The sequence below is a fragment of the Streptomyces mexicanus genome (assembly GCF_902506575.1).
GTDB lineage: Bacteria > Actinomycetota > Actinomycetes > Streptomycetales > Streptomycetaceae > Streptomyces > Streptomyces mexicanus.
In genome coordinates this window covers 2222465-2267316 of record NZ_LR732544.1, presented here as the reverse complement: position 1 = coordinate 2267316, position 44852 = coordinate 2222465, and the positions used below count along the sequence as shown (strand labels likewise).

Annotated in this window: 41 protein-coding genes and 1 riboswitch; of the genes, 29 read left to right on the top strand and 12 right to left on the bottom strand. The window is 72.0% G+C overall.

Going from position 1 to position 44852, the window contains the following annotated elements; all coding sequences use genetic code 11:
- Positions 1 to 259: 259 nt before the first annotated feature.
- The 4 genes from ctaC (at position 260) to GV126_RS10145 (ending at position 4743) form a co-directional block, all read left to right on the top strand.
- Entirely contained in the window at positions 260 to 1219 is a 960-nt protein-coding gene (gene ctaC, locus GV126_RS10160) for an aa3-type cytochrome oxidase subunit II (protein ID WP_028422458.1), read from the top strand.
- The gene (gene ctaD, locus GV126_RS10155) at positions 1216 to 2952 is read left to right on the top strand and encodes an aa3-type cytochrome oxidase subunit I (protein WP_028422459.1); all 1737 of its coding nucleotides are present in this window, start codon (positions 1216 to 1218) and stop codon (positions 2950 to 2952) included. Before ctaC ends, ctaD begins: the two co-directional genes overlap by 4 nt.
- Positions 2949 to 3347 (top strand): cytochrome c oxidase subunit 4, encoded by a 399-nt coding sequence (locus GV126_RS10150; protein ID WP_028422460.1) that lies wholly within the window; start codon positions 2949 to 2951, stop codon positions 3345 to 3347. The genes ctaD and GV126_RS10150 overlap by 4 nt, the downstream gene beginning before the upstream one ends.
- Positions 3348 to 3477: 130 nt before the next feature.
- Positions 3478 to 4743, top strand: coding sequence for a L,D-transpeptidase (locus tag GV126_RS10145; RefSeq protein ID WP_159664588.1), 1266 nt, complete (start codon positions 3478 to 3480; stop codon positions 4741 to 4743).
- A gap of 86 nt (positions 4744 to 4829) precedes the next feature.
- On the opposite strand, the gene GV126_RS10140 is transcribed toward GV126_RS10145, so the two are convergent.
- The gene (locus tag GV126_RS10140) at positions 4830 to 5228 is read right to left on the bottom strand and encodes a response regulator (RefSeq protein WP_159664586.1); all 399 of its coding nucleotides are present in this window, start codon (positions 5226 to 5228) and stop codon (positions 4830 to 4832) included.
- 199 nt (positions 5229 to 5427) lie between these two features.
- Between GV126_RS10140 and ctaE the strand changes: the two genes are divergently transcribed.
- The 6 genes from ctaE to GV126_RS10110 all read left to right on the top strand — a co-directional run bounded on the left by ctaE (position 5428) and on the right by GV126_RS10110 (position 12546).
- On the top strand, positions 5428 to 6048 hold the full coding sequence (gene ctaE, locus GV126_RS10135) for an aa3-type cytochrome oxidase subunit III (RefSeq protein ID WP_028422463.1): 621 nt from the start codon (positions 5428 to 5430) through the stop codon (positions 6046 to 6048).
- 62 nt (positions 6049 to 6110) lie between these two features.
- Entirely contained in the window at positions 6111 to 6920 is an 810-nt protein-coding gene (gene qcrC, locus GV126_RS10130) for a cytochrome bc1 complex diheme cytochrome c subunit (RefSeq protein WP_159664584.1), read from the top strand.
- Positions 6917 to 7975, top strand: coding sequence for a cytochrome bc1 complex Rieske iron-sulfur subunit (qcrA, locus tag GV126_RS10125; protein ID WP_159664582.1), 1059 nt, complete (start codon positions 6917 to 6919; stop codon positions 7973 to 7975). The genes qcrC and qcrA overlap by 4 nt, the downstream gene beginning before the upstream one ends.
- The gene (gene qcrB / locus GV126_RS10120; protein ID WP_159664580.1) at positions 7972 to 9609 is read left to right on the top strand and encodes a cytochrome bc1 complex cytochrome b subunit; all 1638 of its coding nucleotides are present in this window, start codon (positions 7972 to 7974) and stop codon (positions 9607 to 9609) included. The genes qcrA and qcrB overlap by 4 nt, the downstream gene beginning before the upstream one ends.
- A 148-nt stretch (positions 9610 to 9757) precedes the next feature.
- Entirely contained in the window at positions 9758 to 10822 is a 1065-nt protein-coding gene (trpD, locus tag GV126_RS10115) for an anthranilate phosphoribosyltransferase (RefSeq protein ID WP_159664578.1), read from the top strand.
- A gap of 80 nt (positions 10823 to 10902) precedes the next feature.
- Positions 10903 to 11019: riboswitch (SAM riboswitch) on the top strand.
- A 165-nt stretch (positions 11020 to 11184) separates the two neighbouring features.
- A complete protein-coding gene (locus tag GV126_RS10110) occupies positions 11185 to 12546 on the top strand; it encodes an aminotransferase class V-fold PLP-dependent enzyme (RefSeq protein WP_159664576.1) in 1362 nt (453 codons plus the stop codon).
- A gap of 70 nt (positions 12547 to 12616) precedes the next feature.
- Here the strand turns inward: GV126_RS10110 and GV126_RS10105 are convergent, their stop codons facing one another.
- Together GV126_RS10105 and GV126_RS10100 are read right to left on the bottom strand one after the other, a co-directional pair.
- Entirely contained in the window at positions 12617 to 12898 is a 282-nt protein-coding gene (locus tag GV126_RS10105) for an Lrp/AsnC family transcriptional regulator (RefSeq protein WP_159664574.1), read from the bottom strand.
- Positions 12895 to 13695, bottom strand: coding sequence for a rhomboid family intramembrane serine protease (locus tag GV126_RS10100; RefSeq protein ID WP_236569939.1), 801 nt, complete (start codon positions 13693 to 13695; stop codon positions 12895 to 12897). The genes GV126_RS10105 and GV126_RS10100 overlap by 4 nt, the downstream gene beginning before the upstream one ends.
- A gap of 153 nt (positions 13696 to 13848) precedes the next feature.
- Between GV126_RS10100 and GV126_RS10095 the strand changes: the two genes are divergently transcribed.
- From GV126_RS10095 to GV126_RS10075, 5 genes are all read left to right on the top strand, one after another.
- Complete coding sequence (locus tag GV126_RS10095) at positions 13849 to 14088, top strand: hypothetical protein (RefSeq protein ID WP_159664570.1); 240 nt, start codon at positions 13849 to 13851, stop codon at positions 14086 to 14088.
- Between the two features lie 62 nt (positions 14089 to 14150).
- Positions 14151 to 15500 carry an NYN domain-containing protein gene (locus tag GV126_RS10090; protein ID WP_159664568.1) on the top strand — a complete coding sequence of 450 codons (1350 nt, stop codon included), beginning with the start codon at positions 14151 to 14153 and terminating at the stop codon, positions 15498 to 15500.
- Between the two features lie 248 nt (positions 15501 to 15748).
- Positions 15749 to 16780, top strand: coding sequence for a C40 family peptidase (locus GV126_RS10085; RefSeq protein WP_159664566.1), 1032 nt, complete (start codon positions 15749 to 15751; stop codon positions 16778 to 16780).
- 251 nt (positions 16781 to 17031) lie between these two features.
- A complete protein-coding gene (locus GV126_RS10080; protein WP_159664564.1) occupies positions 17032 to 18063 on the top strand; it encodes a C40 family peptidase in 1032 nt (343 codons plus the stop codon).
- Between the two features lie 32 nt (positions 18064 to 18095).
- Positions 18096 to 19286, top strand: a complete 1191-nt coding sequence (locus tag GV126_RS10075; protein WP_159664562.1) for a hypothetical protein — start codon at positions 18096 to 18098, stop codon at positions 19284 to 19286.
- Between the two features lie 22 nt (positions 19287 to 19308).
- Here GV126_RS10075 and GV126_RS10070 read toward each other — a convergent pair whose 3' ends face one another.
- Positions 19309 to 20565, bottom strand: coding sequence for a glycosyltransferase 87 family protein (locus GV126_RS10070; protein WP_201299823.1), 1257 nt, complete (start codon positions 20563 to 20565; stop codon positions 19309 to 19311).
- A gap of 131 nt (positions 20566 to 20696) precedes the next feature.
- Here GV126_RS10070 and GV126_RS10065 point away from each other — a divergent pair, with 131 nt between their 5' ends.
- Complete coding sequence (locus tag GV126_RS10065; RefSeq protein ID WP_159664560.1) at positions 20697 to 21839, top strand: glycosyltransferase family 4 protein; 1143 nt, start codon at positions 20697 to 20699, stop codon at positions 21837 to 21839.
- Positions 21840 to 21904: 65 nt separating this feature from the next.
- Here the strand turns inward: GV126_RS10065 and GV126_RS10060 are convergent, their stop codons facing one another.
- On the bottom strand, positions 21905 to 23701 hold the full coding sequence (locus GV126_RS10060) for an AMP-dependent synthetase/ligase (protein WP_159664558.1): 1797 nt from the start codon (positions 23699 to 23701) through the stop codon (positions 21905 to 21907).
- Between the two features lie 315 nt (positions 23702 to 24016).
- Here GV126_RS10060 and GV126_RS10055 point away from each other — a divergent pair, with 315 nt between their 5' ends.
- The 6 genes from GV126_RS10055 to GV126_RS10030 all read left to right on the top strand — a co-directional run bounded on the left by GV126_RS10055 (position 24017) and on the right by GV126_RS10030 (position 29200).
- On the top strand, positions 24017 to 24814 hold the full coding sequence (locus GV126_RS10055) for a metallophosphoesterase family protein (RefSeq protein ID WP_159664556.1): 798 nt from the start codon (positions 24017 to 24019) through the stop codon (positions 24812 to 24814).
- Between the two features lie 164 nt (positions 24815 to 24978).
- On the top strand, positions 24979 to 25422 hold the full coding sequence (locus tag GV126_RS10050; protein ID WP_159664554.1) for an SRPBCC family protein: 444 nt from the start codon (positions 24979 to 24981) through the stop codon (positions 25420 to 25422).
- The gene (locus GV126_RS10045) at positions 25419 to 26600 is read left to right on the top strand and encodes an ArsA family ATPase (RefSeq protein WP_159664552.1); all 1182 of its coding nucleotides are present in this window, start codon (positions 25419 to 25421) and stop codon (positions 26598 to 26600) included. Before GV126_RS10050 ends, GV126_RS10045 begins: the two co-directional genes overlap by 4 nt.
- 109 nt (positions 26601 to 26709) lie before the next feature.
- Complete coding sequence (locus GV126_RS10040) at positions 26710 to 27249, top strand: DUF5304 domain-containing protein (RefSeq protein WP_159664550.1); 540 nt, start codon at positions 26710 to 26712, stop codon at positions 27247 to 27249.
- 67 nt (positions 27250 to 27316) lie between these two features.
- Positions 27317 to 28270, top strand: a complete 954-nt coding sequence (locus tag GV126_RS10035; RefSeq protein ID WP_159664548.1) for an ROK family glucokinase — start codon at positions 27317 to 27319, stop codon at positions 28268 to 28270.
- A gap of 183 nt (positions 28271 to 28453) precedes the next feature.
- Positions 28454 to 29200, top strand: coding sequence for an endonuclease/exonuclease/phosphatase family protein (locus GV126_RS10030; protein WP_236569938.1), 747 nt, complete (start codon positions 28454 to 28456; stop codon positions 29198 to 29200).
- 362 nt (positions 29201 to 29562) lie between these two features.
- Here the strand turns inward: GV126_RS10030 and GV126_RS10025 are convergent, their stop codons facing one another.
- Positions 29563 to 30099, bottom strand: a complete 537-nt coding sequence (locus tag GV126_RS10025) for a hypothetical protein (protein ID WP_159664544.1) — start codon at positions 30097 to 30099, stop codon at positions 29563 to 29565.
- Between the two features lie 310 nt (positions 30100 to 30409).
- Positions 30410 to 31189 carry an alpha/beta hydrolase gene (locus GV126_RS10020; protein WP_159664542.1) on the bottom strand — a complete coding sequence of 260 codons (780 nt, stop codon included), beginning with the start codon at positions 31187 to 31189 and terminating at the stop codon, positions 30410 to 30412.
- A 247-nt stretch (positions 31190 to 31436) separates the two neighbouring features.
- Here GV126_RS10020 and GV126_RS10015 point away from each other — a divergent pair, with 247 nt between their 5' ends.
- The 4 genes from GV126_RS10015 to GV126_RS10000 all read left to right on the top strand — a co-directional run bounded on the left by GV126_RS10015 (position 31437) and on the right by GV126_RS10000 (position 35437).
- Positions 31437 to 32273: a lysophospholipid acyltransferase family protein gene (locus GV126_RS10015; protein WP_159673496.1), complete on the top strand. Its 837-nt coding sequence runs from the start codon at positions 31437 to 31439 to the stop codon at positions 32271 to 32273.
- 90 nt (positions 32274 to 32363) lie between these two features.
- Positions 32364 to 33572 carry a MacS family sensor histidine kinase gene (gene macS / locus GV126_RS10010; RefSeq protein WP_159664540.1) on the top strand — a complete coding sequence of 403 codons (1209 nt, stop codon included), beginning with the start codon at positions 32364 to 32366 and terminating at the stop codon, positions 33570 to 33572.
- Positions 33569 to 34255, top strand: a complete 687-nt coding sequence (locus GV126_RS10005) for a response regulator (RefSeq protein ID WP_159664538.1) — start codon at positions 33569 to 33571, stop codon at positions 34253 to 34255. The genes macS and GV126_RS10005 overlap by 4 nt, the downstream gene beginning before the upstream one ends.
- Before the next feature lie 153 nt (positions 34256 to 34408).
- The gene (locus tag GV126_RS10000; RefSeq protein ID WP_159664536.1) at positions 34409 to 35437 is read left to right on the top strand and encodes a 6-phosphofructokinase; all 1029 of its coding nucleotides are present in this window, start codon (positions 34409 to 34411) and stop codon (positions 35435 to 35437) included.
- Positions 35438 to 35454: 17 nt separating this feature from the next.
- On the opposite strand, the gene GV126_RS09995 is transcribed toward GV126_RS10000, so the two are convergent.
- The 3 genes from GV126_RS09995 to GV126_RS09985 all read right to left on the bottom strand — a co-directional run bounded on the left by GV126_RS09995 (position 35455) and on the right by GV126_RS09985 (position 40476).
- On the bottom strand, positions 35455 to 37365 hold the full coding sequence (locus GV126_RS09995; protein WP_159664534.1) for an anthranilate synthase family protein: 1911 nt from the start codon (positions 37363 to 37365) through the stop codon (positions 35455 to 35457).
- A gap of 101 nt (positions 37366 to 37466) precedes the next feature.
- On the bottom strand, positions 37467 to 37523 hold the full coding sequence (locus tag GV126_RS37450; RefSeq protein ID WP_369123904.1) for a trp operon leader peptide: 57 nt from the start codon (positions 37521 to 37523) through the stop codon (positions 37467 to 37469).
- A gap of 100 nt (positions 37524 to 37623) precedes the next feature.
- The gene (locus tag GV126_RS09985) at positions 37624 to 40476 is read right to left on the bottom strand and encodes an N-acetylmuramoyl-L-alanine amidase (protein WP_159664530.1); all 2853 of its coding nucleotides are present in this window, start codon (positions 40474 to 40476) and stop codon (positions 37624 to 37626) included.
- 210 nt (positions 40477 to 40686) lie between these two features.
- Here GV126_RS09985 and GV126_RS09980 point away from each other — a divergent pair, with 210 nt between their 5' ends.
- Positions 40687 to 42039, top strand: coding sequence for a class II 3-deoxy-7-phosphoheptulonate synthase (locus GV126_RS09980; protein WP_159664528.1), 1353 nt, complete (start codon positions 40687 to 40689; stop codon positions 42037 to 42039).
- 157 nt (positions 42040 to 42196) lie between these two features.
- On the top strand, positions 42197 to 42457 hold the full coding sequence (locus GV126_RS09975; protein ID WP_185947768.1) for a (2Fe-2S)-binding protein: 261 nt from the start codon (positions 42197 to 42199) through the stop codon (positions 42455 to 42457).
- Positions 42458 to 42487: 30 nt separating this feature from the next.
- Here the strand turns inward: GV126_RS09975 and bfr are convergent, their stop codons facing one another.
- A complete protein-coding gene (gene bfr, locus GV126_RS09970) occupies positions 42488 to 43006 on the bottom strand; it encodes a bacterioferritin (RefSeq protein ID WP_028422491.1) in 519 nt (172 codons plus the stop codon).
- 146 nt (positions 43007 to 43152) lie between these two features.
- Between bfr and GV126_RS09965 the strand changes: the two genes are divergently transcribed.
- A complete protein-coding gene (locus GV126_RS09965; protein WP_159664524.1) occupies positions 43153 to 43809 on the top strand; it encodes a sulfite oxidase-like oxidoreductase in 657 nt (218 codons plus the stop codon).
- A gap of 138 nt (positions 43810 to 43947) precedes the next feature.
- Here GV126_RS09965 and GV126_RS09960 read toward each other — a convergent pair whose 3' ends face one another.
- Positions 43948 to 44778, bottom strand: a complete 831-nt coding sequence (locus tag GV126_RS09960; RefSeq protein WP_159673494.1) for a deoxyribonuclease IV — start codon at positions 44776 to 44778, stop codon at positions 43948 to 43950.
- Positions 44779 to 44852 lie beyond the last annotated feature (74 nt).

Below are 44852 nucleotides of genomic sequence, written 5' to 3'. Positions count from 1 at the left end.
CCCCTGACCTGCCGTGCGCCCGGGAAACCCGAGATCGGGGCGCCTCGACCGCCCGTCACATACCGGGACAGCCAGGCGCATCCCACCCCTTCAGGGTGACCCGCGGCGCGTATGGCACCCTCCCCGCGACCCGCCGGAAGGCGTCCAGTAGGGTTTGGTCCGCATAAACATCCAAACCCCTGCCCGACGCAGGGCGGCGACCGACCAGCGAGAAGGCCGCAGCCGAACAGCGCGGGCGAGACTCTCGGGAAGGCGCTACGTGAGTCCCAACGGCTCCGACCGCTCGCCGCGGCGCCCGATGCGGCGGAAGCTGCTGCAGGCACTGACTGCGGGCCTGGTCCTGGCGACCGCTACCGGTTGCACATACAAGGACTTCCCCCGGCTGGGTATGCCCACCCCGACCACGGAAGAGGCTCCCCGGATCCTCTCGCTGTGGCAGGGTTCCTGGGCGGCCGCGATCGCTGTCGGCTGCCTGGTGTGGGGTCTGATCCTGTGGAGTGCGATCTTCCACCGGCGCAGCCGCACCAAGGTCGAGGTCCCTCCGCAGACCCGGTACAACATGCCCATCGAGGCGCTGTACACGGTGGTTCCGCTCCTGATCGTCTCGGTGCTCTTCTACTTCACGGCCCGGGACGAGTCCAAGCTCCTCGACGAATCCAAGAAGCCCGACGTGACGGTCAACGTCGTCGGCTACCAGTGGAGCTGGGCGTTCAACTACATCACCCCCGTGTCCGGCTCCACGGGTGACGCGAAGACCGACAAGAACCTGGCCGCGATCCCGGACCGGTTCAAGAACGCGTTCCCGGCGAACGCCGGCGGCGTCTACGACGCCGGTACGCCGTCCTCGCGGAACCCGCAGACCGGCCTGCCGGGCCCGACGCTGTGGCTGCCCAAGGGCAAGACCGTCCGCTTCATCCTCACCTCGCGGGACGTCAACCACTCCTTCTGGGTGCTGCCGTTCCTGATGAAGATGGACGTCATCCCCGGCCACACCAACTCCTTCCAGGTGACCCCCAACAAGGAGGGCACCTTCCGGGGCAAGTGCGCCGAGCTGTGCGGCCAGGACCACTCCCGGATGCTGTTCAACGTGAAGGTCGTCTCGCCGGACCGCTACGAGCAGCACCTCAAGGACCTCGCTAAGAAGGGGCAGACCGGTTACGTTCCCGCCGGCATCGCGCAGACGGGCCACGAGAAGAACCGGGAGACGAACAACCTGTGAGCATCCTCAACGAACCTCAGGGTGCCGCGGCGGCTGCGGGATCCATCGCGACCGCGCCGCCGGTCCGGCGCAAGCAACCCGGTAACGTCGTGGTGAAGTGGCTGACGACCACCGACCACAAGACCATCGGAACGCTGTACCTGGTCACCTCGTTCGCGTTCTTCTGCATCGGCGGCGTGATGGCGCTCCTCATGCGCGCCGAGCTGGCCCGTCCGGGTCTGCAGATCCTGTCGAACGAGCAGTTCAACCAGGCGTTCACGATGCACGGCACGATCATGCTGCTGATGTTCGCGACGCCGCTGTTCGCCGGCTTCACGAACTGGATCATGCCGCTGCAGATCGGCGCTCCGGACGTGGCCTTCCCGCGGCTGAACATGTTCGCCTACTGGCTGTACCTGTTCGGCTCGCTGATCGCGGTGGCCGGCTTCCTCACCCCGCAGGGCGCGGCCGACTTCGGCTGGTTCGCCTACGCCCCGCTGTCCGACGCGGTGCACTCGCCGGGTGTCGGCGGCGACATGTGGATCATGGGCCTGGCCTTCTCCGGCTTCGGCACGATCCTCGGCTCGGTCAACTTCATCACCACGATCATCTGCATGCGCGCACCGGGCATGACCATGTTCCGCATGCCGATCTTCACCTGGAACGTGCTGCTGACCGCGGTGCTGGTCCTGCTCGCCTTCCCGGTGCTGGCCGCGGCCCTGTTCGCGCTGGAGGCCGACCGCAAGTTCGGCGCCCACGTCTTCGACGCCGCCAACGGCGGAGCCCTGCTGTGGCAACACCTCTTCTGGTTCTTCGGCCACCCAGAGGTGTACATCATCGCGCTGCCGTTCTTCGGCATCATCAGTGAGGTCATCCCGGTCTTCTCCCGCAAGCCGATGTTCGGCTACATGGGTCTGATCGGCGCGACCATCGCCATCGCGGGTCTGTCCGTGACCGTGTGGGCCCACCACATGTACGTCACCGGTGGCGTGCTGCTGCCGTTCTTCTCCTTCATGACCTTCCTGATCGCGGTCCCGACCGGTGTGAAGTTCTTCAACTGGATCGGCACCATGTGGAAGGGCTCGCTGTCCTTCGAGACGCCGATGCTGTGGGCGACCGGCTTCCTGATCACCTTCACCTTCGGTGGTCTGACCGGTGTCATCCTGGCGTCGCCGCCGATGGACTTCCACATCTCCGACTCGTACTTCGTGGTGGCCCACTTCCACTACGTGGTGTTCGGCACCGTCGTCTTCGCGATGTTCTCCGGCTTCCACTTCTGGTGGCCGAAGTTCACCGGCAAGATGCTCGACGAGCGCCTGGGCAAGATGACCTTCTGGATGCTGTTCATCGGCTTCCACGGCACCTTCCTGGTCCAGCACTGGCTGGGTGCCGAGGGCATGCCGCGCCGCTACGCCGACTACCTGGCCGCGGACGGCTTCACCGGCCTGAACATGGTCTCGACGATCTTCTCGTTCCTGCTCGGCCTGTCGATCCTGCCGTTCTTCTACAACGTCTGGAAGACGGCCAAGTACGGCAAGCCGGTCAACATGGACGACCCGTGGGGCTACGGCCGTTCGCTGGAGTGGGCGACCTCCTGCCCGCCGCCGCGGCACAACTTCCTCACCCTGCCGCGGATCCGCAGCGAATCCCCGGCGTTCGACCTGCACCACCCGGAGATCGCCGCGCTCGACCAGCTGGAGAACGCCGGCCACGGTGAGAAGGCCCTCGCTGGCGGCAAGGAGGCCGGCAAGTGAAGATCCAGGGCAAGATGTTCATGTGGCTGAGCGTCTTCCTGCTCATCATGGCCATCGTCTACGGCGTGTGGTCGAAGGAGCCGGCCGGCACCACAGCCCTGTTCCTGTCCTTCGGCCTGAGCATCATGGTCGGCTTCTACCTGGGCTTCACCGCCCGGCGGGTCGACGCGGGTGCCCAGGACAACAAGGAGGCGGACGTCGCGGACGACGCCGGCGAGCTGGGCTTCTTCAGCCCGCACAGCTGGCAGCCGCTCGCCCTCGGTGTCGGCGGCGCGCTGGCCTTCCTCGGCGTGGCGCTCGGCTGGTGGCTGCTCTACTTCGGGGCGCCGCTGGTCATGCTGGCCCTGTTCGGCTGGGTCTTCGAGTACTACCGCGGTGAGAACCGCACCCAGTAACACATACTGAACGACCCGGGGAACCCGGGCCCTCCAGGCGGGGGGCCCGGGTTCCGTCGTTCGCCGGAGAACATCCCCCGGACGGACGATCCACCGCGCCGGAGTTGACGTACCTCCTTAGCGTGAGGTCATGAGCACCGCCACTCCGCGCACCCACACAGCCGTCAGCTGCGCTCTCCTGGTGGCCGCCCTCTCGGCGGGCGTCACGGCCTGCGGCCCCGACGGTAACCCGCTGGCCGCCGACCCCTACGACGCGGCCGACCAGATCTCCTTCAACGGCCCCACGGACCCCGGCAAGAAAGCCGACCCGGACAAGCCCCTGGAGATCACCGCAGAGGGCTCCGACGGGCGCATCACGGACGTCACCGCCCAGGACGCCACAGGACGCCGTGTCGCCGGCGAACTGGACGCCGACGGCAGCCGCTGGCACAGCACCTCACCACTGGCCGCCGGCGCCCACTACACGGTCACGGTGAGCACGGAGGACGCGGACGGTGCACCCGGCCGCAAGGTCCTCACCTTCGACACCAGCAAGCCGACCACCAACAAACGCCTGAACGTGACCTTCGGCCCCGACTCGGGCACCTACGGCGTCGGCCAGCCCATCACGGCCGAACTCGATCAGCCGGTCAAGGACAAGGCCCAGCGCGCCGTCGTCGAACGCGGCCTGCAGGTGCACTCCACGCCCGCCGTGCAGGGCTCCTGGTACTGGGTGGACGACAAGCACCTGCACTACCGGCCCCGGGACTACTGGCCGGCCGGCACCAGCATCGAGGTGCGCAGCGGCCTGGAGAACATGCGCATCGCCGACCGGCTGTACGGCGGCACCGCCAAGCCGCTCAAGCTCACCATCGGCGACCGCGTCGTGGCCGTCACCGACGCCGCCGCGCACCAGCTGACGCTCTACAAGAACGACGAGAAGATCAAGCAGATCCCCGTCACCACCGGCAGACCCGGCTTCGACACCCGCAACGGGATCAAGGTCGTGCTGGCCAAGCAGGCCTCCGTGCGGATGAAGAGCACCACCATCGGCATCGCCGCGGGCTCCTCGGACTCCTTCGACCTGATGGTCTACTGGGCCACCCGGGTCACCTGGAGCGGCGAGTACGTGCACGCCGCCCCCTGGTCCGTCGGCTCCCAGGGCGTGTCCAACGTGAGCCACGGCTGCACCGGCATGAGCAACGCCAACGCCAAGTGGTTCTTCGACAACGTCCACGAGGGCGACATCGTGCAGGTGGTCAACTCCAAGGGCAAGCCGATGGAGCTGTTCGGCAACGGCTTCGGCGAGTGGAACATGCCCTGGGAGAAGTGGGTCCAGGGCAGCGCCCTGCACGGCAGCGGCCAGGGCGGCACACCCAAGCAGGACACGGCGAGACTGAGCCCGCAGGGCATGTGAACGGGCCCGGAAAGCCCTCGGCGGCCCGCAGACACCACCGCGGGCCGCCGAGGCACGTCACGGCCCGGCGGGCCGCCACGGGAGCCTCAGGCCACCAGGGCCTTCCTGCGCAGCAGGGAGGCCAGCGCGGAGGCGAACTCCACCGGGTCCACCGGAAGGGTGACCGCCGCGTCCGCGCGGCTCCACGTCGCCAGCCAGGCGTCCTGCGGGCGCCCGATGAGCAGCAGCACCGGCGGGCACCGGAAGACCTCGTCCTTGATCTGCCGGCACATCCCCATGCCGCCCATGGGCACGGCCTCGCCGTCCAGGACGCAGACGTCGATCCCGCCCCGGTCCAGCTCCTTCAGCACGGCCGCGGGCGTGGCGCACTCGACGAACTCCACGACGGGCGCGTCCTGAGCCGGTCTCCGGCCGGTGGCCAACCGCACCTGCTCCCTGGTGCCTGCGTCGTCGCTGTAGACCAGCACCGTGGCGGTCGCCTGCATGGTTCCTCCACACGTCTTGTAGGGAAGGCACAGCATTGGTCGGGAACTTCCGGGTACCGATGGCGCGGACTCTACTCCCTTCACCCCCTGGTCAACACCGCTTCGCACGCCACCGGGATGAGCCGTACGGGCAGGGCACACCCCATAGACACTCCGAACGGGACCCCCCGGAGTGAGGGCGGGATAAGCGACCGACATAATGTCGGTCGTGGCGACAGCAACGACAGTAGAAACCGGGCACGCGCACCCGTCGGTCAACCGGCCGAACCTCACCAGCGTCGGAACCATCATCTGGCTGAGTTCCGAGCTGATGTTCTTCGCGGCCCTCTTCGCGATGTACTTCACCCTGCGATCGGTGACGGGGCCCGATCACTGGAAGGCGATGGCGGACCATCTCAACGTCCCCTTCTCCTCCGCGAACACCACGATCCTGGTGCTCTCCTCCCTCACCTGCCAGCTCGGCGTCTTCGCCGCCGAGCGCGGTGACGTGAAGAAGCTCCGGGGCTGGTTCATCGTCACCTTCATCATGGGTGCGATCTTCATCGGCGGTCAGATCTACGAGTACACGAGCCTGGTGAAGGAGGACGGGCTGTCCCTGTCCTCCGACCCGTACGGCTCGGTGTTCTACCTGACCACCGGCTTCCACGGCCTGCACGTGACGGGCGGTCTCATCGCCTTCCTGCTGGTCCTCGGCCGCACCTACGCGGCGCGGAGGTTCACCCACGAGCAGGCGACCGCGGCCATCGTCGTGTCCTACTACTGGCACTTCGTCGATGTCGTCTGGATCGGCCTCTTCGCCACGATCTACCTGATCAAGTAGCCGAAGAACCGATCCAAGTCCCGCAAGCATCGACGCAGAAGATCCTGACACCGGGGTAATCCGTGAAAAAGCTCTCCGCACGACGACGCCATCCGCTGGCGGCGGTCGTCGTCCTACTTCTCGCGCTGGCGGCCACGGGGGGGCTGTACACCGCGTTCGCGCCCGCGAGCAAGGCGAAGGCCGACGACTCCGCCCAGTCCCTCACCATCGAGGAGGGCAAGAAGCTCTACGAGGTCGGCTGCGCCAGCTGCCACGGCGCCGGTGGTCAGGGCACCACTGACGGTCCGTCCCTGGTGGGTGTGGGCGCCGCGGCCGTCGACTTCCAGGTCGGCACCGGCCGCATGCCGGCCCAGCAGCCGGGTGCGCAGATCCCGCGCAAGAAGGTCATCTACAACCAGGCCGAGATCGACCAGCTGGCGGCGTACATCGCCTCCCTGGGCGCCGGTCCGAGCGTGCCCACGAAGAACCAGTACAGCCCGGAGGGCGCCGACATCGCCAAGGGCGGTGAGCTGTTCCGGACCAACTGCGCCCAGTGCCACAACTTCACCGGCAAGGGCGGTGCGCTCACGCACGGCAAGTTCGCCCCGGACCTCGAGGGTGTCCAGCCGAAGCACATCTACGAGGCCATGCAGACCGGCCCGCAGAACATGCCTTCCTTCCCCGACACGACGCTGTCGTCGAAGAACAAGAAGGACATCATCGCCTATCTGCACTCGGTCAATAGCGACCAGACGAAGAACCCGGGCGGCCTGGAGCTGGGCGGCCTCGGGCCGGTCAGTGAGGGTCTGTTCGGGTGGATCTTCGGACTGGGCGTGCTGATCGCCGTCGCCGTGTGGGTCGCCGCTCGGACCGCAAAGGCCAAGAAGTCATGAGTAGCCAAGACATTCCAGAAGAGAACCTGCCCGCCGAGTCGGGCGCGGCGCACGGCGCCGTAGGGGTCGCGGACGAGCACAACCCGTTCGCCGACCCGGGCCTGCCGCCCCACGAGCACCGGATCCAGGACATCGACGAGCGGGCGGCCAAGCGGTCCGAGCGCACCGTCGCCCTGCTGTTCACGGTGTCGATGCTGGCCACCCTGGGCTTCATCGCCTCGTACGTGTGGATCCCGAACGACAAGTCGATCTTCATCTGGCCGCTGGGCCACATCAGCGCGATGAACTTCGCGCTGGGCCTGACGCTGGGCGTGGCGCTGTTCTGCATCGGCGCGGGCGCGGTCCACTGGGCCCGCACCCTGATGTCCGACGCGGAGATCGCCGACGAGCGTCACCCGATCGAGGCGTCCCCCGAGGTCCGCGCGAAGGTCCACGCGGACTTCAAGCAGGGGGCCAAGGAGTCCGCGATCGGCCGCCGGCCGCTCATCCGCAACACCCTGCTGGGCGCGCTGACGCTGGTGCCGTTCTCCGGCCTGTTCCTGCTGCGCGACCTGGGGTCGCTGCCGCACGAGAAGCTCCGCCACACGCTGTGGGCCAAGGGCAAGCGCCTGGTGAACATGAACACCAACCAGCCGCTGCGTCCCGAGGACATCGCCACCGGCTCCCTCACCTTCGCCAAGCCCGACGGCCTGGAGGAGAACAACGAGGACTTCCAGAACGAGATCGCCAAGGCGGCCCTGATGATCGTCCGGCTGCAGCCGGACAACATCAAGGACAAGCGCGAGCTCGAGTGGTCGCACCAGGGCATCGTGGCGTACTCGAAGATCTGCACCCACGTCGGCTGCCCGATCTCCCTGTACGAGCAGCAGACGCACCACGTGCTGTGCCCGTGCCACCAGTCCACCTTCGACCTCTCCGACGGTGCCCGAGTGATCTTCGGCCCGGCCGGCCACGCCCTGCCGCAGCTGCGCATCGGCGTGGACAGCGAGGGTTACCTCCAGGCGCTCGGCGACTTCGAGGAGCCCGTCGGTCCTGCATTCTGGGAGCGCGGATGAGTACTACAGCGAGCAACCCGACCCGCTCGCGCGGGAAGGCACCGGCCGGCGAGAAGCTCGCCGACTGGGCCGACGGCCGGCTGGGCATCTACAGCCTGGCCAAGGCCAACATGCGCAAGATCTTCCCCGACCACTGGTCGTTCATGCTGGGTGAGGTCTGCCTCTACAGCTTCCTGATCATCATCCTCACGGGTGTGTATCTGACGCTGTTCTTCCACCCCTCGATGAACGAGGTGGTGTACCACGGCAGCTACGTCCCGCTGCAGGGACAGCTGATGAGCGAGGCGTTCAACTCGACCCTGCACATCTCCTTCGAGGTGCGCGGTGGTCTGCTCATCCGGCAGATCCACCACTGGGCCGCGCTGATCTTCCTCGCCGGCATGTTCGTGCACATGATGCGCGTGTTCTTCACCGGCGCGTTCCGCAAGCCGCGTGAGGTCAACTGGCTGTTCGGCTTCCTGCTGTTCGTCCTGGGCATGTTCACCGGCTTCACCGGCTACTCGCTCCCGGACGACCTGCTCTCCGGCACCGGTGTCCGCTTCATGGAGGGCGCGATCCTGTCCGTGCCGATCATCGGCACGTACATCTCGTTCTTCCTCTTCGGCGGCGAGTTCCCCGGCCACGACTTCGTGGCCCGGTTCTACTCGATCCACATCCTGCTGCTGCCGGGCATCATGCTCGGCCTGGTCGTCGGCCACCTGATCCTGGTCTTCTACCACAAGCACACGCAGTTCGCGGGTCCCGGCAAGACCAACAACAACGTCGTCGGCATGCCGCTGCTGCCGGTCTACATGGCCAAGGCCGGAGGCTTCTTCTTCCTGGTCTTCGGTGCCATCGCGGCCATCGCGGCGATCGCGCAGATCAACCCGATCTGGGCCATCGGCCCCTACCGTCCGGACCAGGTGTCCACCGGCGCCCAGCCCGACTGGTACATGGGCATGGCCGAGGGCCTCATCCGCGCCATGCCCGGCTGGGAGATCAACTTCTGGGGTCACACGCTGGTCCTGGGCGTCTTCATCCCGCTGGTGCTCTTCGGTGTGGTCCTCATCGCGATCGCGCTGTACCCGTTCATCGAGGCCTGGGTCACCGGCGACCGGCGCGAACACCACATCCTGGACCGCCCGCGCAACGTGCCGACCCGCACCGCCTTCGGTGCCGCCTGGATCGCCTGGTACTTCGTGCTGCTGGTCGGCGGTGGCAACGACCTGTGGGCCACCCACTTCCACCTGTCGATCAACGCGATCACCTGGTTCGTCCGCATCGCGTTCTTCCTGGTGCCGGTCATCACCTTCGTCATCACCAAGCGGGTCTGCCTCGGCCTGCAGCGGCGGGACAAGGAGAAGGTGCTGCACGGCCGCGAGTCGGGCATCATCAAGCGCCTGCCGCACGGTGAGTTCATCGAGGTGCACGAGCCGCTCAGCCAGGAGCAGCTGTACACGCTCACCGCTCACCACCAGTACGAGCCGGTGGAGATCGGCCCGACGGTCGACGAGAACGGCGTCGAGCGCAAGGTCCGGGGTACGGAGAAGCTGCGCGCCAAGCTCAGCCACGCCTACTACGGCGAGGACAGCCAGATCGCGAAGCCGACCGTCGAGGAGTACAAGGAGATCACGAGCGGCCACGGCCACCACTGATCGGTAATCCCGAGCGTCGCCACGCCCGGTCCCAGGGCCCCGTCCGTTTCCCGGACGGGGCCCTTCGCCGTGCGGCGCTCTGGATAGGGTGGAAGGCGTCGAACATCCACGTCCCGCCTCGTCAGGGACACCGACCCAGGAGCGGCTTATGAGCGCTGTGACCCCCGCTGGAGGCGACACCGCGGCGGGCCGTTCCTGGCCCCGGGTGCTGAACGGCCTGCTGGCCGGACGTGACCAGAGCGCGGACGACACCGCCTGGGCGATGGACCGGATCATGCGCGGCGAGGCGACGGACGCCCAGATCGCCGGGTTCGCGGTGGCGCTGCGGGCCAAGGGCGAGACGGTGGAGGAGATCACCGGTCTGGTCCGGGCGATGTACGAGCACGCCAACGTCATCGAGGTCCCCGGGCCGGCCGTCGACATCGTCGGCACCGGCGGCGACGGCGCGAAGACCGTGAACATCTCCACGATGTCCTCGATCGTCGTCGCCGGCACCGGCGCGAAGGTCGTCAAGCACGGCAACCGGGCCGCGTCCTCCGCCTCCGGCGCCTCCGACGTCCTGGAGAAGCTGGGCGTCAACCTGGAGCTGACCCCGCGGCGGGTGGCCGAGGTGGCGGAAGAAGCCGGCATCACCTTCTGCTTCGCGGTGAAATTCCACCCGGCCCTGCGCCACGTCGCCGCCGCCCGCGGACAGCTCGGCATCCGCACCACGTTCAACTTCCTCGGCCCGCTGACCAACCCGGCCCGCGTCACGGCGCAGGCGGTCGGCGTCGCCGATGCGCGCATGGCGCCCATCGTGGCCGGCGTGTTCGCCGAGCGCGGCCACTCCTCCCTGGTCTTCCGCGGGGACGACGGCCTGGACGAGCTGACCACCACCTCCACGTCCCGGGTGTGGGTCGTCCGGGAGGGCAAGGTCACCGAGGAGGCCTTCGACCCGCGGGACGTCGGCATCGAGCTGGTGCCGGTGGAGGCGCTGCGCGGCGCCGACGCCTCGTACAACGCGGAGGTCGCGCGCCGGGTCCTGGACGGAGAGAAGGGCCCCGTCCGGGACGCCGTCCTGCTGAACGCGGCGGCGGCCCTGGTGGCCCTGGAACCGGGCCCGGGCACGCTGGTGGAGCAGATCCGCGCCGGGATGGAGAAGGCGGCCGAGTCGATCGACTCCGGGGCGGCCCGGCGCACCCTGGAGCGCTGGGTGGCGGCCAGCAACGCCTGACGGCCGTCCCTGTGCGGCACGGTCCCGCGATCCGGACACGGGTTGCGGGACCGCGATCATTTCGCGTACGTTCCTGTCCAGGTCATGAGTGACAGCCATGTGGCCCCGGCCGGCTGTCCGGCAACCCTCCGTCCGTGGCGGGGTGCCCCGGGTGAAGACCAGGCCGTAGGCAGCGAGGTCTACGGCAAGCGCGGACCCCTCGCGTACCCAGGGGTCCTGGTGGTGACGAGGGAGCCTTCCGTGAGCAAGCGAATGCGCTAGGGCCGCAGAGCCCCGCCTCCGCATCTTCCCCTTCCCTTCACCCACGCTCGAGCCGTGCCCGCTCGCGGGGTGAATCCAGCCTGCCCTCACGGGAGTTCGCCATGTCTGTCTCCACCGCTGCCACCGACCGGTCCGTGTCCGCCCCGCTGCCCGTCCTCGGCCGGGACGTCACCGTCCCCCTCGTCACCGGCGGTGAGGTCACCTACGCCGCGCTCGACTACGCGGCCAGCGCGCCCGCGCTGCAGCGCGTCTGGGACGACGTGGCGGCGTACGCGCCGTACTACGGCAGCGTCCACCGCGGCGCCGGCTACCTCTCGCAGCTGTCCACGGACCTGTTCGAGAACGCCCGCCGGACGGTCGCCGCGTTCCTCGACTGCCGCCCCGCCGACCAGGTCGTCTTCACCCGCTCCACCACCGACTCCCTGAACCTGCTGGCCCGCGCGCTCCCCGCCGACTGCCGGGTGTTCGTCTTCGAGACCGAGCACCACGCCTCGCTGCTGCCCTGGCGAGAGGCGCAGGTGACGTACGTGGACGCGCCCCGCACCCCGGAGCAGGCCGTGGCGACCCTGGAGCGGGCGCTGGCCGACCGCGAGCCCCACGGCCCGGCCCTGGTCTGCGTCACCGGCGCCTCCAACGTCACCGGCGAGCTGTGGCCGGTGCGCCGGCTGGCCGCCGCCGCCCACGCGCACGGCGCCCGGATCGTGCTGGACGCCGCCCAGCTCGCCCCGCACCACCCGGTGTCCGTGCGGGACCTCGACGTCGACTGGGTGGCCTTCTCCGGCCACAAGCTCTACGCCCCGTTCGGCGCGGGTGTGCTGGCCGGCCGGGCCGACTGGCTGCGCGAGGCCGAGCCGTACCTCGCGGGCGGCGGGGCCAGCCGCCGCGTGAGCCGCCGCACCGACGGGGGAGTGGACGTGGAGTGGCACGAGGGCGCCGCCCGCCACGAGGCCGGCTCCCCGAACGTCATCGGCGCCTACGCCATCGCCTCCGCCTGCAAGGCGCTCACCGAGGCCGGCTTCGACACGCTGGTCGCGCGCGAGCAGCACCTGATCCGCACGGTGCGCGAGGGGCTGGCCGAGGTGCCCGAGGTGAGCGTCCTGTCGCTGTTCGGGGACGACGCCCCGCGGGTCGGGGTGGTCTCCTTCGTCGTGGCGGGCTGGAACAGCTCGCACTTCGCCGCGGCGCTCTCCGCGGAGTACGGCATCGGCGTGCGCGACGGGCTGTTCTGCGCTCACCCGCTGGTGCGCACCCTGCTCGGCAGCGACCCTGAGACCCCGGGCGAGTGCGGCGCCCCCGAGGCCGCGCCCGGCGAGAAGTCCCTCAACGCCGTCCGTGTCAGCTTCGGCGCCGGCACCCCCGACGAGCACGTCGAGCGGTTCGTGACGGCGGTGAAGGAACTGGTCCGCGACGGCGCCAAGTGGCGCTACCGCACGGAGGACGGCCGCTGCGTGCCCGCCGTCTGAGGCGTCTCCGCACGCCAGGCGGCGCCCGCTCGGTCGAGGGCCTGGGACTCCTAGGCCCGGAGTCCAGCTCCTAGGAGTCCAGGCCGATCGCGAACGCCGCCTCCAGGTCGTGCTGCGAGTACGTGCGGAACGCCACGTGCGTGTCCGTCGCCTCCACCCCGGGGATCCTGCTGATCCGCCCGGGGATCACGTCCGCCAGCTCCTCGTGCTGCCGCACCCGGACCATGGCGATCAGGTCGTAGGTGCCGGTGACGGAGAACACCTCGCTGACGGAGTCCAGCGCGGCGATCTGCTCGGCGATCTCGGGGATCCGGTCCACGCTGGTCTTGATGAGGACGATCGCGGTGATCACGGCTGGTTCTCTCCCTCGGGGGCCGGAGCAGGGGCGGCCTTCACTCTAGTCCGCCCGCCCGGCTGCCACCGCAGCCCTCCGAGGCCGCCCCTCGGGCCCCTCCTCCCGTACCGGGCCCACGCGTAGGCGAAGCCCAGGGCGAAGCCCACCACGTGGGCCAGGTAGGCCACGCCCGGCCCGTGGGTGGCCTGCCCGGCGGCCACCCACTGCAGGGCCGCCCAGAACGGCAGGACGATCCACGCCGGCAGCCGCAGCGGCAGGAAGAACAGGAACGGCAGGACACTGGTCACCCGCGCCCGCGGGAACAGGTACAGGAACGCGCCCAGCACCGCCGAGATCGCCCCGGAGGCGCCCACGAGGGTCTGCTCGGAGGCGGCGTGGGCGGCGGCGTAGCCCAGCAGGGCGAGGCAGCCGCAGCCCAGGTAGAACAGCAGGAACGCGACCCGGCCCATCCGCTGCTCGGTCATCGCCCCGAAGACATACAGGAAGAGCATGTTGCCGAGCAGGTGCACCCAGCTGCCGTGCACGAACAGCGCCGTCACCGGGGTCAGGGCGGCCCGCGGGGAGCCGGTGAACAGCTCGGCCGGGATCACCCCCCAGCGCCGGAAGTAGGAGCGCTGGGCGAGCAGCAGCGCGTCCCCGGTGCCGTCCAGGGGGTTCAGGCCGGAGGCCGGGCCGATCACGAAGAGGGCACAGCACACGACGATCAGGGCGCAGGTCACCGGCGCGGGCGTGGTCCGTAGCGCCTTCAGGGCCCGGACCGCCCGGACGGCCACCGTCTTCGTGTCGCTGATCATGTGCACAGAGCATGGCGTACCGGGACGCATCCGCGCAGACCGCCTCGCCGCCGTGGACACCCGGGCGGGCAGGGGCCGTCAGGCCGTAGGGTTACGAGCCGGCGCCCGGGAACCCCGCGCGTCACGGACACTGGAAGGAAGCGAGCAGCCACGATGACGGTTCCCCAGCCGACCGCCACGACGCGGTGGCGCTGCACCCTCTGCGGCAACCTCACCCGCTTCGACGTGACGCGTTCGTCGAAGGTCGTCGAGTACGTCCACCTCGATCTGGCCGGAGAGCCCACGGTCGAGGAGCGCGAGGTGGTCAGTGAGACCATCGAGTCGGTGCGCTGCCGCTGGTGCAACGCCGTGGACAAGGTGGAACTCGTGGACAGGCCGGGCGCCGGCTCCTGAGCGGAGCGGGCCCCGCACAGGTGCCCCCTTCGGGGGGGTCCCGCTAGGCATTGGGGTGACGGATGGTGGAGACACGAGGCGGGGAGCCGGACGACGGCGCCGCTGAGGTGCTCGACCGTCCGCTGCCCGAGGGCGTGCGCCGCCGGGTCGTGCAGATCGTCGCCGACGCCTTCGGCCGGCTCACGGTCGCCGAGCTGCCGGCGGCACTGCGGCAGTACGCCCGGTTCGCGCCCAACCGCCGGGCCAAGTTCGCGGGCAACGCGATGGCGGCCGCGGTGGAGACCGACACGATCTTCCGGCAGCGCGTGGGCGAGAAGTTCCGCGAGGCCCAGCCGGAGCTGTGCGGCGCGCTGGAGGCCGGCTCCGCGCCCCCGGCCGCCGACCCGCTGGACGTGGCGGCCGCGGCCTACGTGCTGCGGCCCACCGGCTGGGTCAAGCTGGTCACCGCGGCCGGCGAGGAGGCCCAGCGGGCGCACGCCGAGCGCGCCGAGGAGGAGAGCCGGGCCGAGCTGGAGCGGCTGCGCGCGCAGCTCGCCCAGGCCCGCGAGCACACCCGCGCCGAGACCGAGCGGCTGCGTACCGAGCTGGACGCGGCCCGCAAGGAGGCCGAGTCCCTGCACCGCAAGCTGCGCGCCGCGCTCAGCGACGTCAAGCGGGGCGAGGCCGCGCTGCGCGCCGCCCGCGCCGAGACGGAGGCCGTGCGCGCCGAGGGGCAGGCGCAGCTGTCCGCGGCTGAGAGCGAGACCCGGCGGCTCAAGGCGCGCCTGGGCGAGGCGGAGACCGCGCTGGAGGCCACCCGGCGGGCGGCCCGCGAGGGGCGCAGCGTGGAGGACATGCGGGTGCGGCTGCTGCTGGACACGGTGCTGGACGCCGCGCAGGGGCTGCGCCGGGAACTGGCGCTGCCGCCGGTGTCGGTGCGGCCCGCCGAGACCGTGGACGCGGTGGAGCCGGGCCGGATGACCCCCAAGGACATCGCGGCCCGCGCGCTGTCCGAGCACGATCCGGCGGTCCTGGACCAGTTGCTCGCCCTGCCGCAGGCCCATCTGGTCGTCGACGGCTACAACGTCACCAAGACCGGCTATCCGCAGATGCCCCTGGAGAAGCAGCGCCTGCGGCTGCTCGGGCAGCTCTCGCAGCTCGCCGCGCAGTCCGGCGCGGAGGTCACCTGCGTCTTCGACGGGGCCGAGCTGGCCGCGCCGGTGCTGCTCGCGCCGCCGCGCGGGGTGCGGGTGCTGTTCTCCAAACCGGGCGTCACCGCGGACGAGTTGATCCGCCAGCTGGTGCGCGCCGAGCCGCCCGGCCGGCCCGTCATCGTCGTCTCCACCGACCGCGAGGTGGCCGACGGGGTCGCCAGGGCCGGGGCGCGGCCGGTGGCGTCGGCCGTTCTGCTCAAGCGTTTTACGCGCGGCTGATATGCGGACACACGGCGCCTATGTCTCAACAACGCCGTAGGGAACGTACGAGGCCTTGCCCGAATTGACGGGCGCGCCACCGCGACGTTGCGTCAACCCCGCCTCACCGCACGTGAGTTGTGTGCAAAGAATGACTGCTGTGGTGTGATTTTTTGCTGTGAGGATTTGAATTCATCACGATGAGGTCACTAGGGTCTGGGCTCGAACCTCCGAGCGGGTGATCACTCACAAGAATGGAGCTCGCTTCCGTGGCGTCCCACCGTCGACCCAAACAGCCGAGTCGTGCACGCGTAACCGTGCTCACCACCGCGGCAGCCGCCGCCGTCGCCATCAGCGCGCAGGCGGCCAACGCGGCGCCCAGTGCGAAGCCGAGCAAGGACGAGGTCAAGGCCAAGGTCGACAAGCTCTACGAGCAGGCGGAGCAGGCCACCGAGAAGTACAACGGGGCCAAGGAGAAGCAGGAGAAGCTCCAGAAGGAGATCTCCACCATCCAGGACAACGTCGCCCGCGGTCAGCAGGACCTCAACAAGCTGCGCGACGGCCTGGGTTCGCTCGCGGCCAGCCAGTACCGCTCCGGCGGCATCGACCCCTCCGTCCAGCTCTTCCTCTCCTCCGATCCGCAGGACTACCTGGACAAGGCCGCCACGCTCGACCAGTTGAGCGGCCAGCAGGTCGACGCGCTGAAGAAGATCCAGGACAAGCAGCGCGAACTCGCCCAGGAGCGTGCCGAGGCCACCGAGAAGCTCAAGGACCTCGCCGCCACCCGCACCGAGCTGGGCAACAAGAAGAAGGAAGTCCAGGGCAAGCTCGCCGAGGCGCAGCGCCTGCTCAACTCCCTGACCGCGCAGGAGAAGAAGCAGCTGGCCGAGGAGCAGCAGCGCTCCACCCGCGCCAGCGAGCGCACCGTGCTCACCGGCAACGTGCACGGCTCGGGCAGGGCCGGCGCCGCCTTCTCCGCCGCGCAGACCAGGATCGGCTCCCCGTACGTCTACGGTGCCACCGGCCCGTCCTCCTTCGACTGCTCGGGCCTGACCTCCTGGGCCTACGCCCAGGCCGGCGTGTCCATCCCGCGCACCTCCGAGGCGCAGGCCAACATCGGCACCCGCATCTACTCGCAGAGCCAGCTCCAGGTCGGCGACCTGGTCTTCTTCTACGGCGACCTGCACCACGTGGGCCTGTACGCGGGCAACGGCCAGGTGCCGCACGCCCCGCACACCGGCGCCGTGGTGCGCTACGAGGCGATCGGCAACATGCCCTTCCAGTTCGGCGTCCGCGTCTGACCCACATCCCGGGAATCACACCCGAGTGCCGCCCTATCGGGCGAATCACGCCGATGCGTGTTGACCCCGCGCCCCGCCCCTGACCTGCTGTCGGTGGCGGGGCGCCGTGCTGTGCGCCCCCTGACGTGCGTCGCGGGCGCCCCCCGTACGGCTACTGTCTGCCGCGTTTCCCCCGCTCACCGGGGCGCCTGCCGCGTCCCCGCACTCGGGGAGACGGTTTCTGTCGGTCAGTGGAGGGAGTTCGGCTTCCCGTGGGGTCCCATCGTCGCCATGCACCGTCCGGGTTCGACCGGGGCGTCGGCGCGGCCTGCGCCGCTTTCACCGTGCTGTCCGCCGCGGCCACCGCCCTGGGCGCCCTGCCCGCCGGCTCGGCCGTCGCCGCCCCGCACGGCGGCACCCGCGCCGAGGTGGACCGCCTCTACCAGGAGGCGGAGAAGGCGACCGAGGCCTACGACAAGGCCGGTGAGCGCGCCGACCGGCTGCACCGCCGGGTCCGCGACGCCCAGGACCGCATCGCCCGGGAACAGCAGCGCGTCAACACCCTGCGCGAAGCGCTCGGTTCGGTGGCCGGCGCCCAGTACCGCTCCGGCGGCCTGGACCCGTCGCTGGCCCTGCTGTTCTCCGACGACCCCGGCGACTACCTCGACAAGGCGGCCACCCTCGACCGGATCGGCGCCCACCAGGCCGGCGAACTGCACGCGTTGCAGCAGGCCCTGCGCCGGCTCGCCCAGGAACGCGCCGAGGCCACCCGCACCCTCGCCGAACTCGACCGCAGCCGCAAGGCCGTCATCGCGCACAAGCGCACCGTGGAACGCAAGCTCGCCCGGGCCCGGCAGCTGCTCAACTCGCTGTCCCCCGGCGAGCGCCGGGCCTACGACCGGGCCTCCCGCTCCGGCCGCCCCGACCTGCCGCCCGGTCTCGCCGGCCCCGCGGCCTCCGGGCGGGCCGCCGCGGCGCTCGCCGCCGCCCGCTCCGCGCTGGGCCGCCCCTACGTCTGGGGCGCCAACGGCCCCTCGGGATTCGACTGCTCGGGCCTGATGCAGTGGGCGTACGCGCAGGCCGGAGTGCATCTGCCGCGCACCTCGCAGGAGCAGCGGCTGGCCGGCCGGCACATCCCGCTGTCCCAGGCCCGCCCCGGCGACCTCGTCGTCTACCGGTCCGACGCCAGCCACATCGGGATGTACGTCGGCCACGGACAGGTCATCCACGCGCCCCACCCGGGCGCACCCGTGCGCTACGACCCGGTGAACATGATGCCGATCTCGTCGGTCACCAGGGTCTGACGGCGGGCCCGCGCCCGCCGTACGATCGGGAAGTGGCTGGTCGAAGGCGTGGGACGAGGCGCACGGCGGTGGCGGTGTGCCTGCTGCTGGCGTCACTGTCGGCGTGCGGCGGGCCGTCCGCGGCCGACACCGCGCGGCAGCGGGTGCAGCAGGTGCTGGACCGCAGGGCGGCGGCCGTCCTGCACCACGACCCGGCGGCCTACGCCGCCACCGGCACCCGCGCGCCGTACGCGAACCTGAGGTCCGTGCCGTTCACGGCCCTGTCCTACCGGGTGACCGCCGTGCGCCGCACCGGCCGGGCGGCCACCGCCGACGCCGAACTGCGCTACCGCCTGACCGGCTACGACAGCGCGCCCGTCACCGCCGCCCGCACCCTCACCCTGGCCACCACCGCCGCCGGCGGCTGGTACGTCACCGCCGACCGGCCCGCGTCCCGGTCCGCCCAGCAGCCCTGGGACCAGGGCGCGGTGACGGTGGTGCACGGACGGGCCGGCATCGTCCTCGGCGTCGGCCACACCGCCGCCGCGCTGCGCGGCTACGCCGACCTCGCCGACCGCGCGGTGCCCGCGGTGTCCGCCGCCTGGGGCACCGACTGGAGCCGCCGCGTCGTCGTCCTCGTCCCCCGCTCGCGGCAGGACATGGCCGCCCTGCTCGGCTCGCCCGCCGCCAACTCCCGTGGCATCGCCGCCGTCACCACCGGTGAGGCGGGAGGCACCGGCCGGGCCCCCGCCGACCGGATCATCGTCAACCCCGACGCGTACGGCATGCTCGGGCCGCTCGGCAAACAGGTCGTCCTCACCCACGAGACCACCCACGTCGCCACCCGCGCCCACACCGACGCCGCCACCCCGCTGTGGCTGTCCGAGGGCTACGCCGACTGGGTCGGCTACCGCACCTCCGGACGCACCCCCGAGCAGGCCGCGCCCGAACTCGCCCAGGCCGTCTCGGCGGGGAACGTGCCGGCCGCCCTGCCCGCCGACCGGGACTTCGCCTTCGCCGGTGACGCCACCCGCCTCGCCCGCGCCTACGAGGGCGGCTGGATGGCCTGCCGGATGATCGCCGACCGCTGGGGCGAGCACCGGCTCGACGCCTTCTACCGCGCCGTCGGCGCCCACGACCGGCGCGCCGGCGCCGTCGAGGACGCGCTGCACACGGTCCTGGGCACCACCCTGGAGCGGTTCACCGCGCAGTGGCGGCAGTATCTGCGGGGCCACCTGGGCTGAGACACCCGGTCCCCGGCGGTTGTCAGGAGGGCGAGTTCGCCCGGCTGCGGGAGGCCTGGCTGGGCAGGGACACCGCCGGCACCGGCGGGACCGTGGCACGCCACAGCGTGCGGCAGGCCACCGCGCAGGCCGCCACCAGCAGGCCGTTGCGCACCACCAGCAGCCCCACCCCGAGCCCGTCGCTCGCGACGACGTCGGCGAAGTACACCGGGAACTCCAGCACCGTCACGCCCGCCGCCGCCAGCACCATCAGCACCGGCAGCCGCATCCCGCTGCCGGAGAAGCACAGGCAGACGGCGCCCAGCCCGACCAGCCACACCAGGTACTGCGGGCTGATCACCCGGCTGGTGACCGTGCACAGCAGCACCGCCGTGAACGCCGCGTCCGCGAGCGTGTGCGGCCCGCACCTACGTGCCCGCAGCCGCCAGGCCAGCAGCCAGACGAACGCGGCCCCGGTCAGGGCCGTCGCCGCCGAGCTGACCGCGCCGACGTACGGGCCGGTGAACTCCATCGACCCGTAGCGCAGCAGCACCCGGCCGTCCCAGCCGGCGTGCCGGGCCACGTGGAAGACCAGCGCGCCCACGGACTCCACCTCCGTGCCCCGGCCGCGCTGGGCGGTCAGGAAGGACAGCGCCCCCGGCAGGGCCGGGGCGCACAGCAGCCCCCCCGCCGCGCCGGTCAGCGCCGCCGCGCCCCAGGCGCGCCGCCCGGCCGTGCCCCGCGCGCCCGCGAGCAGCAGCACCGGCCAGCCCTTCAGCAGCGCCCCGCAGCCCGCCAGCACGCCCAGCGCACGCGGCCGCCGCACGCCCGCGAGCAGCGCCGCCACGGCCACCGCGGTCACCATCACGTCGTAGCGGGCGTACAACGTCGGCCCCAGCGCGGCCGCGCCCACCGTCCACACCCAGGCGCCGCGCGGCGCCCGCCCCGCGGCCCGCCCGCCGTACAGCAGCAGGCACAGCACCACCAGGTCGGCCAGCAGCGCCAGGACCCAGAAGGCCGTGGCGTAGTCGAGGAACGGCAACGCGGCGGGGGAGAGAACCGCCAGCGCCGCGCCGGGCGGGTACTGCCAGGTCACGTCACCGAGCGGGAAGGAGCCCCGGCGCAGCACCTCGTACCAGCCCCGGTAGATCACCGACACGTCGCCGGTGACGTCCGGGCCGGGCAGCACGAGCACCCGCAGCACGCACAGCAGCACCACCGCCCGCGTCGCCGCCCAGGCCGCCAGCAGCCCGGCCACGCGCCGCCGCCCCGTGCCCGTCCCATCGCCCGTGTCGTCCACCTGTGGGTCCCCTGTCCCTGTGCCGTGCCGCCTGCCGCCGCCACGCCCATGCTCTCCCGGACGCCCGGGCCCGGGCCATGGAAGTACGGCCACTCAGGGACCCGCCGGCCCATTGGGTAGGGTCGGCGGCGATGCACAGGACCCTCATCGTCACCAACGACTTCCCGCCCCGCCCCGGCGGCATCCAGGCGTTCCTGCACAACATGGCGCTGCGCCTGGACCCCGAGCGGCTGGTCGTCTACGCCTCCACGTGGAAGCGCGGCCGTCAGGGCGCCGAGGCGACGGCCGCGTTCGACGCGGAGCAGCCCTTCACCGTCGTCCGCGACCGCACCACGATGTTGCTGCCGACGCCGGACGCCACCCGGCGCGCCACCGCCCTGCTGCGTGAGCACGGGTGCACGTCGGTGTGGTTCGGCGCGGCGGCGCCGCTCGGGCTGATGGCCCCGGCGCTGCGCCGGGCGGGCGCCGAGCGGCTGGTGGCCACCACGCACGGGCACGAGGCCGGCTGGGCGCAGCTGCCCGCCGCCCGGCAGTTGCTGCGGCGCATCGGGGAGTCCACGGACACGCTGACCTACCTCGGCGAGTACACCCGCTCCCGGATCGCCGGCGCGCTCACCGAGCGCGCCGCGGCCCGCATGGTGCAGCTGCCGCCCGGGGTGGACGAGAAGACCTTCCACCCGGGCTCGGGCGGCGACGAGGTGCGCGCCCGGCTCGGGCTCACCGACCGCCCCGTGGTCGTGTGCGTCTCCCGGCTGGTCAAGCGCAAGGGGCAGGACACCCTGATCCGGGCCCTGCCCCGCATCCTGGCCGCCGAGCCGGACACCGTGCTGCTGATCGTCGGCGGCGGGCCGTACGAGAAGGACCTGCGCCGGCTCGCCCGGGAGACCGGTGTGGCCGCCTCCGTGCGCTTCACCGGCGCGGTGCCCTGGGCGGAGCTGCCCGCGCACTACGGCGCCGGCGACGTCTTCGCCATGCCGTGCCGCACCCGGCGCGGCGGGCTCGACGTCGAGGGGCTGGGCATCGTCTACCTGGAGGCCTCCGCGACCGGGCTGCCGGTCGTCGCCGGGGACTCCGGGGGCGCACCCGACGCGGTGCTCGACGGCGAGACCGGCTGGGTGGTGCGCGGCACCAGCCCCGAGCAGGCCGCCGACCGCATCGTCACCCTCCTCCAGGACGCCGCGCTGCGCCGCCGCATGGGCGAGCGCGGCCGCCGGTGGGTGGAGGAGAAGTGGCGCTGGGACCTGCTGGCCGAGCGGCTGAAGGACCTGCTCTAGCAGCTCCCGAGCCCTGGCGCCCCCGCCCCCGGACCTGACCGGCGTACGGGGGCGGGGACGGGGGCCTACTTGGCGTACAGGGCCTCGATCTCGTCGGCGAAGTCCTGGGCGACCACGTTCCGCTTGAGCTTCAGCGACGGGGTGAGGTGGCCGGATTCCTCCGTGAACTGGGTGCCCAGGATGCGGAACTTGCGTACCGACTCCGCCTTGGACACCGCCGCGTTGCCGTCGTCCACGGCCGCCTGGATCGCCGCGTTCAGGTCCGGGTCGTCGCGCAGCGAGGCCGCGGTGGAGCCGGCGGGCTTGCCGTGCTCGGCGGCCCAGCGGCCGAGGAACTCCTCGTCCAGGGTGATCAGCGCGCCCACGAACGGCCGCCCGTCGCCCACCACCATGCACTCGGCGACCAGCGCGTGGGCGCGGATGCGGTCCTCGATCACGGCCGGGGCGACGTTCTTGCCGCCCGCGGTGACGATGAGTTCCTTCTTGCGGCCGGTGATCCGCAGATACCCGTCCTCGTCGAGGGTGCCGATGTCCCCGGTGTGGAACCAGCCGTCGGCCAGCGCCTCGGCGGTGGCGGCCGGATTGTTCCAGTACTCCTTGAACAGGTGCTCACCGTGCAGCAGCACCTCGCCGTCGTCCGCGATCCGGACGACCGAGCCGGGCAGCGGCTGCCCGACCGTGCCGATCTTCTGCCGGTCCCAGGGGTTGAACGCCGTCGCTGCACAGGACTCGGTCAGGCCGTAGCCCTCCAGCACGGTGAAGCCGATGCCGCGGAAGAAGTGCCCGAGCCGCTCGCCGAGCGGGGCGCCCCCGGAGATGGCGTACTCACCGCGCCCGCCGAGCACCGCGCGCAGCTTGCTGTAGACCAGCTTGTCGAACACCTTGTGCTTCAGCTTCAGGCCCAGCGAGGGGCCCGAGGAGCTGTCCAGGGCCTTGCTGTAGGCGATCGCCGTGTCGGCGGCCTTGTCGAAGATCTTCCCCTTGCCGTCCGCCTGGGCCTTGGCGCGCGCCGCGTTGTACACCTTCTCGAACACGCGCGGGACGCCCAGTATCAGCGTCGGGCGGAACGCGGCCAGCTCGTCGGTGAGGTTCTTGATGTCCGGGACGCAGCCCAGCTTGATCGGGGCCATCATCGGCGCGATCTGCACCAGCCGCCCGAAGACGTGCGCGAGCGGCAGGAACAGCAGCACCGAGCACTCCCCGGTGCGGAAGAGCGGACGCAACCGCTCCACCACGTTGCCGCACTCGGCGAAGAAGCTGCGGTGGGTGAGCACGCACCCCTTGGGGCGGCCGGTCGTGCCGCTGGTGTACACGATGGTCGCCGGGTCGTCTGCCTTCGCCAGCGAGCCGCGCTCCTCCACCGTGGCGTCGGCGACGCCCTGCCCGAGACGGCCCAGCTCCTCGACCGCGCCGCCGTCGATCTGCCACACGTGCTTGAGCGCGGGCAGTGCCTCGCGCACCGACTCGACGACCGCGGCATGGGCGTCCGTCTCCACGACGCACGCGGTGGCGCCCGAGTCACCGAGGATCCACCGCACCTGCTCCGGCGAGCTGGTCTCGTACACCGGCACGGTGACCCCGCCCGCGCTCCAGATCGCGAAGTCCAGCAGCGTCCACTCGTAGCGGGTGCGGGACATCAGCCCCACCCGGTCGCCGGGCTGCACACCCGCCGCGATCAGCCCCTTGGCCGCGGCCTGGACCTCGGCGAGGAAGTCCCGGGCGCTGACGTCCCGCCAGGCACCCCCCGCTTTGCGGGCGATGACGGCGACGTCGGGATGCTGCGCGGCGTTTCTGCGGACGATGTCGGTCAGGTTCCCGTCCGTGGGGACCTCGTACAAGGCCGGAAGGCTGAACTCGCGCAAGACTGCTGCTCCTCATAGGGCGCCGGCGCCACGACGATGTGTGATGCGACGGTGCGGTCCAAGGCTCGGTCGGGTGCCCGGGTTCGCCAGGAGCCGTTACGGGCCCGATGGTTGAAATCCAGAGCACGACTGGACTGCCCGGAGGTTACCCGCCGGTATGGCCTCTTCGACAGGGGGTCCCGGCGAGATGTTCGCTGCGTCACACGTGGAATGGTCCTGTGCGCACAGTAGTCGAGAGCCGGAACGACTGGCGAGTAACCGGACCGTCGTCCGCCACTGTTCACAAGTGCCACGCCCGGCCTACGCTTGATCGTCATGACACGCCCACCGTCCGGGGACCGCAGAACACGTGTGCACGTGGTCAGCGACGTGCACGGCAACGCCCGCGACCTGGCCCGGGCCGGCGACGGCGCCGACGCCTTGATCTGCCTGGGCGACCTCATCCTCTTCCTGGACTACGCCGACCACTCCCGCGGCATCTTCCCCGAGCTCTTCGGCACCGAGAACGCCGACCGGCTCGTCGCCCTGCGCCCCGCCCGCCGCTTCGAGGAGGCCCGCGAACGGGGCGCCCGCCTGTGGGCGGGCATCGACGGCGACCGGACCGCCGTGATCGAACAGGCGGTCCGCCGGCAGTACGCGGAACTCTTCGCCGCCTTCCCCACCCCGACCTACGCCACCTACGGCAACGTCGACATGCCGCCCCTGTGGAAGGAGTACGCCCACGAGGGCGTCACCGTCCTCGACGGCCGGCGCGTGGAGATCGCCGGCCGCGTCTTCGGCTTCGTCGGCGGCGGCCTGCGCACCCCCATGCGGACCCCCTTCGAGATCAGCGACGAGGAGTACGCCGCGAAGGTCGAGGCCGTCGGCGAGGTCGACGTGCTGTGCACCCACATCCCCCCGGACGTGCCCGAACTGCTCTACGACACCGTCGCCCGCCGCTTCGAACGGGGCAGCCGCGCCCTGCTCGACGCCATCCGCCGCCCCCGCCCCCGCTACGCCCTCTTCGGCCACGTCCCCCAGCCCCTGGTGCGCCGCATGCGCATCGGCGCCACCGAGTGCGTCAACGTCGGCCATTTCGCGCGCACGGGCACCCCTTGGGTCCTTCAGTGGTGACGGCGGGGTGACGGCAGGGGCGCGGGCCTTCGCCGACCCGCCCCTGTCCGCCATGTCCGCAGGTGGGGGTGGAGTCCGCCGCCCCCCTGCGCGGTAGCCTTCACGCTGCACGCACGTGCGCACACAGACCCGACTTGCGGCCCGCATCTGGAGGAGCCACGGCGATGGCGGAACACACCAGCTCGAGCATCACCATCGAGGCGGCACCGGCCGACGTCATGGGGGTGATCGCCGACTTCGCCCGCTATCCCGACTGGACCGGCGAGGTCAAGGAGGCCGAGGTCCTCAAGACCGACGACCAGGGCCGCGCCGAACAGGTCCGCCTGGTCATGGACGCGGGCGCCATCAAGGACGACCAGACCCTGGCCTACACCTGGAGCGGCGACAACGAGGTCTCCTGGACCCTGGTCAAGTCCCAGATGCTGCGCTCCCTCGACGGCTCCTACCTGCTCGAGCCGGTGGGCGCCGGCGCGACGGAGGTCACCTACCGGCTCACGGTGGACGTCAAGATCCCCATGCTGGGCATGATCAAGCGCAAGGCGGAGAAGGTCATCATCGACCGGGCCCTGGCGGGCCTGAAGAAGCGGGTGGAATCGGCCGCTCGATGACCCGGCCGGCGCGCACCCTCCTGATCACGGGCCCCGGCGGCGGTGGCCGTACCACCGTCTCCGCGGCCACCGCACTCGCCGCCGCCCGCGACGGCGTCCCCACCCTCGTCCTCAGCGGCGACCGCGCCGACACCCTCGGCGCGGCGCTCGGCGTGCCCACCTCAGCGGAGCCGGTGCCGGTCGAGGAGAACCTGACGGCCTGGCGCCCCGACGCGGCGGCCGGGTTCCGGGCGGACCTCGCCGCCTTCCAGGAGCGGGCCGCGAACGTCCTGGACCTGCTGGGAGCCTCCCGCCTGGACGCCGAGGAGGTCACCCCGCTGCCGGGCGCGGAGGAGCTGGCGCTGCTGCGGGCGCTGCGCGACGCCGCGCTCTCGGAGCGGTTCGGGCTGCTGGTCGTCGCCCTGCCGCCCGTCCCGCAGGCCCTGGCCCTGCTCGCGCTCCCCGCGGAGCTGCGCCGCTACCTGCGCCGCCTGCTCCCGCCGGAGCGGCAGGCGGCGCGTGCCCCGCGCCCGGTGCTCGGCCGCCTCGCGGGCGTGCCGATGCCGGCCGAATGGCTGTACGAGACGGCGGCGCGCTGGGACACCGAGCTGGCCGCCGTGGAGGCGGTGATCGCCGACCGCGGCACCGCCGTGCGCCTGGTCGCCGAGCCGGGCCCGGCCGGCGCGGACGCCGTGCGCAGCGCCGCGCTCGGCGCCGCGGTGCGCGCCCTGCCGGTGGAGTCCGTGGTGGCCGGGCGGGTGCTGCCGGAGGCGGCCGCGGACTCCTGGCTGGCCGGACCGCTCGCCCAGCAGCGCAAGACGCTGGACGAGTGGGCGGAGACGTACACGGTGCACCGCGCCGCCCACCTGGGGCGGGATCCGCGGGGCCGGGACGACCTGGCCGCCCTGGGCGTGCCCGGCGTCCACCCGGAGCCCGACCCGGTCGAGTGGCCCGTGCGCGACCGGATCGCCGAGGACGGGGTGCTGGTGTGGCACATCCCGCTGCCCGGCGCCGTCCGCGACGAGCTGGACCTGCTCCGGCGCGGTGACGAGCTGGTGCTGACGGCGGGCCCGTACCGCAGGATCGTCCCGCTGCCGTCGGCGCTGCGTCGGTGCACGGTGGCCGGGGCGGCGCTGCGCGAGGAGGAGCTGCGGATCCGCTTCACGCCGGACCCGGCGCTGTGGCCGCGCGAGAGGTGAGCCGCCCGGCGCGCCCGCGCGGCGTCCCGCGCGCCTGGCCTGCGAGGGATGAACCGGCGGTGGCCGTTCGGGTAACGTCGATGGGACGAACCGCAGTCAGGAGTCCGTCATGAGCGAAGAGCGCCCACCGTCCGACGACGCCGCGCGGGACGACACCGCTCAGGGCCGGACCGCCGGCGAGGCGGCACCCGGCGCCGTCGAGGCCGACGCCTGGGCCGCGGCCTGCGCCGAGGACCTCGCCGCCGAGAAGGCCCGGCGCCGCACCCAGTACGGCCCGCCCCCGGGGTCGGCCGCCGAGGAACTGCGCAAGTTCGTGGACGCGGTCGCCGACAAGCTGTCCTCGCTGCAGGCGCCGCTGCTCGGAGCGGTCGCCGGACCCGCCGCCCAGCAGGTGGTGCGGCAGGTCGTGCAGCAGGCGAAGGCGGCCGTGGAACCGGTCATAGAGCGCAACCCGGACGTCTTCGACCACCTCGCGGCGGCCGGCAGCGAGCTGCTCGCCGCCTACCGCTCGGCCGTCACCGCCCAGGAACGCCGCTGGACGAACGGCGGCGAGGACCTCGCCGACGACCTGAAGGACCTCGACGAGCGACCCGGCCGCCGTGACGGCGGCGAGGGCACCGGCGGCGGCGAACGCATCGACCTGGACTGAAGCCCTCGGGCGGCAGGGCCTCGGGTACGGTTGGCCGTAGCGGGGCTCGACCGAAACTGAGGGATTCATGGGACTCACCATCGGCGTCGACATCGGCGGCACGAAGATCGCGGCCGGCGTGGTCGACGAGGAAGGCAACATCCTCTCGACCTTCAAGGTGCCGACCCCCACCACACCCGAGGCCATCGTGGACGCCATCGCCTCGGCGGTGGAGGGCGCGCGTGCGGGGCACGAGATCGTCGGCGTGGGCATCGGCGCCGCCGGATACGTCAACCGGCAGCGCTCCACCGTCTACTTCGCGCCCAACATCGACTGGCGCAACGAGCCGCTCAAGGAGAAGGTCGAGGCGCGCGTCGGCCTGCCGGTCGTGGTGGAGAACGACGCGAACGCCGCCGCCTGGGGCGAGTACAAGTTCGGAGCCGGCAAGGGCCACCGCAACGTCATCTGCATCACGCTGGGCACCGGCCTCGGCGGCGGCATCATCATCGGCAACAAGCTGCGCCGCGGCCACTTCGGCGTGGCCGCCGAGTTCGGCCACATCCGCATGGTGCCCGACGGCCTGCTGTGCGGCTGCGGCTCGCAGGGCTGCTGGGAGCAGTACGCCTCCGGCCGCGCCCTCGTGCGCTACGCCAAGCAGCGCGCCAACGCCACCCCGGAGAACGCCCAGATCCTGCTGGCCCTCGGCGACGGCACGCCGGACGGCATCGAGGGCAAGCACATCTCGATGGCCGCCCGCCAGGGCGACAAGGTCGCCATCGACTCCTACCGCGAGCTGGCCCGCTGGGCCGGCGCGGGTCTGGCCGACCTGGCCTCCCTGTTCGACCCGTCGGCGTTCATCGTCGGCGGCGGCCCGTCCGACGAGGGCGAGCTGGTCCTGGAGCCGATCCGCAAGTCCTACAAGCGCTGGCTGGTCGGCGGCAACTGGCGTCCGGTGGCCGACGTGATCGCCGCCCAGCTCGGCAACAAGGCCGGCCTGGTCGGCGCCGCGGACCTGGCCCGGGAGCCCGACCCGATCATGTGACGCACGCCTGCGTGCGAAGCGCCCACCGTCCCTTCCGTCCGGGCCGGTGGGCGCCGTCGTACCGGCCGGTGGGCACCGTTGCAGCGGCCGGTGGGGCGCTGTCGTACCGGCCGGTGGGCGCGGTCGATCCGGCTGGTGGTGCCCGTGCGGGCGCGCGGGCGCGGCGGGCGTATGTTGATCGTCATGCAGCTGCCCAACTCCCGCACCGAGCCCGACGGTTCCGCCGTCGTCCGCGTCCTGTCCTACAACGTCCGGTCGCTGAAGGACGACACCGCCGCCCTGGCCCGGGTGATCGGTGCCTGCGCGCCCGACCTCGTCCTCCTGCAGGAGGCGCCCCGGTTCTTCCGCTGGCGCAAGAAGCTGGCGCGGCTGGCGCGCGCCGCCGACCTGGTGGTCCTCACCGGGGGCGCGACGGCCGCGGGCCCGGCCGTGCTGTGCTCGCTGCGCGCCACCGTCGAGCGGACCGAGGACGTGCTCCTGCCGCTCACCCCCGGGCTGCACCGCAGGGGTTTCGCCACGGCGGTCGTCCGGTTCGGGGGCGCCCGGCTCGGCGTCCTCGGCTGCCACCTCTCGCTCGACAAGGACGAGCGGTACGAGCAGAGCGGCATGCTGCTGGACCGGCTGGCCGGGATGGGGGTGGACCACGCGATCGCGGGCGGCGACATCAACGAGGGGCCGGAGGGCCCGGCCTTCACGCGCCTGGCCGACGCGCTCCAGGACGGCTGGGCGACCGCTCCGCGGGGCGCCGAGCACACCTGGTCCTCCCGTGAACCGCACCGGCGCATCGACGCGATCTTCGCCACCCGCGGCATCGAGGTGCTCGGCTGCGGGGTGCCGGTGGACCTGCCCGGCGTGACCCGGCTCGACCTGATGGAAGCCACGGACCACCTTCCGGTGCTCGGCGCCTTCAGGATCCCCGCGGGGGCGTGACGGCCACGGACCCCCGAGGGCCGGGGCGGCCCCGGGCGCCACTCCGGCCTTGGGCGGGTGCCCTGTTGCGCCTGGTGCGCCGCGCGCGTCCGGCCACGCGGCACGCGGGTCCGCCGTCGCCGGAGCGGCGACGCGGCCGCGCCTGGGGCGGTCCCGGGGCGGGTGCCCGCTGAGCTGGGGTGCCCGGTGTGCGGCCCGGGGGCGCGGGGCGCGGGGCCGCCGGTCACCGGGGCGGCCACACGGATGCGTGCGTGGTGGTCGCCCGGACGAGTACGAGGGCGGGCGTCCCGGCCCGCGGTCGGCGGTCGGCGCCTGCGATGCCGGTGTCGGCCGGGCAGCGGCCGGCGTCCCCGCGCCGCCCCTCATACCACCGCGCCGCGCCCCGGGTCGTCGTCCTCGTCGTCGCCCGGGTTCATGCGGGCCACCAGCGTCGCGACACCGCCGAGGAAGCCGCCGACGCACAAGGTGGTCAGCCACCAGGTCATGTCCCAGCCGAGCAGGACGGCCACCAGGAGCAGCACGGGACCGCCGACGACGCCCAGCCAGGCGAACTTGGCGGTGGCGTCGGCCTCCGGCAGCGGGGGCGGCTCGGGCGGCACGAAGTGGCCCTCGTCGTCCTCGCCGAAGTCGTCGTCGGAGGGCTCTGGCAGCGTGTAGTCCCGCGGTCCCGCGCCGGCCGGTCCGATCCCGGGGGCGAAGGAGACCGAGCTGCCCAGCGGCGTGGCCGGGGCCGGCCGGTCCGCCTCCGGCTGCTCCCGCCCGGAGCGCTCGTCGTCCGCGTCCGGCGGATCGGGCAGCGCCAGGTTCTCGATCGGCCGGAACGGCCGTGCGCCGGGCGGATCGGGCGGCTCCTCCCCGTATCCGGCGACGATGGCGGCCCAGGCGGCCTCCTCGTCCATGGGAAGTCGCTCGGCGCCCGCCGCACCCGCCGTACTTGCGGCACCCGTCGCGTCCGGCCCGGCGGACCCGGCGGCCTCCGCCGGGGCAGGCCCACCGGTCCCACCGGTCCCTGCGGCCTCACCCGCCGGAGTGGAGCCGTCGGCCTCGGCAGCGGGCTCCGCCGGCGTCGCCGCGCCGACGCTCTCGCCGCCCCCGGCGGCCGTACCGCCGTCTCGCACCTCACGGCCCCCGGTCGTCCCGGCGTCCGCCAGGCTCCCGGGGTCTCCACCGCCCTGGAGGTCGTCTGCGGCCTCGCGGTCGCGGTCGTGCTCAGCCACCTGCGGCCGTCCCTTCCTTGCCGACGCTGGGTGCGAGCCGGCCGATGAAGCCGAGGCTCTCCTCGAAGATCCGGTCCGCGTCGTGGTCCAACGTCGCCACGTGGTAGCTGTGTTCCAGCAGGATCTCGGTGACGTCCACGGAGGAGACGCGGCTGAGGATCCGGGCCGAGTCGGCCGGCGGCACCACATGGTCCTGCGGGCTGCGCAGCAGCAGCAACGGCTGCGTGACCTGCGGCAGCTCGCCGTCGACCAGGCGGAAGAAGGTCCGCAGCGAGTGGGCGGCGTGCAGCGGCACCCGGTCGTAGCCCAGCTCCGCGGCGCCCTCCTTGGCGATGTCGCTGGCGATTCCCTTGGTGGTGCGCACCACGTGCCGGGCCACGGGCAGGGCGTACGCGGACAGCCCGTGCACCTTGTTCGCCGGGTTGACGACCACCACCCCGGTGACGGCGTCACCGTGTTTGGCCGCCAGGCGCAGCGCCAGGGCGCCGCCCATGGACAGCCCGGCCACGAAGACGTGCGCGCACCGCTCGCGCAGCAGGCGCAGTTCGCGGTCCACTTCGGCGTACCAGTCCTGCCAGCCGGTGACCTGCATGTCCTGCCACCGCGTCCCGTGTCCGGGCAGCAGCGGGAGCGAGACCGTCAGGCCGCGCTCGGCGAGATACCCGGCCCAGGGGCGCAGCGACTGGGGGCAACCGGTGAAGCCGTGGCAGAGGAGGACGCCGACCTCCCCGCCCTCGTGGCGGAACGGCTCGGCTCCGGGCAGGACCGGCACGTCGGTCTCCTGTTCGTGAGGTGGCTCGGCACGACGATGACAGGGGTGCCCCGGCGGCCGGCCGGGTGCGCGCGGCCGGTGCGGCGGGGCGGGGCGGTGCCGCCGACGGCGGGTGGCCGTCGACCGCGGGTACTTCACCGTACGCGACGGCACTGACACCGACCAGGGCCGTCGGGCGCCTTCCGCGGCGTCGCGGGTTATGGTCTGATCGACACACACAGGAGGCACTCGGTTGTTGTACGGCGCGATGAAGGTCGCCCTCGGGGGACCGCTGAAGGTCGCCTTCCGGCCGTGGGTGGAGGGCCTGGAGAACGTTCCGGCCGAGGGCCCCGCGATCCTGGCGAGCAATCACCTGTCGTTCTCGGACTCGTTCTTCCTGCCCGCGGTGCTCGACCGCAAGGTCACGTTCATCGCGAAGGCCGAGTACTTCACCACGCCCGGGGTGAAGGGGCGGCTGACCGCCGCGTTCTTCAAGGGCGTCGGCCAGCTGCCCGTGGACCGCTCCGGCGCGCGCGGCGCGGGCGAGGCGGCGGTGCGCAGCGGCATCGAGGTGCTGGAGCGCGGCGAGCTGTTCGGCATCTACCCGGAGGGCACCCGCTCGCCCGACGGGCGGCTCTACCGCGGCAAGCCCGGCGGGCTGGCCCGGGTGGCGCTGGCCACGGGGGCGCCCGTCATCCCGGTCGCCATGATCGACACGGAGAAGATCCAGCCGCCCGGGAAGGTCGTGCCCAAGCTGATGCGCCCGGGCATCCGGATCGGCAAGCCGCTGGACTTCCGCCGCTACCAGGGCATGGAGCACGACCGCTTCGTGCTGCGCGCGGTGACCGACGAGGTCATGTACGAGATCATGAAGCTGTCGGGCCAGGAGTACGTCGACATCTACGCCACCGCCGCCAAGCGGCAGATCGCGGAGGCCGCCAAGGCCGAGAAGGAAGCGGAGAAGGCGGCGAAGGCGAAGAAGGCGGAGCAGGCGGCGCTCGCGCAGGCCGGGAAGCCGGCGGAAAGCGACCGTCCGGGACAGGACCGTCCCGAGCAGGACCGTCCGGGACAGGACCGGCCCGAGCGGGACGCGCGCGGGCAGTAGCGACCGGGCCCACCGCGGCGGAGCAGGCAGGACCGCGGCGGCCCGCGGACAGGGGGACACGGGGCAGGGGGACAGAGGCGCGAGCGTGTCATGAGGATGTCGGTCGAGCAGCCGATGTGGCGTGCGCTCGCCGGATACCGCGTGCTGACCATGTTCTACGCGGTCGGCCTGTTCGCCACCGCCTACGACCGCTTCCCGCGCCCCTGGATCGCCGTCGCCTACTACGGCGTGCTGTGCGTGTGGACCCTGGCCACGCTGCCCAGGGTCGCGGGCGCCGCGAGCTGCACCAAGGGCCTCCTCGCCGCCGACCTCGCGCTGGCGGTCACCGGCATCCTGCTCACCCCCCTCGCCGACACCCACGAGCGGATCGCGGCGGGCGGCCCGACGCTGCCGTCGATATGGACCGCCGGTTCCGTCCTCGCCTTCGCGGTCCGGGGCGGCTGGCGCTGGGCTGCCGTGGCGTCCACCGCGGTCGCCGCCGCCAACCTCGTCGAGCGGGGCACCCCGGCCCGCGACACGGTGCACAACGTGATCCTGGTGTGGGTCGCCTCCATCGCGATCGGCTACGTCGTCGAGGTCGCCCGCGCCTCCGAGCGCACCCTCGCGCGTGCCCTGGAGATCGAGGCGGCGACCCGCGAACGGGAGCGGCTGGCCCGCGACATCCACGACAGCGCGCTGCAGGTGCTGGCCATGGTGCAGCGGCGCGGCGCGGTCATCGGCGGGGAGGCGGCGGAGCTGGGCCGGCTGGCCGGGGAGCAGGAGGTGGCGCTGCGCACCCTGGTCTCGGGCGGGCTGCTGCCGGTCTCCCGGGTCTGCGAGGACGCCTCGAAGGGCGCGGTGGTGCGCGCCGTCGAGGACGGGGAGGAGACGGAGGGCGAGGGGAGCGACGGCGGGCCGGTGGACCCGCGCGCGCTGCTCGCCCCGTACGCCGGATCCCGGGTCAGCCTCGCCGCACCGGGTGCCCCGGGGCCGCTGCCGCCCGCCGTCGCACGGGGGGTGGCCGCCGCCGGGGGCGCGGCCCTGGACAACGTCCGCCGGCACGCGGGCGAGGGCGCGCGGGCGTGGATCCTGGTCGAGGACGAACCGGAGCAGGTCCTGGTGACCGTCCGGGACGACGGGCCCGGCATCCCGGAGGGCCGGCTCGCCCAGGCCGAGGGCGAGGGCCGGCTGGGGGTGTCGCAGTCGATCCGGGGCCGGCTGCGCGACCTCGGCGGCAGCGCCGAGCTGATCTCCGTGCCCGGCCAGGGCACCGAGGTGGAACTGAAGGTACCGAAGAGCGTGAAGGCGGAACGTCGATGAGCGAGCAGCAGGACCCGATCAAGGTCATGGTGGTGGACGACCATCCCATGTGGCGCGACGCGGTCGCCCGGGACCTGACCGAGTCCGGCTTCGACGTGGTCGCCACCGCGGGCGACGGCGAGCAGGCGGTGCGCCGCGCCAAGGCGGCCGCGCCCGACGTGCTGGTCCTCGACCTGAACCTGCCCGCCAAGCCCGGGGTGCAGGTCTGCAAGGAACTTCTCGCGCACAACCCGGCGTTGCGGGTGCTGGTGCTGTCGGCGAGCGGTGAGCACGCCGATGTGCTGGAGGCGGTGAAGTCCGGCGCGACGGGCTATCTGCTGAAGTCGGCGTCCACGCAGGAGCTGCTGGAGGCGGTGCGCCGCACCGCCGTCGGCGACCCGGTGTTCACGCCGGGCCTGGCCGGCCTGGTGCTGGGCGAGTACCGGCGGCTGGCCGCCGAGCCCGCCGCCCCCGGCGCGGGCGCCGCCGCCGACGCGCCGAGGGCGCCCCGCCTCACCGAGCGCGAGACCGAGGTGCTGCGCCTGGTCGCCAAGGGGCTGAGCTACAAGCAGATCGCCGAGCGCCTGGTGATCTCCCACCGCACGGTGCAGAACCACGTGCAGAACACCCTCGGCAAGCTCCAGCTGCACAACCGGGTGGAGCTGGTCCGGTACGCCATCGAACGCGGACTCGACGGCGAGTAAACCCGCGTCCCCCGCGCCGCCACTCTTTCGAGTGGATTTGCCGAGATCAACTACCGGACATTTCACCGGAATTGACTGTCCCGACCGTCCCGGAGTGACGTGCGTCACCTTTAGCGTGGCCTCATCAGGCAACCGCGGCGAAGGGACATTTCCATGCGGGTCGGAGTACTGACCGGAGGCGGCGACTGCCCCGGGCTCAACGCCGTCATCCGGGGCGTCGTCCGCAAGGGCGTGCAGGAGTACGGCTACGACTTCGTCGGCTTCCGGGACGGCTGGCGGGGGCCCCTGGAGAACGACACCGTCCGCCTCGACATCCCCGCCGTGCGCGGCATCCTGCCCCGCGGCGGCACCATCCTCGGCTCCTCGCGCACCAACCCCCTCAAGCAGGAGGACGGCATCCGGCGCATCAAGGACACCCTCGCCAAGCAGGAGGTCGAGGCGCTCATCGCGATCGGCGGCGAGGACACCCTCGGCGTCGCCGCCCGGCTCAGCGGCGAGTACGGCGTGCCCTGCGTCGGCGTGCCCAAGACCATCGACAACGACCTGTCGGCCACCGACTACACCTTCGGCTTCGACACGGCGGTCTCCATCGCCACCGAGGCCATCGACCGCCTGCACACCACCGCCGAGTCGCACATGCGGGTGCTGGTGTGCGAGGTGATGGGCCGGCACGCCGGCTGGATCGCCCTGCACTCCGGGCTCGCCGGCGGCGCCAACGTCATCCTCATCCCCGAGCAGCGCTTCGACCTCGACCAGGTGTGCGCCTGGATCACCTCCCGCTTCAAGGCGTCGTACGCCCCGATCGTGGTCGTCGCCGAGGGCGCCATGCCCAAGGACGGCGAGATGATCCTCAAGGACGGCTCCACGGACTCCTTCGGGCACGTGCGGCTCTCCGGGGTCGGCGAGTGGCTGGCCAAGGAGATCGAGAAGCGCACCGGCAAGGAGGCGCGGACCACCGTGCTGGGGCACATCCAGCGCGGCGGCACGCCCAGCGCCTTCGACCGCTGGCTGGCCACCCGGTTCGGGCTGCACGCCATCGACTGCGTGCACGACGGCGACTTCGGAAAGATGGTCGCCCTGCGCGGCACCGACATCGTGCGCGTGCCCATCGCCGAGGCCACCGCCAAGCTGAAGACGGTCGACCCGAAGCTGTACGAGGAGGTCGGGGTCTTCTTCGGCTGACGCCCGGCCCCGGACGGCTACACGGTCGTGCGGTCGAGCTGCCCGATCATCTCCCGCACGACCGCGGCCCCGTTCAGACTCAGCACCGACTCCGGGTGGAACTGCACCCCGGCGAAGCCCGGCCCGCGCAGCGCGTGCACCTCGCCGTTCGCCGCCCGGCTCACCTCGATGCCGTGCGCAGCCAGTTCCCCGGCCGCCTCCTCGTCGCAGCGGGCCACGAAGCTGTTGTAGAAGCCGACGGTCTCCGCCCGCCCGAACAGGTCGATCTGCGTCTGCGCCCCCTGGTACGGCACGTCCTTGCGGACGATCTCCAGGCCCAGCTCGGCCGCGATCAGCTCGTGCCCCAGGCACACCCCGAGCACGCCGTGCCGGTGCTCCCGGATCAGCTGGGCGGCCAGCTCCCGCAGGAGGCGCATCTTGGGGTCGGCCAGGTCCGAGGGGTCGCCCGGGCCGGGGCCGAGCACGACCGGTCCCTCGTGCGCGAGGACGGCCCCGCGCAGTCCCGGCTCGTCGTAGCGCCTCACGGTCACCTCCAGGCCGGCCGAGCGCAGCACGTGCGCCAGCATCGCCGTGAAAGTGTCCTCGGCGTCGACCACCAGCGCGTGCCCCGCGAGGGCGCCGGTGCGCTCCTGCATCCGCAGCCAGAACGGCGCGAGCGACGCCCGGCGCCCGTCCAGCGCGGCCCGCACCCGCGGGTCGTCCGCGAGCCGGGGCACATCCCGCTTGCCGCGCGGCCGGGCGGGGCGGACGCCCAGCGCCGCCAGCACGCCCGCCGCCTTCGCGTGGGTCTCCGCGACCTCGCTCGCCGGATCCGAGCCGCGCACCAGGGTGGCCCCCACCGCGACCCTCAGGCGCCCGGCCGCGTCGATGTCCGCGGTGCGGATGAGGATGGGGGAGTCCAGGGTCTGCGCCCCGCCGCTGTCGCGGCCCAGCAGCGCGAGGGCGCCCGCGTAGTAGCCGCGCCCGCCGGACTCGTACCGTTCGATGACCCGGCAGGCGTTCTGCACGGGCGAGCCGGTGACGGTCGCGGCGAACATGGTCTGCCGCAGCACCTCCCGCACGTCCAGGGACGACCGCCCGCGCAGCTCGTACTCGGTGTGCGCGAGGTGCGCCATCTCCTTCAGCCGCGGCCCGACGACGACCCCGCCCATGTCGCCGACGGTGCACATCATCTTCAGTTCCTCGTCGACGACCATCGACAGCTCCTCGATCTCCTTGCCGTCGGCGAGGAACTCCAGCAGGTGCTCCGGCGTCGGTCCCTCGGCGGGGTAGCGGTAGGTGCCGCTGATCGGGTTCATGACCACCGTGCCGCCGGACATGCGCACGTGCACCTCCGGGCTGGCCCCCACCAGGGTGCGCCCGCCCGTCCCGTGCCCCCGCCCGTGCGAGGAAGGCCCTTCGGGCCCGTCCTGCTCTCCGGTGTGCACGACGAACGTCCAGTACGCGCCGCGCTCGCCCTCCAGCAGTCGCCGGAACAGCGCCAGGGCGTCCGCCCGCGCGAAGCCGGGGATCTCGCCCTCGTACGTCCGCCGGATCACGAAGTTCGCGCCCTCGCCCGCGCCGATCTCCTCACGCAGCACCCGCTCCACGATCCGCGCGTACTCCTCGTCGCCGACGTCGAAGCCGCCGCCCGTGACCCGCACATCGTGCGCGGGCAGCTGCGCCAGCGCCTCCCGCAGCGGGATCACGTGCCGCTCCTCGGGGACCAGCGCCGTCAGCGGGGTGCCGTCGTCCCGGACGTCGAAGCCGCGCTCGCGGATCTGGCGGAAGGGCACCAGCGCCAGGCACTCCTCGGGCAGGTCGGCCAGGCGTTCGTGGGTGCGCACCGGGCCGACGAGCAGCTCGACCACATCGTGGTCGTGCCCGGGGGTGCGGCGCCGGAGCAGGGCGAAGGGACGGGGGTCGTGCAGCAGCTGTGCCAGGTCCACGGTTCCTCTTTTGCGTCGATGTCGGGGAGGAACGACCCGGGTGCCGTACACGCCGAAGGCCGCCCCTCGGGCGGCCTTCGCGAAGTCGAGCGTACGCGCAGTCAGTGGGCCGCCGGATGAGCGGTCCACCACCAGTTCTGGTGCGTCGGCACGTACATGGGAAGCACTCTAACGCATGCGCCCGCGGCGCCGCGGCCCGCCCCGGAGTGCGGGCGGGCGCGGCGCCGCGGGCGCATGCGGCGGTCCGGGGGGCCGGCGTCAGACGATCATGTTGAACATGTTCCAGCCGCTGCCGATCTGGGTGCGGGTCGCGAACGGGGCGGAGGCGCTGCCGGTGCCCTTGTAGAACCACAGCACGCCGCTCGAGTCGCGGGCCACCAGATCCGGCCGCCCGTCGCGGTTCAGGTCGCTCGGGCCGCGCAGCACGGTGTAGGTGTTCCAGCCGCCGCCGATCCGGGTGCGGGTCGCGAACGGCGCGGAGGCGCTGCCGGTGCCCTTGTAGAGCCAGAGCACACCGCTCTTGTCACGGGCGACCAGGTCCGCCTTGCCGTCCCCGGTGAGGTCCCCGGTGTCGGCCAGGGCGTTGAACATGTTCCAGCCGCCGCCGATCTGGGTGCGGGTCGCGAACGGGGCGGACGTGGTGCCGGTGCCCTTGTAGAGCCAGAGCACGCCGCTCTTGTCACGGGCGACCAGGTCCGCCTTGCCGTCCCCGGTGAGGGCGCGGGCGCCGGTGAAGGTGTCGAACATGTTCCAGCCGCCGCCGACCTTGGTGCGCGCGCGGAAGGGCGCGGACGGGTTGCCGCTGCCCTTGTAGTACCAGAGCACGCCGTCCTTGTCGCGGGCCACCATGTCACCGGTGCCGTCCGCGCGCAGGGCGGTCAGCGAGGTCACGATGTCGTACGTGTTCCAGCCGCTGCCCACCCGGTAACGGGTCAGGAACGGCGCGGAGGCGCTGCCGCTGCCCTGGTACTGCCACAGCACGCCCGAGGAGTCCCGGCCGAGGATGTTGTACCGGTCGGTGCCCGGGTCGGGCGCGGTGCTCTTGACCACGTCGACGTCGGAGGCGCGCACCCAGGCGATCCGGTGGTTGTAGCGGATCGGGTAGAAGGTGTTGCTGCCGACGACCACCGTGCGCGAACCGGTGCCGGAGCCGTCGAAGGCGCCGCTGTTGTAGTACGAGCCGTTCACCGGCGAGCCGGCGGGCCCGGCCAGCGGGTACTGCTGCCCGGCGGCGAAGCCGTACTTGGTCAGCGAGGCGTTGTTGGAGGTCTGGACGCCCACCCCGGTGCCGGCGTACGCGGCGTCCTCGGGGTAGGTGCGCCCGTACACGGCGATCGGGCCGGACCCCGCCTTGGGCACGACCACGTCCTGCGTGCCGACGGCGGCGGCGAACTGGCCGCCCTTGTTGTAGAACCAGGCCTTCTGGCCGCCGTACCAGATGGCGGTCCAGTCACCGCGTGCCTCGGCGACGACGTACTCGCCGCCGGCCACGGCCTTGTTGCCCCAGTTCCAGCCCTCGGTCGTGCTCACGCTGCCCAGGTACGGATCGGTGATCGGGGCGGAGCCGGTGGACGGCGAGGTGTACAGGTAGACGAAGTCGGCCGGCTGGGTGGGCACGGACGCGCCGTTGTTGGTGATCTTCGGCTGGTTCGCCGTGGTGAACGGCGGGACGACGCGTATCACCTGTCCGGCCTTGTACAGGCCGCCGGCGCCGCCGGCCCCGGTCGGGGCGCCCAGCAGCTGCATGTAGTGGTTCCAGTCCCAGAACGGGCCCGGGTCCCAGTGCTGGGACTTGACGTTGGCGTCCAGGACGCCCGGCACCTCGTCGTGGCCGATGATGTGCTCACGGTCCAGCGGGATGTCGTACTTGGCCGCCAGGTACTTCACGAGCGCGGCCGAGGACTCGTACTGCGGCTCGGTGTACCAGCTGCCGTCCTTGATCGCGTAGCCCTCGTGCTCGATGCCGATCGAGTGCATGTTCATGCTCTTGTTGGCCGCGTGCCACGCCTCGTCCTTGTTCTGGACCACCTGCGTGACCAGACCGTCGGAGGCACGGATCAGGTAGTGGGCGCTGGCGTAGGTGTTGGAGTTCTGGAAGGACGCCAGCGAACCGGCGTAGCCGCCCTCGGTGTCGTGGATCACGATGTAGCGGATCTCGTGACCGGTCGTGGGCCGGTTGGCGACACCGTAGTTGCCGAAGTCGGTGTTGTCGGTCGAGCTGTTCTGCTTGTACGCGGCCGGGCGGAAGTCGCAGTTCAGGCCGGTGGGGCAGTCGGGAGCCGGGGCGGTGTCCGTGGCGGCCGCGGCCAGCTGGAGGTCGGAGGTGTGCTTCGGCCGCACCGTCGGGTCGGCGGGCAGCGTGACGGTCTGGCCGTCGGTGGTGATGCGGCTCTCGCCCGTCGTGATCGACTCGAACACGCGCTTGGCGAACAGCTCCGCGCCCTTGCGGTCCGGGGACTGGCCGGCGCGGGCCACGGCCGGGTACCAGGCGCCCGGGTCGTCCGGCAGCGAGCCGGCGGCCTCCTTCTGGTACTGCGCGAGCAGCGCGGCGCCGGCCCGGATGCTCTGCTTGGCGTCGCTCTGCACCTTCTCGGGCGAGGCGTCGATCAGATCGGCCGCCTTGTCCAGGGTGTGCAGCCGCGGGTCGCCGGTGTCGACCGGCTGCTTGCGCAGGCTCTTGAGCGCCCGCTGGGCGTCGAAGTGCTTCTCGACGGCCGGGTCACCGCTGAGGTTCATGTGCGACAGCTGCAGCTCGCGCTGGTCGGCGGCGCTGTCGTGGCCGTCGAGGTCCGTGGCGTCCACGTCCGTCAGGCCCATGACGTTGTACGCGCCCGTGGTGCTCGGCAGGCCGTCGTGGTCCTCCCAGCGCGTCTGCCGGTACGCCACCGCCATGAGCACGCTCTGCGGGACGTGGAACTCCTTGGCCGCCTCGGCGAAGTCGCTCTGCAGCCGGGTCCCCGGGGCCCCGGCGGCCTGTGCGTCCTGGGTGCCGAACAGGTCCGGCGTGGCCAGGGCCAGCGTGCCGGCCGTCGCGGCGACGGCCATGGCGGAGGCCACCCCGTAGACGAGCAGCCTCTTCTTCTTGCGGTCTCTTCGATGGCCCGCGCTCACGTCCCCACCCCTATTTTTGTCATGTTCATGCCCAAATGGTCTGCATGTCCGGTCTCTCTGCGGTCCAGGACCCGGAGATCACATACAAGCGTTCCAGCGTTGAAAGAGTGCGAGACGTTACCAGTGGGGCCGCAGGGGCGATGGCCGACCGTCGTCTCATCTGTCGAACCGGACGAAAAACCTTGGGGGCGACCCCGTAAGGTTGAGGGTGTGACCGTGAACGCTAAGACCAGCGCGAGCGCTGGCAACACCTGGCGCAACCTGCCCGCGGCGCAGCAGCCCGACTACCCCGACCCCGAGGCTCTGCGCGCAGTGATCGCGGACCTCGAGTCGTATCCGCCGCTCGTCTTCGCGGGCGAGTGCGACCAGCTGCGCGCCCGGATGGCGGCCGTCGCCAGGGGAGAGGCGTTCCTCCTCCAGGGCGGCGACTGCGCCGAGGCGTTCGACGCGGTGTCCGCCGACCACATCCGCAACAAGCTCAAGACGCTGCTGCAGATGGGCGCCGTGCTGACGTACGCCGCCTCGGTGCCGGTGGTCAAGGTCGGCCGGATCGCCGGCCAGTACTCCAAGCCGCGCTCCAAGCCCATGGAGACCCGCGACGGCGTGACGCTGCCGACCTACCGCGGCGACTCCGTCAACGGCTTCGAGTTCACCGAAGAGGCCCGCGTCCCGGACCCCGAGCGCCTGAAGCGGATGTACCACGCCTCGGCGTCCACGCTGAACCTGGTGCGCGCCTTCACCACCGGCGGCTACGCCGACCTGCGCCAGGTGCACGCCTGGAACCAGGACTTCGTGAAGTCCTCCCCGTCCGGCCAGCGCTACGAGCAGCTCGCCCGCGAGATCGACAACGCGCTGAACTTCATGCGGGCCTGCGGCGCGGACCCCGAGGAGTTCAAGACCGTCGAGTTCTACTCCTCGCACGAGGCGCTGCTGCTCGACTACGAGTCCGCGCTCACCCGCGTCGACTCGCGCACCGGGCAGCTGTACGACGTCTCGGCGCACATGGTGTGGATCGGCGAGCGCACCCGGCAGCTGGACCACGCGCACATCGAGTTCGCCTCGAAGATCCGCAACCCGATCGGCATCAAGCTCGGCCCGACCACGACGGCCGAGGAGGCGCTGCAGTACATCGAGCGCCTCGACCCCGACCGCGAGCCCGGCCGGCTGACCTTCATCGTGCGCATGGGTGCCGACAAGGTCCGCGACAAGCTGCCCGAGCTGGTGGAGAAGGTCACCGCCTCCGGGGCGACCGTGGCCTGGGTGACCGACCCGATGCACGGCAACACCTTCGAGGCGGCCTCCGGGCACAAGACCCGCCGCTTCGACGACGTGCTCGACGAGGTCAAGGGCTTCTTCGAGGTGCACAAGGCGCTGGGCACCCACCCGGGCGGCATCCACGTGGAGCTGACCGGTGACGACGTCACCGAGTGCGTGGGCGGCGGAGACGAGATCTTCGTCGACGACCTGCACCAGCGCTACGAGACGGCCTGCGACCCGCGGCTGAACCGCAGCCAGTCCCTGGACCTGGCGTTCCTCGTCGCGGAGATGTACCGCGACCAGTGACGGCCACGGCGTGAACGACTGAGTGGGGCGCGGATCACATACGGTCCGCGCCCCACCCGCTTTTGCCGGCCCTGGCAGCCGGGTAAGGTTAGGTTTGCCTCACCGAGAAGAAGTCGGGATGGCACCACTGAACCGATCCCGGCGGGAGGTGAGCCGCGTGTATGTCTGCAGTTGCTTCGGCATCACCGAGCAGCAGGTCAAGCAGCACGCGGAGAACGGCGCCTGCACGCCCCGCCAGATCGCCTCGGCCTGCAAGGCCGGCACCGACTGCGGCGGGTGCGTCCGCCGCATCCAGGCCCTCCTCGGCCGTGGCGCCTGCCCGCGCCGGGAACTGATCGACCGGGGCGCCCCCGCGCTCGCGCAGCTGCCCGCCCGTCCCTCCGCCCCGCGCCCGGGGGAGCTCGGCGACGCCGCCTAGGAGTGCGTGTCCGCAAGGCCCCAGGGCCGGTCAGGGCGTGGAGAAGCCGTGGGTGCCCGGGCCCGACGGATCCGGCTGCTTCTGCTCGATGAGCGTCGACAGGTAGAGCGCCTCGCCCAGCTTGTCCACCAGTTCCAGCTGCGTGTCCAGGTAGTCGATGTGGTGCTCCTCGTCGGCGAGGATCGCCTCGAAGATGTTCGCCGACGTGATGTCGCCCTTGTCGCGCATGATGTCGACGCCCCGGCGCAGCCGGTCGATGGCCTCGACCTCGATCTGCCGGTCGGCCCGGAACATCTCGGTGACCGTCTGCCCGACCTGCACGTGGAAGAGCCGCTGGTAGTTGGGCAGGCCGTCCAGCAGCAGGATGCGGTCGGTCAGCAGCTCCGCATGCCGCATCTCGTCGAACGACTCGTCCCGGGTGTACTTGGCGAGCTTCGTCCACCCCTTGTGGTCCTGCAGCTTGGCGTGCAGGAAGTACTGGTTGATCGCGGTGAGCTCGGCGGTCAGCTGCTCGTTGAGCAGCTCGATGACCTCGGGGTCGCCCTGCATCGCGGTGCACTCCTTCCGGACTGGTCTGGGCCCGCATGATGTCACCGGTGTCCACAACCGTCCAGTAAGTTCACGCTTAGTATGGAATGCCCCATTTGTCCCGGACCTGGTCCTGTGCACCCCGTCCGGTCTGTCAGGATGGAGTCATGGGTCAGCCGGTGGAACGAGGATCAGGAGGGGCGCCGGAAGCAGCGTCGCGGGGAGCGGCACAACCGGAGCTCCCGCCGGGACAGCGGCTGCAGCGGGGCTGGCCGGTCACGCACTACGGGCCCGTGCCGAAGTTCCGTCCCGAGCGCTGGGACTTCCGGGTGTTCGGCGCCACCGCCGACGGCGAGAAGCACTGCTGGACGCACGAGGAGTTCACGGCCCTGCCCTACACCACCGTGGTGGCCGACCTGCACTGCGTGACGAAGTACAGCATGCTCGGCGCCGAGTGGGGCGGCATCCCGGCCCGCACCGTCCTGGACATCGCCCCGCCCGCCCCGGACGTCACCCACGTGATGGTCTGGGCCGAGTACGGCTTCAGCTCCAACCTGCGCCTGTCGGACTTCACCGCCGAGACCACCTTGTTCGCCACCCACAAGGACGGCGAACTGCTCACCGCCGAGCACGGCTTCCCGCTGCGCCTGGTCGTCCCCCACCTCTACGCCTGGAAGGGCCCCAAGTGGGTCCGGGGCGTGGAGTACATGACCGCCGACCGCCGCGGTTTCTGGGAGGAACGCGGCTACCACAACATCGGCGACCCCTGGAAGGAACAGCGCTACTCCTACCAGGAGCAACCCGGGGAGGGCCCGGAGCTGTGACAGCGGCCGGGCTCCCGGCCCGCACCGGGAGCCGGGCCGGCCTCCGGCCCGCATCGGGAGCCTGGACCTGCCCTCGGCCCGCACCAAGAGCCCTGACCGGCCCCCGGCCCGCACCGGTAGCCTGACCGGCCCGGGCGGTCAGCCGTCCCTGAGTTTCTTCAGGCGTTCCACGTCGGCCGCGTGCCCCTCCTTGCCCCCGGGCGTCTCGATGATCAGAGGCACGCCCTCGGTGGCCGGGTGGGTCATCAGCGCGCGGAACGGTTCCTCGCCTATGTGGCCCGCGCCGATGTTCTCGTGGCGGTCCTTGTGGGCGCCCGCCACATCCTTGGAATCGTTGGCGTGGATCAGCTTCAGCCGGCCGGGGCCGACCGTCTCCACCAGCAGGTCCAGCGTCTGGTGCATGCCGTGCGGCCCGGTCACGTCGTGCCCGGCGGCGAACACGTGGCAGGTGTCCAGGCACACGCCCAGCTTCGGGTGGGCGTCCAGCGCCTCGAAGTACGGCCCGAAGTCCCAGGTGCGCGAGCACAGCGAGGCGCCCTGCCCGGCGGTCGACTCCAGCAGCAGGTACGGGTCGTCGTCGTGGGCCAGCTCCTCCAGCAGCGGCAGCAGGTGCTCCCGTACCTGCCGCAGCGCCACCGACCGCTCCCGCCCGCCGGTCGCGCTGCCGGTGTGCACCACCACGCCCAGCGCGCCGATCTCCCGGCCGCGGCGCAGCGAGTGCCGCAACGACGCCACCGACCGCTCGACGGTCGCCTCGGTGTGCGAGCCGAAGTTGATCAGGTAGGGGGCGTGGACGTACGCCGGGATCGACGCCTCGGCGCAGGCGGCACGGAACGCCTCGTCCTGCCGCGGGTTCCCGGCGGGTGTGGCCCAGCCGCGCGGATTGGCGACGAAGACCTGCACGCTCTCCGCCCCCAGGTCCCGGGCGTAGGCGAGGCCCGTGGAGTGCAGCCCGCCGGCGACGGGCACATGGCTGCCGACCGGGTTGCGGGACGGGCCGGGCGGAACGGCGGAGGACCGCGCCGGGGAGGACGGGGCCGGAG

Bases quoted from the DNA above. Each gene is read 5' to 3' on its own strand.
- bfr (WP_028422491.1), bottom strand. From the start codon at position 43,006: ATGCAGGGCGACCCCGAGGTCATCGAGCTGCTCAACGAGCAGCTGACC.
- trpD (WP_159664578.1), top strand. From the start codon at position 9,758: ATGAGCGCTGTGACCCCCGCTGGAGGCGACACCGCGGCGGGCCGTTCC.
- GV126_RS10090 (WP_159664568.1), top strand. From the start codon at position 14,151: ATGGTGGAGACACGAGGCGGGGAGCCGGACGACGGCGCCGCTGAGGTG.
- GV126_RS10025 (WP_159664544.1), bottom strand. From the start codon at position 30,099: ATGGACGAGGAGGCCGCCTGGGCCGCCATCGTCGCCGGATACGGGGAG.
- GV126_RS10005 (WP_159664538.1), top strand. From the start codon at position 33,569: ATGAGCGAGCAGCAGGACCCGATCAAGGTCATGGTGGTGGACGACCAT.
- GV126_RS10100 (WP_236569939.1), bottom strand. From the start codon at position 13,695: ATGATCAGCGACACGAAGACGGTGGCCGTCCGGGCGGTCCGGGCCCTG.
- GV126_RS10055 (WP_159664556.1), top strand. From the start codon at position 24,017: ATGACACGCCCACCGTCCGGGGACCGCAGAACACGTGTGCACGTGGTC.
- GV126_RS10000 (WP_159664536.1), top strand. From the start codon at position 34,409: ATGCGGGTCGGAGTACTGACCGGAGGCGGCGACTGCCCCGGGCTCAAC.
- GV126_RS10015 (WP_159673496.1), top strand. From the start codon at position 31,437: ATGAAGGTCGCCCTCGGGGGACCGCTGAAGGTCGCCTTCCGGCCGTGG.
- GV126_RS10145 (WP_159664588.1), top strand. From the start codon at position 3,478: ATGAGCACCGCCACTCCGCGCACCCACACAGCCGTCAGCTGCGCTCTC.
- GV126_RS10045 (WP_159664552.1), top strand. From the start codon at position 25,419: ATGACCCGGCCGGCGCGCACCCTCCTGATCACGGGCCCCGGCGGCGGT.
- GV126_RS10095 (WP_159664570.1), top strand. From the start codon at position 13,849: ATGACGGTTCCCCAGCCGACCGCCACGACGCGGTGGCGCTGCACCCTC.
- GV126_RS10030 (WP_236569938.1), top strand. From the start codon at position 28,454: ATGCAGCTGCCCAACTCCCGCACCGAGCCCGACGGTTCCGCCGTCGTC.
- GV126_RS10040 (WP_159664550.1), top strand. From the start codon at position 26,710: ATGAGCGAAGAGCGCCCACCGTCCGACGACGCCGCGCGGGACGACACC.
- GV126_RS10050 (WP_159664554.1), top strand. From the start codon at position 24,979: ATGGCGGAACACACCAGCTCGAGCATCACCATCGAGGCGGCACCGGCC.
- qcrA (WP_159664582.1), top strand. From the start codon at position 6,917: ATGAGTAGCCAAGACATTCCAGAAGAGAACCTGCCCGCCGAGTCGGGC.
- GV126_RS10035 (WP_159664548.1), top strand. From the start codon at position 27,317: ATGGGACTCACCATCGGCGTCGACATCGGCGGCACGAAGATCGCGGCC.
- GV126_RS10065 (WP_159664560.1), top strand. From the start codon at position 20,697: ATGCACAGGACCCTCATCGTCACCAACGACTTCCCGCCCCGCCCCGGC.
- GV126_RS10140 (WP_159664586.1), bottom strand. From the start codon at position 5,228: ATGCAGGCGACCGCCACGGTGCTGGTCTACAGCGACGACGCAGGCACC.
- ctaE (WP_028422463.1), top strand. From the start codon at position 5,428: ATGTCGGTCGTGGCGACAGCAACGACAGTAGAAACCGGGCACGCGCAC.
- GV126_RS09965 (WP_159664524.1), top strand. From the start codon at position 43,153: ATGGGTCAGCCGGTGGAACGAGGATCAGGAGGGGCGCCGGAAGCAGCG.
- GV126_RS10110 (WP_159664576.1), top strand. From the start codon at position 11,185: ATGTCTGTCTCCACCGCTGCCACCGACCGGTCCGTGTCCGCCCCGCTG.
- qcrB (WP_159664580.1), top strand. From the start codon at position 7,972: ATGAGTACTACAGCGAGCAACCCGACCCGCTCGCGCGGGAAGGCACCG.
- macS (WP_159664540.1), top strand. From the start codon at position 32,364: ATGAGGATGTCGGTCGAGCAGCCGATGTGGCGTGCGCTCGCCGGATAC.